The organism is Kribbella sp. NPDC006257, assembly GCF_040613535.1.
In the GTDB taxonomy this organism is placed as follows: domain Bacteria; phylum Actinomycetota; class Actinomycetes; order Propionibacteriales; family Kribbellaceae; genus Kribbella.
On sequence record NZ_JBEXSJ010000026.1, the window covers coordinates 1 to 56,375 of the forward strand.

The following is a 56,375-nucleotide window of genomic DNA, read 5'->3' on the forward strand; positions in this document are numbered from 1 at the left end:
GCGGGGACGAGGCGGGCGGCGCGGGGCGCGAGGCGAGAGGCGCAGAGGCGAGAGGTGGGGCGGGGATGGGGGTGTTTGGGGGTTGGGGGAAGGGGCACGGGGTGGGCTCAGTAGAGACGATGCTAGGGAGTTGTTGTGCTTACCCTGACTGAGAACGCCACGCTGGTGATCAAGAGCATCACGGGGGTGGAGGGTGCTCCGGATGGTGCCGGGGTCCGGATCTCGCAGGAGAATCCGACTGATCCTTCGCTGGCGGTGACGACGACCGAGGCGCCGCTGCCGGGTGATCAGGTGGTCGAGGAGAGCGGGGCGCGGGTGTTCCTGGAGCAGAACGCTGCCGGGGCGCTGGACGACAAGATCCTCGATGCCGCCGTCGACGACAAGGGCGGCGTCGAGTTCCTGCTGGTACCCCAACCCGGCGCCGGCCGCGAGAACGGCACCGCGCCCGCCCACTGAGTTACCCGGAGGGGGACGGTCGCGCGGCAGGGGCTGGATCACCTGGAGGGGGCGGTCGTTGGGTGCGCTTAGAGGTGGGTGGGCCGGATGTTGAAGGTTGATGCGTGACTCGGCGGTGGCTGAGAGGGCACAGTTGAGGTGGAGACCCCGTTCCGTGCGGTTCTGACAGGCTGCACGGGGCGGGGTTTCTGCTATTCGGCGGAGCGTTGGGCGATCCAGCTGTTGTGGAGGTGGGTGTAGACGCCGCCGGCTGCCACCAACGAAGCATGGGGGCCGCGTTCGACCACGCGGCCGTCGTCGAAGACGAGGATCTCGTCGGCTGCCTCGGCGGTGGACAACCGGTGGGCGATGATCACCGACGTACGGCCGGCCATCAGTCGCTCCAGCGCCGCATTCACCCGTACTTCGGTACCAGGGTCGACCGCGGACGTCGCCTCGTCGAGCACCAGCAGATCCGGGTCGGCGATGTTCGCCCGCACGAGGGCGACCAACTGCCGCTCCCCCGCCGACAACGATTCGCCGCGTTGCCCGACCGGCGAGTTCAACCCATCCGGCAAGGACTCGAGCCAATCCGTGAGCCCGAGCGACTCGAAGGCTTCCAAAAGCTGCGCATCGGTCACCTCAGGACGCCCGAAGCGGACGTTCTCGGCCAGCGACGAGTCGAACAGATAGCCGTCCTGCGGCACCATCACGACCCGCTCGCGCAACGACGTGAACGCGATCTCCCGCGCATTCACCCCGTCCAGCAGTACGGCGCCCGACGTCGGATCCATCAACCGGGTCAGCAACTTGGCGAACGTGGTCTTCCCCGACCCGGTCTCACCGACGACAGCCACCCGGCGATGCGGCTGCAGGAGCACCGAGACATCCCGCAGTACCAGATCTCCTTCTGGATAAGCGAAATTCACATCAGCGAACTCGATCGTGATCGGCCCCCGCGCCTGCGTAACACCGTCAGCGCCAGGATCGACCACATCAGCAGGCGTAGCGATAACCCCAAGCACCCGACGCCAGCCGGCGAAGGCGCTCTGCGCGTCGGTCAGCACCTGGGTCGCGATCTGCACCGGGTCGGAGAACAACGCGACCAGGAACATGAACGCCAGGATCTCCCCCAGCGTCGCGTGCCCATCCACCCCGAGCAGCACACCCGCAGTCAGCACACCAGCATTGGCAAGCCCAGCAGCAAGACCACCGATGGAGAAGGTGATTCCCGTGATCGCCTGCGCCCGCGTCGAGGTCCGCCGGAACTCCTCGATGGACGCGTCGATCCGCTGCTGCGTACGCCGCTCGATCGCGTAAGCGCGCACCACCTGCGCCCCCACCACCGGCTCGGCGATCGCCGAAAGCATGTCGCCCACCTTCGACCGCACGATCCCGTACGCCGCCGACATCCGCCCCTGCAAGAACCGCAGGGAAGCGAACAGCGGCAGGAAGCAGACCAGCACCACCAGCGCGAGCTGCCACGAGTAGACGAACATCACCACGGTCGCCAGCACCATCTGCCCGATGCTCACCAGGAAGATGAACCCGCCGAACTGCAGGAACTGCGACACCGTGTCCACGTCAGAGGTGACCCGGCTGACCAGCGCGCCGCGGCGTTCGGTGCTCTGCGTCAGCACCGGCAGATCGTGAACATGCCGGAACGCCTTGAGCCGCATCGTCGCCAGCCCACGCTCGGAGTTCGTCGCGAGCCGCACGGTGGTGAAGTACGACGCGATCGCGGTCACCAGCACACCGCCGAAGCAGACCACACACATCCACGCCACGAAGGACATGTCCGGACCGCCCGGCCCCGACAGCCCCTTGTCGATCGTCTGCTGAACAGCGATCGGTACGACGATCCGCCCGGCCGTCATCGTCAGCGCGAGCAATCCGGTGATCCACCAGCCGCGCGCCAGCTCCGGGGACACCCGCAGCCCTTGGCGGAGTGTGGCCAGCCCGCCGGCCTGGTCGCCATGGTCGAGCCGAGTGGCGGTGCTCACGCGGATGCTCCTTCCGAGTCCAGATCGTCCAGTTCGGCGGCCAGCTCGGCCTCTTCCTCACGCCGCGCGGCGTCCTTCTCGTAGGCATCGACCAGGTCCCGGTACGCCGCCGACCGTTCCTGCAGCTCCAGGTGCGACCCGTGCTCGGCGATCCGCCCCTCGTCCAGGAACAACACCTCGTCGGCAAGCGAGATCGTCGCCTTGCGGTACGCGATCACCAGCACCGTCGTCGCCGCCTCGGACCCCTGTACGGCGGTACGCAGGCCGGCCAGGATCCGCGCCTCCACCTGCGGGTCGACCGCCGAGGTCGCGTCGTCGAGGATCAGCAGCCGCGGACGGCGTACCAGCGCGCGGGCCAGGGCGATCCGCTGCCGCTGACCGCCGGACAACGTTGTACCGCGCTCGCCGACCTTGGTGTCCAAACCCTGCGGCAGCGTCTTCACGAAACTGTCGCCCTGGGCGATCCGCAGCGCGTCCCAGATCTCCTCGTCGCCGTAGTCGCCGCCGAGCGTGATGTTGCCGCGGATCGTGTCGTCGAAGAGGAAGGCGGTCTGCGCGACCAGCGCGACCGACCCGGCCAGCTCGTCGCGGGCCAGCTCGCGCAGGTCCACTCCGTCGACCTTGACCGCGCCTTCCTCGGGATCGACCAGCCGGGTCAGCAGTGTCGTCAGGGTCGACTTGCCGGCCCCGGTCGGACCGACCACCGCGACCGTCCGGCCGGGCTCGATCGTGAAGTCCACACCGGCCAGCACATCGCGATCCGGCAGATACCCGAAGCGAACATCGGACACCTCCAGCCGAGCCGCCGCCGAAGAGGTCAACGTCGACGAGCCGTACGACATCCCACCCTCAGCGGTCAGCACCCGCTGCACCCGGTCCCACCCGACCACGGACCGCGGCAGCTCACCGAGCACCCATCCCAGCGCCCGGATCGGGAACCCGATCAGCGTGAACAGGAACGCCACCTGCACCACGTCACCCGCATCGGCCGCGCCGGACCGGACCCGCCCGACACCGACCAGCAGCACGAGCAGTACGCCGATCCGCGGCAACCCTTCGATCACCGGGTCGAACGCACCCCGCGCCCGGTTCACCGCGATGTTCGCGTTCTGCAGCGCGATCGTCGGCACCCGGAACCGCTCGGTCTCGGCCGCCTCCCGGCCCAGCGTCTTGACCACCAGCGCACCGTCGAACGATTCGTGCGCGACCTCGGAGACATCGGCGCGAAGCTGCTGGGCCCGGGTCGCGAGCGGCTGCAGAGTGCGCTGGAAGATCACGTTGGCCACGAACACCAGCGGGAACACCAGGCAGCCGACCAGCGCGAGCCACGGATCGGCAGCGAACATCGCGACGGTCGCGAACGCGAGCATGGCGATCACGCCGACCGCCATCGGCAGCGGGGCGATCGGGTAGAAGGTCGACTCGACGTCGGCGTTCGCGTTGGACAGCAGCTGACCGGTCGGGTGCTTGTGGTGCCACTCCAGCGGCAGCTTCAGATACTGCCGGGTGACCCGTCGCCGGTACGTCGCCTGCAGCCGGTACTGCATCACGCCGGCCCCGACCCGGCGGCCGACCACGCCGATCGCCCGCAGCACCGCGATGCCGAGGAACAGCGAGATCAGCGAGGCGACCGCGCCAAAGGTGGTGTCACCGCGCTCCAGTGCCGGCCGGATCACGTGGTCGGTGGACCAGCCGAGCGCCCAGCCGTCGGCGACCGTCATCGCGCCGTACAGCGCGCTCGCCAGCACCGACCAGGCGAAGACCCAGGGCTCCTCCCAGATGGCGACCCGCAGTACCGCGAACCCACGCCGGGTCACGCTCCCTTTGCTGGGGACTTTCGGCTGCGGCACGCGACAACATCCTTACCGACGACTCTGTCAGGGGCATAGCCAGTCACAGAACTGACAACGACCGACATTCTGCCACTCGCCACAGACAACTACGATCGAGTTGTGACCGACTACAGCCGGGTAGAGAGACTTGCTCTGTGTGACCTTTTCGACCAGCTCGGGCCTGATCAGCCCACGTTGTGTGACGGGTGGACCACGCACGACCTGGCGGTCCACCTCCATGTCCGGGAGGCCGACCCGCTGGCCGGCCCCGGGATCATGATTCCCGCGTTCTCGGAGACGACCGAGCGACGGATGGCCCGGGCGAAGGCGAAGTACTCGTTCACCGAGATCGTCGACCTGGTCCGCAACGGTCCGCCCACCTTCACGATCTACTCGATCCCTGGCCTAGGCCACAGCCTCAACACCACCGAGTACTTCGTCCATCACGAGGACGTTCGCCGCGCCCAGCCGGATTTCGCGGTCCGTGATCTCCCGGCCGACCAGCAGCAGGCCCTGTGGAAGCAGGTCAAGCTCGCGGCCAAGACGATGACGCGCAAGGCCCCGAGCGGTCTCGTACTACGGTTGCCCGACGGCACCGAGTCGGTCGCCCGCAGGCCCGGCGGACAGGGCTCGGTCACCGTCACCGGCGAACCCGCCGAGCTGGTCCTGTTCACCTTCGGCCGTCAAGCGGTCGCCAAGGTCGAGCTCACCGGCGACCCCGAGATCGTGGAACGCCTCAAGACGACGCCGTTCGGACCATAAGCCTCACTCGGTAGCGGGCTCCGCCGAAGGCGTGGCCGACTTCTTCCGCAGTCGCTGGATCAGGCTGCTGATCACGGTGGTCAGCAGCACCAGCACGATCGCCGCCACCACGCCCTGCCAAGGCTTGTCGAACAGCGCGTATCCCAGCAGCCCGATCGCCATGTAGACCGCGGACCACACCGACGACGCGATCAGGTCGACAGCAGCGAACCGGTGCCAGCGATACCCGGAGATCCCAGCCGCCAGCAACACCGGGATCCGCCCGCCCGGGATCAACCTGGACGTCAGCAACACGGTGATCTCGTGCTTGGCGAGCCGTTCGCGCAAGTTGTCCAGCGACGCGTTGTTGCGAAGCCAGCCGACCTTCTTGGCGAGCGTCTCACCACCAGCCCGGCACGCGGCGTACACGATCAGGTCGCCGGCATAGGCACCTGCCGCACCAGCGATCAGTACGCCGACCAGGCCGATCGGGTTGTGATGCGAAGCGAGCACCGCCCCCGCCGACACCGCCGCACCGGTCGGCAGAACCGGCAGCACGGCACCGATCAGGACCGCCCCGGCCAGCGCGGCGAGGTACACCCAGCCGAAGTCGTCGCCCGTCATCGATGAACCACCTCAGTCGACTCCCCCGGCGCCAGCAACTCGACCCGGACGGCCGGATCCAGCTCGGTCATCGCTGCCTTGAACCGCGATCCCGGCGGCAGGAACAAGTCGGGTTTCATCCAATCGAACCCGATCGGCCAGAACGTCCCGTAATGCACCGGTACGGCGACGCGCGCGCCCACCCGGCGTACGGCCTCGGCCGCCCGGACCGGATCCAGGTGCCCGGGCCCGAGCGAGGGTCCCCAACCGCCGACCGGAACCAGCGCCAGATCGACCGGACCCGCCTCGGCCGCCAGGTCGTCGTACAGGTCGGTGTCGCCGGCGAACCAGACGCTCGGCGTGCCCTCGATCCGGTAGCCGAGGGCCGGTCCCGCGTGCGCCGACCACGGCAGCCGGCGACCGTCATGCGCAGCCGTCACTGCGGTGATGTCGAGGTTGCCGATCCGAACTTGATTGCCTGGGGCAACTTCAATGCAGCGGTCCGCGAAGGCCGATCCGCAGTCGGCCGCGATCAGCTTCGCGGCACCACGCGGTACGACGAGGGCGGCGTCCGGTGCGACCAGCGGCAGCGAGGTCAGGTGCAGGTGATCGGCGTGCATGTGCGAGATCAGTACGGCGTCGCAGGCTCCCGCCTCCGGCAGCGGGGACGGTCCACGGCGGCGGCGCAGATGCGCGATCCGGGAGGTCAGCACCGGGTCGGTCAGCAGTCGCGTGCCGTTCTCCTCGATGGTGGTGGTGGCGTGCCCCCACCAGGTGATCCGCACTATCCGGCCTCCACGCTGGCATCCACGCTGGCATCCGCCGGCTTGGGCGCGACCTGCTCCGCGAGTCCCTCGCGCTGGCCGAGTTGCTCGAGCCAGCTGATCAGCAGGTGATGCACCGCGTCGGAGCCGACGGGTTGCTCCTCGACCGCGAACCGCCGCGGGTGGACCAGCATCGCCTCGGTCTGCCAGCCGCCCAGCCCGCCGTGGCAGCCGACCAGCTCCTCGAAGGCCGCCACCTCGTGGGTGTACTCGTCGACCCGGCTGATCACCACGATGTCCCCGTTGTGCGGCATCTCGGCCTGCCGAAGCATCGCGGCGGCCGCCCGATCGCCGTACGCCGTGAGTGGGTCGATCCCTTCGATCCGGCCGGTCCGCAGCACGTGCACCCCGGCCCGGCCGATCGCCACCGGTCCTTCCGCCAGCGAGTCCACCACCACGAACCCGATCCCCGGATGTGTCGCCAGCCCCGGGATCAACCGGGGGTGCAGCAACTCGATCTCCTCCAGCGGCACCCGACCGGGCGTGGTCGCCAGGTAGATCAGCGCCAGGTTCCCAGACGCGGTGACGACCATCTGCTCGTCGGCCGCGACCGGCGGCTCGCAGTCCTTCGGGCCGAGCTCGACCTCGCCGCGGGACACCTTGGCGTGCAGCGCCCGCCGGGTCACGGTGCCGGCCACACTGCGGCGCAGCGACAGTTCGGTCAGGAAGGCGTTCACCGGTCCCCAGCCTTCTGACTTGCCGGTCGCCGCGACCGGCTCCTTGGTGGTGTCGACCAGGTCGTCGACCACCTCGGTGAGGGTCCGGCCGTACCGCTGCAGGAAGGTCGATCCCTGGCTCTGGCCGTGGTCGGACAGCACGACGATCTCGTACGAGTGCGGCAGCGTGTCGATGAGCCGCTTCAGCGCGCCGAGCACCCGGTCGAGGCCCTCCAGCGTCTGCAGCGACTCCGGCCGGGTCGGCCCGGCATGGTGGGCGACCTCGTCGTAGTCGACGAAGTCGCAGTAGATCACCGGCGTGCCCTTGACCAGCTCGTCGGTGATCAGCGAGACGTTGAGGTCGCGAAGCAGCACGTTCGAGATCGCGCGCAGGAAGATGTACGAGCCGCCGCGGTTGACTCGCGGAATCAGGTTCCGGCGGCGTTGCCGGCGGCCCTGGTGCAGTTCCTTGATCATCTCCCCCATGCACAGCACGAGGCCGCGAGCGGCACCTTGCGGGCTGGAGAAGAAGCGGACGTACCCGCGGCTGCGCCCGTTCGGCAGCGCCGCCCGGCTGAACACCAGCACCGACCGGTCGGCATCGCCGGACCAGTTGTTGCTGATGCTCGCCCCACCACCGGCGAGCAGGCCGCGTCCGGTCGACATCCGGGCCTCGATCTCGGCGGCGTCGCGGGCCCGGTTCGTCACCATCACCCGCCCGGTCTCCTTCTCGTACCACCGGAACGCCGGGATCTGCCCCGAACCGCCGTGCAGGATCCCGGCCTGACTCGCCGGAGTGGTCGCCGGTACGCCGGTATGCCAGTCGATCATCGAATGGCTGCCCTCGCGGATCCAGCCGCCCAGATGCGGCAGGTTGCCCGCGAGCACCATCCAGTTCAGCAGCGGCGCGGAGAGGCCGTCGATCTGGATGATCAGCATCCCCGTCTTCGGCGCCGGCTGGATCCGGCGGGCCCGGCGACGGACGACCCGCATCACCTCGGAGACGTAGGCGTCGTCACTGCCGGCGTACGCGAGCCAGCCGACGAAGGCACTGACCGAGCCGAGCACGATCGACACGATCACCGGCGCCTCGACCCCACCGTGCAGCTGCACGCCGGGGTCGATGGTGACGCCGAGGTAGACCACCCAGAACTGCGACAGCAGCCCGCCGATCAGGACGCCGACCGAGCCGATCAGGATCGCGACGCCGGCCAGGATCCAGCGCATCACCAGCCCGATCACGGCCAGCAGCACCACCAGCCGCAGGATCGGGAAGGTACCGGTGCTGCTGATCTGCGGCAGCGTCCAGAACGTGATCACCAGCGAGATCAGCGAAGCCAGCGCACCGTAGAGCATCGCCTGCAGACCTCTGGTGGTGCGGTGCAGGTCGAGCCAGCCCGGCGAGCGGCGACGCGGCCGCTCGACGGACACCTGTTCTGGTGGTTTTGCCATCTGGTGGTCCGGACTCCCCGTGTGCTGTGTGGTTCCGGACCGAGCTTACGGGGGCGAGCCTCATTGCAGCTCGAGGTAGTCCACTTCGGCGTACAGGTCGCCCTTGGTCAGCCGGACGGTGTTCCAGCCGGCGTTCAGCGTGATCGGGACGGACGACTGCTGCCAGTTGTCCCAGCCGGTCACCGGGTAGCTGACCACGCCCTGGCTGTTGCCGTTGACAACCACTCCGTGGCTGGAGGTGGAGCCCATGCCGTTCGCGTAACCGACCCACAGCGTGTAGCCACCAGCCGTCGGGGCGAAGAAGGAGACCTCGACCCAGGAGTCCGCGTAGTCGATGTAGGCCGCGACCGCTCCACCGGATGCGCCTGCAGCTCCGGTGCGGACCACACAGTGGTTCAGCGTGCCGCGTTCGGCCTCGGTCCGGACCCGGCTGCCGCGGACGACCGGGAAGTCGTTCGCCCAGCCGACGTCCGCGACGTACAGGTGCCGGGAGCCGTTCACCCAGCCGTGCACGAAGACCTTGCCGGAGTTGTTGAAGTCCGCGCCGCCGGGACCGCAGATGTGGTTGTCGAAGCTCGCGGTCGTCATCAACGGCCGGTACGCCGTCGTCCACGGGCCACCGAGGCTCGGGGAGGTCGCGTACGACGTGAGGTAGTTGCAGTCGTTGTAGCCGCCGCCGGAGAAGAACAGCACGTACTGGCTGCCGCGCTGGACCAGGTCGGGCGCCTCGATGACTCCGCTGGACGAGAGCATCGCGGTGTTGCCGCCGACCAGGGTGGTGCCGTTGTTCGCCGTACGGGTCAGCCAGAGGGTCGACTGGACCCCGATGGCGTTGCCGTCGTTCTTCCAGACCAGGTACCGGGTGCCGTCGTTCGCGACGAAGGTGTTCGCGTCGATCGCGCCGCCGAGGTTCAGCGGGCAGATCAGCGGTTGGCTGCCGACCGGGGTGAACGGGCCGAGCGCGGAACTCGCGGTGGCGACGCCGATGCACTGGCGCCCGGACGCCTTGTGCCAGGCGGTGTAGGTGAGCGTGTAGGTGCCATCGGGGTTCGGGTAGACGTCGGGCGCCCAGGTCCGGCCGCCCTGGGCCCAGCCGGCCGACGGACCGCCCGGCATCGCGTCGCCGCGAATCGTCCACGGCCCGTTGGCACTCGCCGCGGTGGCGACCGGCACGTTTCCGCGTCCGTTGTTGGTCGAGTAGGCATACCAAGTGCCGTTCTTCTGGAACACATCCGGATCGGGGAAGTCCTCCCCGATCACCTCAGCCGGAAACACCGCGGCAGCGGTCTTCTGTACGGCGGTGGTCTTCTGTACTACGGCGTGGGCCGGCGTCAGCATGCTCAGCAGCGCCAGTGCGGCGACGGCCGCGGCCAACAGTTTTCGGGACATAGCAGCTCCTCAGGTGGGGCGAACCTGTTGGTTGTTAGGTTTACATCGATTCACCTGAAAGACGAGAGGTGCTCCGAAACTCGCCGACCGCTGGACCCGCGCGGGCCGGAGGTGTTGACTCCGGGGTAGTTGGTTTCCGCCTGAAGCCTAGGAGTATGTCGTGAGGATTTTACCGAGAGTCTCGGCGCGAGGGCTGGTCGCCGTCGCCGCAGCAGTCGCCGCCACGGCCGGGTTGGTCACCCAGTCGGTCGGTGCGCCGGCCGCCGTACAGGCCACGCCGTTGCAGCAGCAGCTGGATGCGCTGCTCACCAATCCCGCCTACACAGGGTCGCAGGTCGCGCTCGTGGTCCGGGACGCGACCACCGGGGAGACGCTGTACGACCGCAACGGCGGCCAACGGATGCTGCCCGCGTCGAACACGAAGCTGTTCACCTCGACGGCCGCCATGCACACCCTCGGCGCGGATTACCGTTTCCACACCGATGTCCTCGCGACAGCCGCCGTTCAGAACGGAAAACTGCGCGGAAACCTTTATCTGAAAGGATTCGGCGACCCGACGCTGCTCGAGTCGGACTATGCCGGACTCGCCCAGCAGCTCGCCCGGTCCGGGATCAAGCGGGTCGACGGTGACCTGATCGCCGACGACACCTACTTCGACAAGGTCCGCCTCGGCGACAGCTGGGCCTGGGACGACGAGCCGTTCTACTACAGCGCCCAGATCTCGGCCCTCACGCTCGCGCCCAACACCGACTACGACTCCGGTACGGCGATCGTCGAAAGCCTGCCGGGTGCGGCAGTGGGTGCACCCGTGAAGCTGAACCTCGTGCCGGCCAACGGCGTGATCAAGCTGGTGAACACCGCCACGACCGGCGCCACCGGCTCCGACAACACCCTGACCATCGAGCGCGACCACGGCACCAACGTCGTACGGGTCTCTGGCTCGGTCCCGGCCGACGACACCGTCAGCCAGGAATGGGTGACCGTCTGGGAGCCGGCCCTGTACGCCGCCGACGTGTTCGAGCGGGCGATGAAGGCTCAGGGCATCAAGGTCGACGGACACATCCGTGCGTCGGCCTCGCCCGCCGACGCCCGGCGGCTGGCCCGCGACGAGTCGATGACGGTCGGCGAACTGATGACGCCGTTCCTTAAGCTCTCCAACAACATGCACGCCGAGACCTTGGTGAAAGCGATGGGTGCGGTAGCAGCTGCAGACGGCAGCTGGCCGGCCGGGCTCAACGTGGTCACGAAGTACGCGCAGACCCTCGGGGTCGCCACCAACACGATCCGGCTGTCCGACGGCTCCGGCCTGTCTCGCAAGGTGAACGTGACGGCCAAGAGCGTCACCGACGTCCTGATCGGCGCCGAGCACGAGCCGTGGTTCCAGCAGTGGTACGACGCACTGCCGATCGCAGGCAACCCGAATCGCTTCGTCGGTGGGACGCTGCGCAGCCGGATGGCCGGTACCCCGGCGGCGAGCAACCTGCACGGCAAGACCGGTTCACTCACCGGCGTCACCGCCCTGTCCGGCTACGTGTCAACCAAGGACGGCCGCAAACTGGTCTTCTCGATGATCGCCAACAACTACCTGACCAGCCCCCGCTCGGTCGAGGACGCAGTCGGTGTGCTCCTAGCCTCCTGGACCGACCAGACCCCGGTCGCAGCAATCAAACCAGACCTTTCCCGCACCGCAGCCGCCGACGACTGCGGCGAGTGGACGAAGGCCTGCTAATCAGTTCGACAGCGTGGCAGTCGTTCCCCACGATGAGAGGATGACTGCCACGCCGCCACCGGGCCACAGCTCACCAACACTTCCCGCCGGGCTCACGGTTCGGCCGATCGAGGACGGGGACATCCCGGCGATCACCGCCTTGATGGGCGGCTACTCGTCGAAGTTGCTGGGGTTTTCCAAGTTCAGCCTCGACGACGTGGCCAATTACCTTCGAGATCCGGCGCTTGTCCCCGCATCGGATACCTGGCTGGTCTTCGACGGCGCCGAGCTGGTCGGCTGCGCGACATCCAGCCTGTACGGCAGTCGGGTCGATCTGGACGTCACCGCCGCCGACCCGGCCGTCGCCGCCTGGCTGCTCGACACCGCGAATCAACGCGCCGACCAGCAGGCCGCCGAGATCGGCCGCCGAAAAGACCGAGCGCCGGACAGTGGAGTCACCGTCGGACTGGGAATTCTTCGCGAGGACAAGCTGCTTCCCGGGCTGGCTGAGGCGCGGGGATTCACGGTCGGTACGACCATCCAGCGGATGGAGATCCGGCATGTGACGCCGCCGGAGCGACCCGCTGTTCCGGCCGGTGTCACGCTCAGACGTGGCGCGCCCGACGACGCGACCCGACGGGCTGCACACCAGGTGATGGCCGAGGCGTTCGCGGACCAGCCGACTGCAGTTCCCCGCCCGTACGACGACTGGGTGGCCTCGCGGGAGACGCGCTCCACCTTCGACTGGTCGCAACTGACCCTCCTCGAACTCGACGGCCGCCCGGTCGCGATGCGCGAGTGCAACGACAACTTCGTGAAGTCCGAGAACTGCGGGTACGTCGGGCGGCTCGCCGTACTCTCTGAGGCGCGCGGCCGTGGACTGGCAGCCTTCTTGCTGCGGGATGCGTTCGCGGAAGACGCTGCCGCCGGCCGGGCCGGGACGATCCTGCACGTCGACAGCTCGAACCCGACGCCCGCAGTACAGCTCTATCTGCACGTGGGCATGCGTCCGAAGGTGATGACCGACATCTGGCGCCGGACTGTCGGAGCGGTCTGAAAGCATCTGCGGCATGCACCACGTGACCGACGACGAACGCCGTGCCCGGATCGCAGCCCGGCACGCGCTGGCGCCTGCGTTCAAAGTCGGTACTGCGGAAGCGGCGACGCGGGCGCTGACGGTGCTGCATGCGACCGAGGCAGCCTCGGTCTACCTATCCTGCTGGGCCCGGGTCGACGGGTTCGAGGTCGCCGATCTGGATCGCGCGCTGTATGAGGACCGCAGTCTGGTGAAGCAGTTGGCCATGCGGCGCACGCTCTTCGTGTTTCCGCGCGAGCTGTTGCCCGCAGCTTGGGCGAGCGCGTCGGCACGTGTCGCCGCTGCCGAGCGAACCCGGATCGCGAAGGGGATCGTCAAGGTCGGGATCGCGGCCGACGGCGACCTGTGGCTGAAGCAGGCGCGGGCCGAGATCCTCGCGTTGCTCGCGGAGAACCCGGACGGATGCACGGCGTCCGAGGTGCGCAAGGCCGTACCGATGATCGATGTGAAGGTCGAGCTCTCGGCGGGGCAGACCTTCACGGCCTCCGGGGTGCTCACGCTGCTCGGCGTCGAGGGTGAACTCGTCCGAGGCCTGAACACCGGCCGCTGGACCACCTCCCGCCCCCGCTGGCTACTGATGAACCGCTGGCTCGGAGCAGAAATGGAGACTTTGCCTTCTTCTAGTGAGGGGTATCGGGAGCTGGTTCGGCGGTGGCTTTTCTCGTTCGGGCCGGGGACGGAAGACGATCTGGTGTGGTGGTTGGGGAGCACGAAGGGCGTCGTACGGACTGCTTTGGCGGAGCTGCACGCGGTTGAGGTCGAGCTTGATGACGGGTCGACCGGGTGGCTGTTGCCGGATGACCTCGAGGAAGCGGCTGATCCCGGGCCGTGGGTGGCGTTGTTGCCGGCGATGGATCCGACGGTGATGGGCTGGAAGCGCCGCGACTTCTACCTCGGGCCGCATCGTGATCAGCTTTTCGACCGCAACGGGAACGCCGGGACGACAGCTTGGGCGGACGGGCGGATCGTCGGCTGCTGGGTCCAGGACGCCGACGGCGTGGTCGAAGTACGGAAGCTGGAGAAGATCTCGGCGCGGACGAGCAAAGCACTCGACGCCGAAGCGTCGCGGCTGACGAAGTGGCTCGACGGCCTCCGGATCGGAACCGGCTACCTGTCGGCAGCAATGAAGGCGGTGCCGGGATCGGCTGACCCCGGCTGACGGAATCGAGCGACAGACTTCCTCGCCGGGGTGGTCGCGGTCCGCCCCGGCGAGGTCGTCAGTTCAGGACCGACCGGTTCCCAGTCGTGCCGGCCAGCACCTTCCTGCTCCCGAGTTGCCAGCGCAGATCCAGCGGGATCCGCAGGTCCTTTCCACCAGGTTTCAGACACTGCTGGGCCTCGGGCTGATCCGGCGCCACCGCGTACCGGTACGCGGCGATCCGGACCGTCTTGGCGTCCTGCGCGAGGATCCGCACCATCGTGTGCGGCAGACAGCTCTCGTCGTCGTCACGGGTCGCGTCCACGATCAGACCGGACGAATTGTTCGGATCGGCGGACACCGCGACCACCGGGATCTCGCCGGTGAGGATCATCAGGGTCGCCCCGAACCTGAACTTCGCCGGCGGCGGTCCGTCGTCCAGCGAACCGAGCACGGGCGCACTGACCGGTGGGCTCGCCGGCTCCTCCTCGGCGCGGGGCAGGTTGAAGCTCGCGACCGCGACTCCCCCGACGACCAGCGCCACCACCGCGGTCGCCGCGAGACCACGGTTGCGCCGCTTCCGGCGTACGGCGGATTCGACCTGGGTGAACGGCGGCGCCTGCTCGGGCGTCCGCTCGTCGACGTACTCGGTCAGTAGATCGCGGAGCTCAGACATGATGTGGCACCTCCTCCTGGACAGCCAGTAGCGGCGCGAGCGCCTGCCGCGCCCGGGCCAGCCGGGACTTCACGGTCCCCGGCGGCAACCCCAGCTCGTCGGCGACCTGTTCGATCGGTAGATCCATCACGTGGTGCAGCACCACCACAGCTCGTTGGGCGGGGCTGATCCTGGCCAGCGCGGCCGAGACATCGAGCGCCTCGCCGTCCGGCTCACGGACCTCGCCGGTCCTGCCCAGCAACTTCGCGGAGGCACGAGCCGCCACCTGCTGACGCCGGAGCCGGCTGACCAGAGTCCGTACGGCGACCGCCCGCACCCAGGCTTCCGGATCGTCGTAGCGGCGGATCCGGTCCCAGTGGCCGAGCAGTTTCACGTACGCGTCCTGCGCCACCTCTTCGGCATCGGCACGTGAACCCCCGATCGAGACCAGCACACCGATCAGCCGCGGCCAGGTCCGCGCATAGAGCGCCGCAACCTCCGCCGCGGGATCGCCGTCGATGTGCCTCACACCCCTAACACGCGCTGCTCCCCCATCCGGTTCCATCCAATTTCAGATAAATCCAGCAGGCAATGGTTCGGGGCCCGGCGGATCGGGCCTCGTGGATCAGGTGAGGGCGCCGTGCAAGCGGGCGTAGCGGCCGGAGTTCGCCAGCAGCTCCGCGTGGGTGCCGCGTTCGACGATCCGGCCGTGGTCGAGGACGAGGATCTGGTCCGCGTTCCGGACGGTCGAGAGCCGGTGCGCGATCGCGATCGTCGTCCGGTCCCGGGCCAGTTCGTCGATCGCGGCCTGGACCGCGCGCTCGGTCTCGTTGTCGAGCGCGCTGGTCGCCTCGTCGAGGATCAGGATCGGCGGGTTCCGCAGCAGCATCCGGGCGATCGCGAGCCGCTGCCGCTCACCACCGGAGAAGCGGTAGCCGCGGGCGCCGACGACCGTGTCGTACCCCTCGGGCAGGCCGGCGATCAGCTCGTGGATCCGGGCCGCCCGGGCCGCCGCGATCACCTCGGCATCGGTGGCCGACGGCGCCGCGAAGCGGAGGTTCTCGCGGACCGACTCATGGAAGAGGTAGGTCTCCTGCGAGACCAGGCCGACGGCATCCGAGATCGCGGAGAAGGTCAGGTCGCGCAGGTCGACGCCATCGATCATCACCTGGCCGCGTTGCGGGTCGTACAACCGGGCGACGAGGTAAGCGAGCGTCGTCTTGCCCGACCCGGTCTCCCCGACCAACGCGGTCGTCGTACCGGGCTCGACGACGAAGTCGATGTCGGCGAGCGTCCAGGGTGCGTCGTCGGAGTACCGGAAGGAAGCGTTGGAGATCCGTACTTCGCCGCGTGGGTGCGGCAGGCTTCGGGCGTCCGGCTTCTCGGCGACGTCGACCGGCAGATCGAGTACGTCGAAGATGCGGCCGAAGAGAGCCATCGAGGTCGAGGCGGCGGTGCCGATTCCTTGCAGAGCGGTGGCCGGGGCGACCAGGCGGTTCAGCATGGTGGTGAAGGCGACCACGGTGCCGATCGAGAACTGGGCCGAGCCGTGCGCGAGGGTGAGGCCGGAGACGAGGTAGATGATCGCGGGGATCATCGTCAGGCTGGCCCGGCGGCTCGAGTTCACCCACTTGCCGTTCATCGCCGCGTCGAGTTCGGTCTTCGACAGCGCACGGGATTCGGTGGCGAAGCGCTGCGACAGTTCGCGCTGGCGGCCGAGGGTCTTGGCGAGCAGGACCCCTGCGACCGACAGGGATTCCTCGACCAGCGCGGTGATGCCGGCGAGTTGCTGCTGCCGGCCGCGGGCGATCTGGCGCTGCTGGCGGCCGATCCGGAACGAGAAGGCGAGGAACACCGGTACGACGATCAAGCAGACGATCGCGAGCTTCCAGTTCATGATCAGCGCGGCGACGCCGACGGTGAGGGCGGCGATCCCGTTCTGGACCACCGAGCTGGCCGTATTGATGACGACGTTGTCCACGCCGCCGATGTCGTTCGCGATCCGGGACTGCAGCTCGCCGGCCCGGGTGCGGGTGAAGAAGCCGAGCGACATCCGTTGCAGGTGGTCGTACACGCCGACCCGGAGATCGTGCATCACGCCCTGGCCGATCACGTTCGAGAGCCGGGTCGAGGCGACGCCGAGCACCGCTGCGAGCGCGGCGGCGACGATCATGCCGCCGGAGTACAGGACGACCAGCGACGCGCTGCGCTGCGGGAGCGCCCGGTCGACGATCTCGCGGACCATGAACGGCGAAGCGACGCCCGCGGCACCCTGGGCGACCGAGATCAGCACCAGGACGGCGATGGACCAGCGGTACGGGCGGAACAGGCGCGCCACCCGGCGTACCGGGGCCTTGTCGATGGTGATGTCGGTCGTGATGGTTGCCGTCATCGGCCGTCGTCCTCCGAGAGTCGTTCCAGCAGACCGGCCGCGACGACGAGGAAGTCCCGCTCCGCTTCGGTCAGTTTTTCCAGCGCCCCGGCCAGCCAGATCTCCCGCGGCCGGAGCTCGGCGGCGAGCCCGTCGGCACCCGCCTGGGTGATCTCCAGCAACGACTGGCGGCCGTCGTCCGGGGCGGGGCGGCGGCGGATCCAGCCCTGCTCCTCCAATGCGGCGAACACCCGGGACAGCGACTGCGGCTGGGTCCGGAGCCGCTCGGCCAGCTCGCTCGGGGTCAGCGCGCCGGCCTTGGCGAGCTGCCGCAGTACGCCGGTCTGGGCGAGGGTGATCGCACCGGCGCGCTCCGCCCTGGCTCTGGCGGCGAACAACCCACTGCCCGTCAGGATCCGCTTGGCCGCCTCTTCGTTACTACGCATCTGTTAACCATAACACCGGTATCTAGGCAGTATATTAGCGAATTTACTACGCAGCTGCTTAACACTGCTGCGCAGCGAGATCTGAGAGATTACTCTCGAAACGTGTCTCTCAAGAATCCGTACGGCGATTTCGAGATCACCGACCCGCAGGCGATGCGAGCGTTGGCGCACCCGGTCCGGCTCGCCGCACTCAGTTACCTGCAGAAGAACGGTCCGGCCACGGCGACCCAGCTCTCCGAGCACGTCGGCGCCTCCCCGTCGGTGACGAGCTGGCATCTGCGCCACCTGGCTTCATTCGGCTTGGTGGTCGACGGCCCCCCGCCCAGCGGCAGCGATCGGCGGCAGCGCTGGTGGAAGGCGGTCGCCCGCGGGTTCCGGGTCGAGATGCCGGATACGCCCGAGGGCCGGGAGGCCGGGCGCCTGCTACGGGTCGAGCTGATGAACCAGGCGATGGAAGCCGCCCAGCGGTGGCTCACCGAGACCGAGCCACAGCTCGATCCCGAGTGGAGCAGGCTGGCCGGTTCGGCCAACACCCTGCTAGTCCTCACCCGCGAGGAGGCCGACGCCGTCGAGTCCGCGATCGAGCAGCTGCTCGCGCCGTACGTCCACCGCCGCGACCACGGCGACCTGCCCGAGGACGCCCGCCCGGTCCGCCTCCTCCGCATCTCCTTGCCCGAAGCAACAACCTGACCGCCGCCTCCTCCATCTCCTTACCCGAAGCGCCTACCTGACTACCCGCCTCCTCCGATCTCATTGCCCGAAGCAACCACGTGACGGTCCGTGCTCCCGCCTTGCGGCCGGCTCTCGCCTTCCTTCCCTTACTCCGCCTGCCCGAACGAGGTTTCCCGTGAGAACTCTGCCCGCCGCCAGCTTGTGGCGTGATCGCCGGTTCCGGACCTTCTGGTCCGCCCAGGGCGTTTCGGAGTTCGGCGATCGGATCACCGAACTGGCGCTGCCGCTGATCGCCGTCACGCTGCTGAACGCTTCGCCAAGTCAGGTCGGCTTCCTGACCGCCGCAGTCTGGCTACCCAACCTGGCCTCGCTCTTCATCGGCGCCTGGGTCGATCAGCGCCGCGACAAACGCCCCTTGATGATCGCGGCTGACCTGACCCGGACGATCGTGCTGCTCTCGCTCCCTGCGGCGTACTGGCTGGACGCGCTGACCCTCGGCCAGCTCTACGCGATCGCGATCCTGGCCGGCACCGCACACGTCGTCTTCAGTACGGCGTACGCGTCGTTCTTCGTCCGGCTCGTCTCCCGCGACCAGTTCATGGAAGCCAACAGCAAGCTCTCGGCGACCAGGTCGATCTCGTTCATGGGTGGGCCCGCGGTCGCCGGCGTCCTGGTGCAATGGCTGACCGCGCCGGTCGCGATCGTCGTGGACGCGCTCTCGTTCGTCTTCTCGGCGCTGCAGATCAGCCGCCTGAAGGTGACTCCGGCCGACCACGAGGTGACCGAGGAATCCTTGCTGCGCAGGTCTCGCGAGGGGATGCGCTACCTGCTGAAGCATCCCTATCTGCGCGTCAGCCTCGCCTGTGCGACGACGGTGAACTTCTTCAACCTGATCAGCATCGCGCTCCTCGTCCTGTTCGCGAGCCGCATTCTCGAACTCTCCGCCGGCACGATCGGCCTCGCCTTCGGGATCGGCGCCTCCGGTGGGCTACTGGGCGCGCTGGCCGCGACCCCGCTGACCAGAATGCTCGGCGCCGGCCGGGTCATCGCGATCGGGGCGATCGTGTTCCCCGCCTCGATCGCCATCGCGGCGTTGGCGTCCGGCCCGATCTGGGTCCGCGCGGCGGCCCTCGGCGCGGCCGAGTTCGTCGGGGCCTTCGCGGTGATGTGCTTCGACGTGCCGTTGAACTCATTGCAGGCGGCCGTGACCCACGAGCACATGCGAAGCCGGGTCAGCGGAGCGTTCAGCAGCATCAACTACGGGGTCCGGCCGCTCGGTGCGATCGTCGGTGGATTCCTCGGTACCTGGATCGGCGTACGGGAGACCTTGCTGATCTCCTCGGCCGGCGGTTTCCTTGCCGTCCTCTGGCTGCTCGGTTCGCCCATCCTCGCGACGAAGTCGCTGGCCGGCCTTGAACCGCCTGAAATGCAAGGAGGCGGCGCTCCCCCGTCGGAAGCACCGCCCGCCTTGCATCCGTAGTACTCAGTCTTCAAGGGTCTCGATCTTGGCGACGGTACGCCGGAGCGGGACCTCCTTGATGAACAGGACCGCGATCAGGCTGACCAGGCCGCAGAGCGCGGCGATGGTGAAGATCCGGCCGGTCGCGTCGCCGTACGAGTGCCGGACGAGCTCGGCGAGCTGCGGGGGCAGGTGATTGACGTCGAGCAGGCTCGTCCCGCCGCCGCCTTCCTGCACCTTGCGCGCCGCCTCGGCGCCACCCGGTCCGGCCAGCAGACCCTGGATCAGCAGATCCTTCACGCGGGCCGCAAGCACGGCACCGAGGACGGAGACGCCGACAGCGCCACCGAGACTACGGAAGAACGAGACCGTGGCGCTGGATGCACCGATCTCCGTCACGTCGACGGTGTTCTGTACGGCGAGCACCAGGTTCTGCATCATCATGCCCATCCCGATGCCCATCGATCCCATCCCGAGAGCGACGTACCAGTACGGGCTGGTGTGGTCGATCGTGCCCAGGATGCCGAGGCCGATGACGAGCAGGATGCCGCCGGCGATCAGGTACCGCTTCCACTTGCCGAACCGGGTGATCATCTGGCCGGACCCTACCGAGCCGACGAACGAACCGAGCATCATCGGGATGGTCAGCAGGCCGGCCTCGGTCGGGCTGTAGCCACGGGCGATCTGGAAGTACTGGCCGAGGAAGAGCGCGCTGCCGAACATCGCGACGCCGACCGCGAGGCTGGCGACGATCGCCAGTGCGGTGGTGCGCTGCCGGACGACCTTCAACGGGACCAGCGGCTCCGCTGCCTTCGTTTCCACCAGTACGGCGAGCAGGCCGAACGCCAGCGTGCCGCCGACGAACAGCGCCGACTCCCAGGAGACCCAGTCGAAGTTCTGGCCGGCGAAGGTGACCCAGATCAGCGGCAGGCTTGCCGCGGCACTGATCAGGATCGCGCCGAGGTAGTCCATCTGCACGCGACGCTTGAAGATCGGCAGCTTCAGGTACTTCTGCAAGATCACCAGGCTGACCACGGCCAGCGGGACACAGACATAGAAGCACCAGCGCCAGCCGAGCCACGAGGTGTCGACGATGACGCCGCCGATGAGCGGACCACTCACAGTCGCGGCGGCCATCACGGCACCCATGTAACCGGAGTACCGGCCTCTGTCCCTTGGCGGGATCGCGGCGCCGATGATCGCCTGGGCCAGCGCCATCAGGCCGCCCATCGCGAGGCCCTGCAGGACGCGGGCGCCGATCAGGAACGGAACGTTGTGCGCCATGCCGGCAAGCGCCGAGCCGATCACGAACAGGACGATCGCGAGCTGCACCAGCAGCTTCTTGCTCATCAGGTCGGACAGCTTGCCCCAGATCGGCGTGGACACCGTGGTAGCCAGCAGGCTCGCGGTCAGTACCCAGGTGTACTGCGTCTGCGAGCCCTCCAGGTCGGCGATGATCGTCGGCAGGGCATTGCTGACGATCGTCGAGCTGAGCATCGCCGTGAACAGCGCGGCCAGCAGGCCGATCAGGATCTCGAGGATCTCGCGGTGGGTGAGCTCCGGGGCAGCGGGCGCCTGATACCGGTTCTCGGTGACAGTCATCAGTCTCCAGTCGAAGTGTTGACGCGCCGGACGGACTCGGCGGCCTGGGTGACCGCACCGGCGATGCGGCGCAGGGTCTCGGCCGCCGCGGCCATCTGCTCGTCATCCCAGTCCGTCAGGGCGGCGCGAAGATGGTGGGTGTAGCTCGCGTAGAGCGCCTGCAGCCGCTGCTCGCCGAGGGCACTGAGCGCGACCAGGGACACTCGCGCGTCGGCCGGATCCGGCCGTCGGTTCACCAGGCCGACGCCCTCCAGCACGGTCAGCTGCCGGCTGACCACCGACGCGTCGACGCCGAGCTTCGCGGCGATCTCGCCGCTGCGCTGCTCGCCGTCCTTGGCGAGCACCTTCAGCACACTGGCGTCCGCACGCCGCAGGCCGGCGTCCGGCCAGACCTGCCGGTGCTCGATACAGCGCACGGCCCGGAGCAGCGAACTGACTCCTTCGAGCACTTCCTGAGCCGGCGTGTCCCGCTCCACCTCCGGGACAGAGGCTTGCTGAGCTAGTTGCATAACCCAACTATATACACATTTAGTTGGTTTCTGCAACCATTCGCTGGCCCCCTCGTGCCCAGCCTCGCCGGCCCCCACCTCACTTCGCAGGTTCCGCCCCACTTCGCCGGTTCCGCCCCACTTCCCGCCCCGACTCGCCGCTGCCCTCCCGACCTACCGTCCCAACTCCCCGCTCCCCGCACACTTCCCGGCTCGACTCGCCGGTCCCCGCCCGACTTCCCGCCCCGACTCGCCGGTCTCCTCGCGACTTACCGTCTCGACTCACCGGACTCCCGCCACCTACCGGTTCGACTCGCCGATTTCATCGCAAAAAATCGGCAAGTCGAGCCGGTAAGTGGGCAGGCAGCGTCGCATCCGCCCGTCCGGGAAAGGTGGTGTCCCCGAGAGAGGCGCGCGACGCAGCGGAGGCGGGCTCGGCCGACGAGAGGTCGGAGCGGATGCCGGCGTACGGCGTACCAGCTGAGGTCTGCGTCGAGCCGAGAGGTCGGAACAGATGCCGGCGTACGGGGGTGTTAGCTGAGGTCTGAGTTGAGGCGGGAGAGGAGGGTGGCGAGGGTCGCGAGGTCCGGGGAGTCCCAGCGGGCGAGGATGGCCCGGAACTCGGTCTGGCGCTGGGTTCGCATGGCGTTGAAGCTGGCGGCGCCGGTGGTGGTCAGGCGGAGCAGGCGGGCGCGGCCGTCGTCGGGGTCCTCGACGCGCTCGATCAGGCCGAGCGACTCGAGTTGGGACAGGCCGCGCGAGACCGTGGACTTGTCGAGGCCGAGTGCCTGGGCGACATCCGACGCGCGGACGCCAGGGCCGCCACTCGCCGTACCGAGCTCGATCTGGGAGATCAGTGCGTAGCCGGCCGCGTCCATCTCCGGGTGCACCCGGCGGGCGAGCAGCATCTGGGAGGACCGGGCGCGCCGGAACAGCGTGGAGAGTTCGTGCTCGACGTCGGCCATCAGGTCGGTGGTGCTGTGGCCGGCCACGACGTCGCTCACCGGACCACGATGCCGGCGTCGCGCAGCGCCTTCTTCACGTCGGCGATCCGGAGGTCACCGAAGTGGAAGACACTCGCGGCCAGTACGGCGTCCGCACCCGCCTCGACCGCCGGCGGGAAGTGCTCGGGCAGCCCCGCTCCGCCGCTGGCGATCAACGGGATGTCGACGACCGCGCGGACGGCCCGGATGAGTTCCAGGTCGAAACCTTTTTTGGTGCCGTCGGCATCCATCGAGTTCAGCAGGATCTCCCCCGCCCCGAGCTCCCAGCCCTTGCGGGCCCACTCGATCGCGTCGAGCCCGGCCGACTTCCGGCCCCCGTGCGTGGTCACCTCGAACCCACTCGGCTGATCGGCAGCACGCCGTACGTCGAGGGACAGCACGAGCACCTGGTTGCCGAACCGGTGCGCGATCTCCTCGATCACGGCCGGGCGCGCGATCGCACCGGTGTTGATCCCGACCTTGTCCGCTCCCGCCCGCAGCAGCCGGTCCACATCTGCGGCCTCGCGCACCCCACCACCGACGGTCAGCGGAATGAACACCTGCTCGGCGGTCCGCCCGACCACGTCGTACGTCGTCTCCCGCGACCCCGACGAGGCGGTGATGTCGAGGAACGTCAGCTCGTCGGCCCCCTCGGCGTCGTACAACTGCGCCATCTCGACCGGATCCCCGGCATCCCGCAGATCCGCGAAGTTGACACCCTTGACCACCCGCCCGGCATCGACGTCCAGGCAGGGGATGACACGCACGGCAAGGCTCACGAGGAAAGCGTACCGACCGGCCGGCGCCGATCCGTACGACGCCCGCTCGGAAAGTCCGCCGGATCAGAACCAGGAGTGGAAGAACGAGAAGGCGATCACGACGCCAACCGCCGCGGCGGCCAGCATCACCAGCGCGCTCCGCACGGGCCGTCGCTTGATATCCGGATCGACCCCGAAGTCCCGCACGATCTGCAACGAACTCACCGAGGCGTAGTGCTCGGGCCGAACCCGCTCATCGGCGAGCGCGCTCGCGACCTGGTTCATCAGGTCCGCATTCCACAGCCAGCCGGCACCGCCGAGCCGCCGGTGATCCCGGTCGACGACGAGCAGGACGCTCATCGGCAGCAACGCGCCCTTGAGCCGGTCGAACCGGAGCACCCGGATGATCTCGGACCGGTTCAGGACCCGATCGGTCCGGTTCCAGGGGTGGTGCTGCGTGACGGTCGTGTCGGTGACCGTGATCGTCGTACCCCGGAACGTCCTGACGACGACCGCCGCCAGCAGTCCGGCGATCACGACGAACACCACGATCGCGACGACCAGCCCGGTCCACTTGATCAGTGCCACACACAGCAGAACAAGCATCACCAGATACGCGCCGCCCAGCAGCGCGAACTCCTTACGGACACCAGCGAAGCTCGGCCGGAACACCAGGTTCATGAGCACGCACGCTATCGCCGCAGCGGTTCAGAAAGAGAAGACCCCGCAGATGTGTTCTGCGGGGGCTGCTCTGCTACTTCCAGGCTCGGCGTTTTTGGCCGGCTGGTTTGACGGGGGTGGTGGATTCCCAGACTCGGCGCCAGCGGGCGGCGTCGGGGCCGGACTGGGAGGGGGAGGTGCCGGAGGCTACGCGGCGGCGGGCCTCCCACCAAGTGGTTGCCTCTTCGTCGAGGAGGGCGGAGACGGCAGCGGTGATGCGGGGTGCGAAGTCACGGGGACTCTCGCCCTCCGCCGGGTACAGCGGGTCGCCGTACCGTACTGCGACCGTCGGCCGGCCGGGCACAGGCCAGCCGCGACCGCGAGGCATCGCGGCGAAGGAGCCCTTGATGCCCACCGGAATCACCGGTACGCCGTGCTCGACGGCGATGTACGCCGCGCCCATCCGGAAGCGTTCCATCCAGCCGTCGGGCGACCGGGTTCCCTCGGGGAAGACGACGACGTTCCAGCCGTCCTCGAGCAGGTCGCCCGGGGTCTGGCTGAGCTTGCCGCCGCGGCGCTCGATCGGGAACGTGTTGAACATGATCGCCGACGCGGTCGCCCGCCACCACGTGTCGAAGAAGTAGTCAGCTGCCGCCGCCACCGCCGTCTTGCGGCGCATCGCAGCCGGCAGTGTGCAGAGCACCAGCGGCGTGTCCAGGTGCGACGAGTGGTTCGCCACGATGACGGCCGGGCCGCGGAGCTTGGTCAGCGAGTCGAGCCCGCTCACCTGCGGGCTCACCTCGTACCGCATCACCGCGTTGAGTCCGCCCTGGAGGAGCACCTCGCGGACCGCGATCGCGGCCGGCGTACGGGCCCAGCGGGTCGGGAAGACCGAGGTCTCCTTGGGGATCACGTACGGCTCGGCCGACCGTGGTACCTGCGGCCGCCGGCCCCAGCGCCAGCCGCGCGCCATCACGCGCACGTCGCGCGCGGTGTCGCGGCTGAACTTCACCAGGTTCGCCCCCATCAGCGAACGTCCGCGAGCAGGTGCGGCGGGTTGTGCAGGTAGGTGATCGACGGCGACCGGCCGACCGAGTGGCTCACCATCTCCAGCGCGTCCTGCAGCGTCGAGGCGGACCGGAAGCCCATCCGCTCGACCGTCTTGCGGTTCGCGCCGACCCAGACGATGTCGCCGCAGTGGTCCAGCGCGTGGCTGATCCAGTACCACATGTAGAACGGGTGCACGCCGTGGTACGCGTTCGAGGTCCGGTACAGGTGGATGTACCACGGGTCCTCGGCATACTGCTTCTCGAACTTCGCCTCGATGGTGGCCGGGTCGGTCGACTCCGACAGCACCTCCTCGAAGAAGTCCACGTACGACGGGTGGTGCAGCTGGCTGAACTCGTAGTCCACCGGGTGGTAGAGGATGACCGCGCCGTCCTTGCGGACGATCGGGTTGCCCCGGTAGGAGTTGAAGTAGTAGCCGAGTCCCATGCAGGCCGCGAGGATCGGGTTCATCACCGAGTTCACGTTGTACGGGCCGACGAACGGCACGCCCATGATCGCGACGTCGGACTGGCCCTGCACCTCGACCAGGTGCTGGCGGTGCACCATCTCCAGGGTCTTGTCGTGCACCGGCTCGATCTTGCCGGCGTTGATACCGGTCAGGCCGTAGTGCGACTTGGTCTCGGTGAAGATCTTGTGCCGCAGCTTCGGCGGCGCGAGCTCCAGTCCGCGCTTGGTGGCCAGGAACGAGGCCTGGTCCTTGATCGACCATTCCCACTCGCGCTTCTGCAGGAACTGCAGCGGGCCGCCGAAGATGTCGTTGTTCAGCGAGGTCTCGATCTGGAAGACCTTGACGTGCTGGGTGAGCACCTCGCCCATCCGCCAGGCCGACTCGTGCATCTTCGAGGCCTTGTGGTCCATGAAGGACCGCGAGTGGATCATCGTGTGGCTGTTGTGGTGGTGCTTCAGCGACTTGTACGACGCCAGGCCGATCGACGTCGACTTGTGACCGCCGTCCATCGCCACCAGGTTCACGTTCACGTAGACCAGCAGGTCCGATTCGGCCGCCCGCTTGGAGATCTCGACGTCCTCGCCGTGCCGGGTCTGGCCCAGGTGGCTGAGGTTGTCGCGGTCCTCGGCGTCGAAGTTGTACAGCTTGCCGTCGGGGTAGAAGGACCGGAAGACCCGCTCGCCGACGATGTCGCGCAGCTCGTTCGGGGTGAGCCGGCGGTGCAGCGCGTTCGCCGAGATCAGCTCGACGTCGTCGACGCCGGCGTCGGCGGCCATCGTCAGCACGGCCTCGATGATGCGCTGCCGGATGTCCGGCTTCTGCATCGGCGGCAGCGGGATCGAGATGTCGTCGAACGCGATCGTCAGCCGCATCCCGGCGTACAGCAGCTCCGGCAGCGGCTCGGACTCGAGCGGGTTCAGCAACGCGTTCTGGATCGCCTCTTCGACATCGCGGACCGCCGGCAGCGACTCCGGCGGGTAGACCACCCGGGTGCCCAGCGGGAAACGCTCCAGCAGGAACCCCTCACCGTTGTGCACCAGCAGCGGCGGCGTCCTGTCGTCCACCTCAAGCACAAACCCCGGCCGAGCCATCTCAGAACCTCTCTCGTCGAACAATCATCGGGCCCTTGTGACTGGGCGTGTCGCCGCTCATCGGGCCGTACTTTCCAAGCCGTGCCATCAGGAAGCCCTCACATCAAAGGCGACCTTCACGGTCCCCAGTCGGCCGGCGGACTGCGCGTGGTCGAGTGCCTCACGCCACCGGTAGAGCGGATAGCGGGCCCCGACGATCCCGTCCAGCGGGGCCGTCGTGGCGAGTTCCAGCGCGGTCTCGAAGGCGGGCCGGTCGTTCGGCTCCTCCCGCGAGGACGCGTACGTTCCGGTCAGCTCCAGTTCACGGAACCACACCGGGGACAGATCGGCACCCGTGGACGGCATGCCCGACAGCACCACCCGGCCGCCGGCCTTGGTGACCCGCAGCACGGTGTCGATCGAGTCCTTGCTGCCGACCGCGTCGACGGCGATGTCCACGCCGCCGAGCAGGAACTCCTTGGCCGCCTGCGGCTTCAGCCGGAATGCCCCGGTCGCCCGGCGTACGCCCCGGAAGACCTCGTCCGGCGCGACCACGTCGCTGGCTCCGAAGGCCCGGGCGAGTTCACGCTGCTTGGCGTGCTTGGCGACCACGGTGATCCGGCCGGCCTGGGTGAGTTCGCGCAATGCCAGCGTCGCGAACAGCCCAACCGCTCCGGCACCGCTGACCAGCACCGACTGCCCCGGCTCCACCTTTGCTTTCAAAGCAGTGTGGACTGCACAAGCCAGCGGCTCAGCGAGCACAGCACGCTCGTCGGACAGACCCTCCGGTACGGCGTACAGCTGGCTGCGGTGAGCCACCATGACATTGCCCCAGCCGCCACCGGTGTCCTGACAGAACCCAGTCTGGAGTCCCGGCGCCAGATGCCCGACGGTGATCCGGTCGCAGCGGTTGAAGTGCCCGGACGAACAGCCGTCGCACGGCTCGACGCCCCGGGCAGCACAGGTCAGCACAGAGTCCATCACGACCCTGGTGCCCTTCGGCAGGTCCTCGCAGTCGTCCAGCAGCTCGCCGACGATCTCATGACCGGGGACGAACGGCATCGACACCATCGCCGAGAAGTACAGCTTGGTGTGGCCGGTGACCATGCCGAGGTCGGAGCCGCAGATCCCGGACAGGATCGGGCGGATCCGCGCCCAGCCCTCCTTGTCGGCCTTCGGCTCGTTGATCGTGACGAGACGCAGCGGTGCCGCCGGTCCGGTCAGCAGCGAGGGGATCCGGCTGCCCATCGCCTTGGCGGCCAGGAACTTGGCCGGCGAGCGGTACATCTCCAGTGCGAGCATCATCGGGCGTTCACTCCGGGGATCTCCAGACGCGAGGAAGTGGCGGGCGTCTTCCAGTCGACGATCTGCCAGCGCGCGGCCCGGGCAGCCCGGAACAGCGAGACGTCCGGCGAGACCGCGACCGGGTTGCCGACAGCGGTCAGCATCGGCAGGTCCGAGTGGCTGTCGGCGTACGCGTAGGACTTCGAGAGGTCGATGTTCGTACCGCGGGCCCGGTGCTTGATCCAGGCGGCCCGGGACTCACCGACCAGCGGCGGTCCGGTCAGGAAGCCGGTGCAGCGGCCGCGGTCGTCGACGGCCAGGTCGGCCGCGACGATCTCGTCGAACAGCGGCTCGAGCGGCCTGGTCAGCGGCCGGACGGCACCGGTGATCAGGATCGTCCGGTGACCGGCGGCCTTGTGCTCGCGGATCCGGCGTACGGCGGCGCCGCTGAGCCTCTCCAGCACGTGCTCGGCCAGCACCTCGTCGACGATCCGGTTCAGCTCTTCCAGGTCGGCGCCCTCATAGCGGCGGTAGATCGTCCGCAGGAAGGTGCCCCGGTCCTTGCGCTCGGCCGAGATCAGCTTCGGCAGCTTGCGCAGCATCGCGCCGACCTCGCCGAGCCGCTGGTGGCTGTCCAGCTCGGGCAGCCGCATCCACAGGTAGGTCTCGATCACGTTCGAGGACAGCAGCGTGCCGTCCATGTCGAACGCGGCGATGATCTCGGCGTCGTCGGACGGCGTCACCTTCTTCAGCACGCCGGCCGTCTCGGCGAGCGCCTTGTTCCGCTTCTTCCGTACGACGTCCAGCCGGCGCAGCGAGTCGGTGACGCTCGGGCAGTGCACCTCTTGCAGGTAGTGCTGCCAGTCGACGATCGAGGTGTCACACCAGAACTTCTCCCGGTCGTCGCCTTCGAGCGCGTTGTGCAGCGCGAGCACGTTGTCGTCGATGAACTGCAGCTCGGCCTGCGCGTATTCGGCGTACAGGTCCATGTAGCGGCGGAGGAAGTCGATCCGGCGCTTCTGGACGTCGAGTTCGCGCGCGTACTTGCGGACCCGCTCGCTGCGCGGCACGGTCGTGATGATCCGGTCGGCGATCTTGTGCGCCTTCTCGCCGTACCGCAGCATGCTCTCGACCGAGTCTCCACCGGGGAACTTCCAGACCGGCAGCCGGACCGCTCCGCGCTCACCCAGGTCGAAGGGGTGCTTTGAGAAGTACGCCCGTACGCCGGCGTAGAGCTGCTCGAAGGTCAACGGGTTCCGGGCGCCGGAGCTGACGTGGTAGTACTCCGGCTTGTTCAGCTCGGGCTCGGTCGCCATCACCGCGCAGATCGCGCCGACCACGTGGTCGACCGGGATGATCTCGACGACGGAGTCGGGGCTGGCCGGGAACTCCGGCAGCTCACCGCGGCCGTAGGCAAGGATCAGCGGCTCGGCCATCTTGAAGCCCTCGATCCAGCCCGGGTGCGGGCTCTGCACCGCGGACTCGATGATGGCCGGCCGGACGATCGAGGTCGGCAGTTTCGAGGCGAACTCCTCCACCACGCGCTCGCCGAGTGCCTTGGTGAAGGTGTAGCAGTCGGTCCAGCCGAGGCTGCGGGCGCGCTCGGTTCCGGTCTCGACCAGCTTCTTGGCGACCCATTCCGTACGCCGGCGCTCGGTGTCGGCCGCCGCAGTCAGGTGACCGGCCCGGCGGTGCAGCTTCTCCGACTCCTTGCGGAACTTGATCAGCATCGCGGCGCTGCGGGAGGCCTCCTCGATCCGGGCCTGCATCGCCATCCCGGCCTCGGCCTCGGTCCGCCAGTCGACGTTGTGCTCGACCGGCGCCTCGGGGATCGCACCCCGGCGACGGCCGGCGGTGTAGGCGGTCGAGATGTGCACGTAGTGGACCGAGCGCTCGGTCTCGACGATGCGCTCGAGCAGGCTTTTGGTGCCGAGCACGTTGGTGGTGAACGCCTCGTGGATCGGCGGGTCGAAGCTGACGTCACCGGCACAGTGCACGACGATGTCGAGATCCCGCGGCAACGCCGGTACGTCGGACAGGTCGCCCTCGACCACCTCGACGCGGGCCGCGGTGAGCGCCTCCGCGTCGGCGTACGGCGTGCCCTCGCCGTAGAACGGCTTGAAGATGTCCTTCTTGAGCATCTGCGCCATCCGGTCGCTGCCCGTTAGGGAGCCCTTCGGACGGATGATCGCGACCACCGTGGTGGTCGGCAGGTCGCCGAGGATGCGGTGCAGCAGGGCCTCACCGACGAAGCCGGTGACACCGGTGACCAGGACCTTCTTGCCTGCCAGCTTGTCGGCAAGACTCACTTGTCGCCTCCACGGGTCAGTTCGAGTGCCTCGGTGAGGGTGAACGCACCGGCGTACAGGGCCTTGCCGACGATGACGCCTTCGACGCCGTCGCTCACCAGGGTGCTGAGGGCGCGCAGGTCGTCGAGGCTGGAGACGCCGCCGGAGGCGACGATCGGCTTCGCGGTGCGCTCACACAGGTCGCGGTAGAGATCCAGGTTCGGGCCCTGCAGCATGCCGTCCTTGGTCACATCGGTGACGACGTACCGCTCGCAGCCGGCCCGTTCGAGCCGCTCGAGCACCTCGTAGAGGTCGCCGCCCTCCTTGGTCCAGCCACGCGCGGCCAGGGTCCGGCCGCGGACGTCCAGCCCGATCGCGACCCGGTCGCCGTACTGCTGCACGATCCGGTCGCACCATTCCGGGTTCTCCAGGGCGGCGGTGCCGATGTTGACCCGCCGGGCCCCGGTCGCCAGGGCGGCGGCCAGGGAGTCGTCGTCGCGGATCCCGCCGGACAACTCGACCTGGACGTCGAGCTTGCCGGTCACCTCGGCGAGCAGGTCACGGTTGCTGCCCCGACCGAATGCGGCGTCCAGATCGACCAGGTGGATCCAGTCCGCCCCGGCCTCCTGCCACGCCATCGCGGCGGCCAGCGGGTCACCGTACGAGGTCTCACTCCCCGCCTCGCCCTGCACCAGTCGGACGGCCTGCCCATCCGCCACATCGACGGCAGGGAGCAGCACCAGGTTCCCGGACCGGGGCGGTGGGGTGGGGAAGGAATCTGACACTGACATGGGCCACACCCTAGATGGCCGAGCTGGCCGTTTCGTAACCAGATGCCCCGCTGAGTCGTTTAATTCCGATCTGTCGCAGCAATACCAGTTCTATTAGTGGTCTGGTGATTGAGCGGACCACTTAGGCTCTTGCGTATGACCACTTTGGCTGAGTTGGAAGCGGATCCGCATGAGGCTCTGGCTCGGCTTCGGCCGGTGGGGTTTGTGGAGGCTCTGGGCGGGTGGGTGGTGGCCAGCCGGGAGTTGGCGATGCGGGTGATGCGGGATCCGGCGGTGTTCACGGTGGATGATCCGCGGTTCTCGACGGCTCAGGTGGTGGGGCCTTCGATGCTGTCGCTGGATGGGGTGCGGCATGGCGAGCATCGGGGGCCGTTCGAGGCGCCGTTCGGATTGGCGCAGACGCGGGAGCGGTTCACTTCGTTCGTGGTTGACGAGGTGGATCGACTGGTTGGCGCCATCGAGGATCTTGGGGAGGCTGACCTTCGGCGTACGGTCGCTGGGCCTTTGTCTGTCGCGGTGGTGGCGTTCTCGCTCGGGCTGGCGCCGACGTCGGCGGCGACGGTGCTGGAGTGGTACGACGCGATCTCGTCGTCGGTGAGTGGCGTGGCGGCCGGGCGACCGGTGACCGCGGAAGGAGCGGCGGCCTTCGAGCTGCTGCACAAACATGTTGCCGGGGGCATCGATTCCGGCGACTCACTGATCGCCGAGGCCGCTCGCGCCGGACTGGGCATCGACGAGGTGGTCGCCAACGCCGCAGTACTGATGTTCGGCGGGATCGAGACGACCGAGGGCATGATCACCAACGCCCTCTGGCATCTCCTCACCAACCCGTCCGAGTTAGCGGAGGTGCTAGCCGATCTCTCGTTGCTACCGAACGCGTTGGAAGAATCTTTGCGGCTGGAACCGGCCGCGGCCGTCGTCGATCGCTACGCGACCCAAGATGTGACTCTGGCCGACGCCGAGATCCACCGTGGTGATCTGGTGATCGTCTCGCTGGCCGGCGCCAACCGTGACCCCGAGGTCTTCCCGGAGCCCGACCGGTACGACGTACGCCGCCCGAACGCCCGTCGTCATCTCGCCTTCGCCAGCGGACCGCACATCTGCCTCGGCATGCACCTCACCAGACTCGAAGCCCTCACCGCCGTCACCGCCTTGCTCACCAGGCTCCCCGACCTCCGGCTGACCCCGACCTCTCCCCCACCCCGAGGCCTGGTCTTCCGCAAACCGACTGCTCTCACCGTGGAGTGGACGGTCGCCTAAGAACCAGCAACGCACCCGGGATCGGCGCCAATGCGCGATCCGGGTCGGCCTCCGCGTCCTGCTCGAAAGCGGCGAACCCTTCGTCCAGCTCATCGGCCGGCAGATGCTCGAAGGTCGAGTAGGCCCGGTGCTTCACCCGCTCGTACGACGCTCGCAGGGTGTCCGGAGACTCGGCTTGCACGAATCGCGGCTCGACTTCGGGGACCAGACCGGCCTCGGTCGCCAGCGCCCGAACCTCCTCCAACGGGAGGTACATCTCCGCATCGACCCGCCGGGCAGACGCGAAGTACCGGTACCAGGGCAGATCCGGCATCCGATCGCTGAACTGGCTCCGCAACATCACCACGCCGCCAGGCCGTAGCACCCGAGCGACCTCCTGCAACCCGCGCAGCTTGTCCGGGAAGTGATGGAAGGAGAGGAACAACAAGGCCAGATCGCACGACGCGTCCGGCAGCGGGATCGCAGCGGACGAGCCCTCCAGATACGTCACGCCCGGATGTGACGCGGTCCCGGTCGCGATCTCACGCATCCGGGCCGACGGCTCCACGCCGTACACCGGTCCGCCGAAGACCTCCGCGAGCGCCGGGGTGAAGCGCCCGATCCCGCTGCCCAGATCGAGCACGGTCAACGGTCGCGCCGCGGGTGCGACCTCGGCGAACACCTGCTTCCAGATGTCCAGCGTGCTTGCTTTCAACGCCCGCCCGGCGGCGTAGACCTGATGCAGCCGACCGTCGTAGTCCACCATCCCGCCAAGGGTAGTGATCAATAGTGGACGGCAGCGACGGGTTTCCGGTAGCCGGTGCCGGACTGGATGGCAGTCGCCTCGACGACGAGACGCTCGGCTTCTTCGGATCGGCCGACCTGGCGGTTGGTTTCGGCGAGCAGCAGCACGGCCCGGCACTCGACGATCCGCTGACGCAGTTCGCCGGCCAGGTCACGAGCCTGCTCACCGAGCTCGAGCGCCTCGGCAAGGTCCGCACGAGCCAGCGCGACGGCCGCCAGGCCCAGCAATGCTTCCGCTTCCGTCGCACGATGACCAAGCCGTACGGCGATGTCGCGCGCGTCGGCGTGCTGCCGCTCGGCTTCGTCCCAGCGACCCTGGCCGCGCCGGACCAGCCCGAGCGTGTTGAGCGCGGTGGCCTCGTGGAATTCCAGACTGTCCCGCCGGCTGATCGCCAGCGCCGACTCGGCGCACGCCGCTGCCTCGTCGTACCGGCCGAGATCGGCGTACAGCAAGGCGATCTCGTACTGCCCCGGCGAACTCGGCCGGTCCTCCATCGCGAGCGCGGCCGTCATGTCGGCCTCCGACCGGTCCAGCTCACCCAGCAGCCGGTACGCCGCCCCTCGGTTGAGCCGCCCGACGACGCCCGCGTAGCCGTCCGGTGCGATCTCGAGCGCCTCCGAGGCAGCCGCCACGGCAGCGTCCAGCTCACCGAGGTTGTGGGAGACGTTGCTCAGGCTGTGCAAAGCCGGCCACAGCGTGCCGATCCGGCCGAGCGACCGGAACGCGCGGATCCCCTTCATCAGGAACTCGGCCGCCTGCACCGATTCGCCGTGGTCGTCGTGGGCCATCCCGAGGTTGCACAGGAGCGCGGCCTCGCCGAGTTTGAAGCCTGCCTCGGCATACGCGTCGCAGGCCTTGGCCGACTCCGCGATCGCCACCTCGGGTTCACCGGCGGTGAAGGCCAGCGCGCCGAGGCTGTGCCGCATCGCCCCTTCGCCATCGCGATCCCCTGCGGCGAGGGCAGCACGCAGCCCGGCCGTCGCCGCTTGCCGCCACGGGCCGACCCGGTCGTTCCTGGAGTAGTACTGCCGCAGTACGTCGGCCAGCCGCCACGCGTCGCCGTACGGGCCGGAGTCAGCGGCTCGGGTGATGCAGGCGACCAGGTTCTGCTCCTCGGCTTCCAGCCAGGCACCGGCCTGGGCCGCGTCGGCGAACGGATTCTCGTCGAAGAGCTGCTCGGTGAGCCGCACGAGTGGCCGGTGCTCGAAGTCGGTGGCTGCGTCCGCGGTGCGGAGGTACCAACCGATGAGTCGTTGCCAGGCGGCGTCGGCACCCGGCTCCACCTCGGCGCGACCGGCGGCGTACAAGCGGATCAGGTCGTGCATGCGGTAGCGGCTGCGCTCGCGCTGCAGAAGGTTGACGCCGGCCAGCGTCTCCAGCAGCGGACCGACCTCGCGCGGCGAACCGTCGTACAGGGCCGCGGCCGCCGGAACGCTGAGGTCGCCGCCGGGAACGACGCCCAGCAAGGCGAACAGGCGCCTCGCCGGGGGTTGCAAAGCCTCGTAGGACAAGGCGAAAGCGGCCGCCACGGCGGTGTCGGGCTCGTCCCCGATCGCCAGTCCGGCGAGCCGGTCACCTCCGCGAAGCTCTTCGACGTACCCGGCGATCGACTGGTCCGGGCGCCCGGACAGCAGACCGGCCGCGATCCGCAGCGCGAGCGGCAACCGATCGCAGACGTCAGCCAACTTCGCGGCCTCAGCCGGCTCTTTCGCCACCCGCTCGGCACCGAGCATGCTCGCCAGCAGATCGATCGCCTCGGCGGGATCGAGCATCGTCAGCCGAGTGCCCTTCGCGCCCACAGCGACGGAAAGACCGGCCAGTTCGTTGCGACTCGTCACCAGTACGGCGTTCCCGGCCGTCCCCGGAAGCAGCGGCTTCACCTGACGCGCGTCGCGGGCATCGTCCAGCAGCAGCAGGACCTTCCGGTCCGCGAGGGTGGACCGCAACAGGGCCGCACGCCGATCGAGGTCGGCCGGCAGTTCGTACGGGTCGACACCGGCGAGGCTGAGCAGCTCGCCGAGGACGTCGAGCGGATCGCGCGGCGAGTTGCCCGCTCCGGCCAGCCGGACATGCCACTGCCCGTCGGGGAACCGGGTGCGCAACTGATGCCCGACGTGGACCGCGAGCGCCGACTTCCCAACCCCCGGAGCGCCGGAGATCGTGACGACGGGCATCGCCGAGCTCTCGGACAACCGGTCGGTGATCTCGGTGATCACCTCCTCGCGGCCGACGAAGTCGCTGAGATCCATCGGCAGCTGGGCATGCCTGGCCCAGTCGTCCCCGGGCTCCTCTTCCCGCATAGTCTCCTGCGGAACGTCACCGGTCAGGATCGCCTGGTGCAGCTGACGGACCTCGGCGCCCGGATCCACCCCGAGCTCCTCGGCGAGCAGACCCGCCAACCGCCGGTACGCCGCGAGCGCGTCCGCCTGCCGGCCGCTGCGGTAGAGGGCGAGCATCAACTGGGCCCACCCGCGTTCCCGCAGCGGATGCTCCCGGGTCAGGCCGGTCAGGTCCGCGACGACCGCGGCGTGATCGCCGATCGCGAGCCGCGCGTCGACCAGCCGCTCGATCGCCTGCAGCCGTTCCTCGATCAGCCACGGCCGGCCTTCGAGCGACTCCGTCCCGAGCCCGGTCAGCGGCACGTCCTGCCAGAGCTCCAGCGCTTCACCGAGGACTTGTGCTTGGTACTGCGGATCGTCGGTCGCCCCCGCTTGCTCCACCAGCGCGCGGAAGGTCGTCAGGTCCAGCTGGTCGGGCTCGAGCTCGATCAGGTAGCCGCCGGGCACCGTGCGGATCAGTTCGGCGGCCGGACCGAGGGCAGCTCGGAGCCGGGAGAAGGACGTGTGAAGAGCCCGCTCCGGTCCGGCCGGTGGCTCGCCGGCCCAGATCGCCTCGATCAGCTCCCCCGGCGGGACCACCCGGTTCGCGTTGATCAGCAGTTCGGTGAGCAGGGCCCGGAGCCGACGGGCCGGCAACGGCAGCACCACGCCGTCCTGCCGTACCTCGGTCGGCCCGAGAACCCGGAATCGCAGGCCTTCCATAGCCGTCGCCCCACCACCCTCACTGGTCATGCCGTGGCGTGACCAGGTCGCCACAGCGCGCCAACCGTACTCCGGCCCACCACCTCCGCCGGCCTTTCGGTCGGCTCCTGAGACAGGCTGAGCCGAAGATCACGTCGTGCGCGAGATGCAGGATCAGCCGAAGAACACGTCGTACGCGAGGCGCAGGATGAGGGCGGAAACGACCACCAGGAAGACGATCCGGACGAACCTGCTGCCCCGGGCGACGGCGGTCCGGGCACCGAGCAGGCCGCCGAGGAGGTTCGCCAGGCCCATCATGAGGCCGAGTCCCCACAGTGGCGCGCCGTGCAGAGCGAAGACGATGATCGCGCCCAGGTTGGTGGCGACGTTGGCGATCTTCGCCTTGGCGCTGGCCCGGAGGAAGTTGTAGCCCATCAGGCCGACCAGCGCGAAGATCAGGAACGACCCGGTGCCCGGGCCGACCGCGCCGTCGTAGAAGCCGATCAGCGCGCCGACCGCACCGGCGGCGACGTAGTGACTGCGGCCGTCGAAGCGCAGGATGGTCGCCGAGCCGAGGTCCGGTTTCACCCAGGTGTAGATCCCGACCCCGATCAGCAGCACCAGCACGATCGGCTTGAACCACGCCATCGGGATCTGGGTCGCGACCACCGCCCCACCCGCCGCGGCCACGCCGGCCAGCCCGGCCAGCGGCAGCACGGTCCGCCGGTCCGGCTTCACCTTGACGCCGTACGTGATCGCGCTCGTCGTCGTACCGAACAACGACGAGATCTTGTTGGTGGACAAAATCTGCGCCGGCGACGCATTCGGCAACCCCAGCAACATCGCCGGCAACTGGATCAGCCCGCCCCCACCAACGACAGCATCAATCCAACCGGCCCCAAAGGCGGCGATCACCAGGAAGACGATGGTCCAGAGGGAGACATCAGGCACGGGGCGACCACACGGATCGGGCGGAACTGGGCATGGCCCCCATGCTCTGGTAAGGCCATGGTCCAGCTCAACCCTTACACCGTCAGGTCAGGGCCTCGGCGTGCAGACCGCCGTGGAGATGCACTCCGCGAAGAACGGCGCGGTGACGATGGCGTCGAGCGTTCCCCAGGTCTTGATGTACTTGCCCTTGCAGTTGGGCTCCATCCGGTAGTCGTAGATCACGTACCTGCGGTACTCCGCCTTCGGCTCGGTGTAGCCGTAGCGCTTCGGCGGCACACTCAACGTGTTCGTCACGGTGGTGCCCGTGGTGATCGACTTGGTGATGTCGCGGCCGATCTTCGCCTCGACCTTCGCGATCCCCCAACCCACGCTGCCGCCCGCCTCCACCTTCCAGCTGGTCGACTTGGTGGACGTGGTCGCCCGGGCATAAGTCAGCGGCGTCGCACTGGAGCCCGCGTTGTACTTACCGGCGCGCGAGCCGATGGTCACGTACCACGGACTGCCCAACTGCTGGATGTCGTTGTAGTGGTAGACCTCGCAGACCGCCGCGGCCTGCCCGGTACTCGCCACGAACGTCGTCAGGCTGCCGGCCAGGACGGTGAACACCATGGCCGCCGCGCGGCTCTTCGATCCGATCTTCATGTGCGCATCCTTTCCCCAGTAGCGATGTGGACCACCGCTCTGGAAAAGATGCTGTCAGCAACGATCTCCGGCCAACAGGTACAACTCGTACAGTTGACCCGTACAAGTATTTGTACGGGTCAACTGCTGTGATCCTATCGCGCGGCTACCGTGATGTCCCTGCAATACAAGGGCTTTCAGGCCCTGACCGCCGCGATCAGGTGATCGACGACCTCGGCGAGCTGGACGTCGACGCGGTCGCCGGAGCGGCGGTCCTTGACCTCGACGACACCGTCGGCCAGGCCCTTGCCGACCACGGCGATGGTGGGCACGCCGAGCAGCTCGGCATCCTTGAACTTCACGCCGGCGCTGACCTTCTCGCGGTCGTCGTAGAGCACGGTCAGGCCGCGGGCCTCGAGCTCGGCCGCGATCTTCGCCGCCGCCTCGAACGGGACCGCGTCCTTGCCGGTGGCCACCAGGTGGACATCGGCCGGCGCGATCTCACGCGGCCAGATCAGGCCGATCTCGTCGTGGTTGCCCTCGGCAATGGCCGCGACCGCGCGGGTCACGCCGACGCCGTACGAGCCCATCGTGACGGTGACCAGCTTGCCGTTCTGGTCGAGCACCTTCAGGTCCAGCGCCTCGGCGTACTTCTTGCCGAGCTGGAAGATGTGCCCCATCTCGATCCCGCGGGCGGACTCCAGCGGACCGGAACCGTCCGGCGCCTCGTCGCCGTCGCGCACCTCGGCGGCCTGGATCGTGCCGTCGGCGGTGAAGTCACGGCCGGCCACCAGGTTGATCACGTGGTAGCCGGTCTTGTCCGCACCGGTGACCCAGGCCGAACCCTCGCCGACCCGGGGATCGAGCAGGTACCGGATCTTGGAGCTGTTCTCCAGGCCGAGCACGCCGGGGCCGATGTAGCCCTTGGCGAGCGACGGGTGCTTGGCGAAGTCGGCCTCCTCGAAGGCGACCACCTCGGCCGGCTCGACCTGCGCGCCGAGCCGCTTCTCGTCGATCGCGCGGTCACCGGGCACGCCGATGGCCAGCGGCTCGCGGCTGCCGTCGGGGTTGACCAGCATCACCAGCACGTTCTTCAACGTGTCGGCGGCCGTCCACTCGCGACCGTCGGTGCGCGGGTGCTTGGCGTTGAGCGCGTCGACCAGCGTCTCGATGGTCGGCGTGTCCGGGGTGTCCACCACCTCGGCGGCCGGCACGTCCGACGCGTCGACCGGCTCGGCCTGCGGCACGACGACGGCCTCGACGTTGGCCGCATACCCACCGGCGGACCGGACGAAGGTGTCCTCACCGTTCTCGGCGATCGCCAGGAACTCCTCCGACGCCGAGCCACCCATCGCGCCGGACATCGCCTTGACGATCACGTAGTCGAACCCGAGCCGGTCGAAGATCGCGATGTAGGCCTTGCGGTGCAGCTCGTACGACGCCTGCAGGCCGTCCTGGTCGATGTCGAACGAGTACGAGTCCTTCATCACGAACTCGCGCCCGCGCAGCACCCCGGCGCGCGGCCGGGCCTCGTCGCGGTACTTGTTCTGGATCTGGTAGATCGACAGCGGCAGATCCTTGTACGACGAGTACAGGTCCTTCACGACGAGGGTGAACATCTCCTCGTGGGTGGGGCCGAGCAGCATGTCGGCGCCCTTGCGGTCCTTCAGCCGGAACACGTTCGGCCCGTACTCCGTCCAGCGGCCGGTCGCCTCGTAGGGCTCGCGGGGCAGCAGCGCCGGGAAGACCAGCTCCTGCGCGCCGATCTTGTTCATCTCCTCGCGGACGATGTTCTCGACGTTGCGCAGCACCCGCAGGCCGAGCGGCAGCCAGGTGTAGATGCCCGGCGCGGCCCGGCGGATGTACCCGGCCCGGACCAGTAGTCGGTGGCTCGGGACCTCCGCGTCCGCCGGGTCCTCGCGAAGGGTGCGAAGGAACAGCGACGACATACGCAGAATCACGGGAGTCTCCAGCAGTGCAGAAAATGATGGAACTACGGACAGCAAAGAGGATATCCGCCCGCGGCCGATGCTCTTACCACTTTTCCACAGGCCTGCCGATCAGCCTTCGCGGGCAGCCTTCAGCGCGGCCCGGATCAACGGGAGCTGCAGCGGCAGCCGGGCGAACCCGATCGCCTTGGCCCGCGGCGATCCCTTCCGGTTCAGGTCCAGCGCCATCTGCACGTTGGCGGGGAAAACCGCCACCAGCAACGCAGTACTGAGCAGGCCGGCCGCGCGGCGGGTTCGCGGGTGCAACAGACCCACCGCACAGGCCAGCTCGGCGACGCCGGACGCGTAGACGAGTTCTTTCTTCCGTGGCAGCTGCCGCGGCACGATCTGCTCGAACGGTTCAGGCTTCACGAAATGCAGCACACCCATCATGCCGAACAACGCGGCCAACCCGGTCGTGCTCCTGCTCCGTCGACTCATACGAGCACCCTAGCCGACCGTGTTACCCGTGGGTAGCCACGCTAGGGCAGGGTGCCGTACGGCGTGGCGGCCGCCTTCGCGGCGTACAGGAAGGCGCCCTTGTTCTTCGGCCAGAAGGTGGAGTCCATGCACGAGTACGCCGGGAAGAACCCGCCGCACGAACCGGAATCCGGCCCGACCTCGAACGTGTACGACGGTACGCCGCGCGTCCCGTAGAGCCAGTCGTCGGTGGCGCCCGGCGCGAAGTACCCGACCCCGCCGTCGCCGGTCGTGGTGGGATAACCGTTGAACGCACCCATCTTCTTGCCGAGGGCAACCAACGCGGCCTTGTCCGGCGCATCCGTGTTGGTGTATCCGTACGGCGCCAAGATGTCGTTGCCGAAACTGTGCAGGGTCAGGAACACCCCGGTGGTGTCGGCCGCGGCCGGCTGCCCGACATCACCCTTGGTGTCACGGAAGATCTTGTCCAGCAGGCCCTGGATCGCGATCGTCTCCGGCTCGGACACCGCCTTCGGACCCGGATAGGTCTCGTCGCATGGGCCGCCCTCGTTCACGTCCCACTGGAAGTTCGAGTTCCGGTTCAGGTCCACACCGGCATCGCCGGAGGAGCAACCACCCTTGGCGTTGTCGACGTTCTTGCGCTGCATCACCGGCCGCGACGGTGACGAGGCGACCACGTCGACGCCGTCCGGGTTCGCCATCGGCACGACCCACAACTCCCGCGAGTCGACCAGCGAGGTGATCGCCGGATCCTTGCCGTACGACGTGACGAGCAGGTCGATCCAGCGATACGCGAGCTCACCGGTGGACAGCTCGCGGGCGTGGATCTGCGTGTGCAGCACGAACTTCGGCTTCTTGCCGGTGCTGTTCAGTGCACAGTCCCCGGCAGTCAGCTTGGTGATGCAGAGCGCCTGGATGTCGTGCCCACCCTGGCCTTTCGTCTTCTTCCACGAGTCACCGATGTCGTACAGCTTCACCAGATCCGGGTGTGCAGAGGCGACTGCGGCGTTGTGCTGCTCGTGACCGAGCACGGTGTGGTAGCCGCCGTAGTACGTCGTACCGGTGGCGTCGGCGGCGCGCACCAGCGGTTGGTAGACACTGCCGCTCTTGCCGAGCAGCACTCCCCTGTCCCGCAGGCTCTTGGCCTCTGCGGGAGTCGCGACCACGATCGGGCGGGTCCCGTGGCCGTGGCTGATGTCGTAGCCGTCGTCGACGAGCTTGGCGATGGTCAGTCCGGCGGGGAGCTTCAGCGTGTAGTACGCCGGAGCGGTGTCGGCCTGGGCTGCTGGTTCGCGAGCGGGAGCGGCCGAACTGCCGGGGGCGAACCCGGCGACCGCGACGGCGACTGCGGCCAGGGCGGCCAGGGACGTGGCGATTCTTCGCATGGTGTTTCCTTCCGCTGGGCGGGGCGGCGCTGGAACAGCAAACCCCACCAACGGTCACCGCACCATCACAGTGAGCGCTCAAAGTCGGAACAAGCGCCGGACGGCAGTCACCCCGCCGCCCGGCGGCTTCAGTCAGCTACATCGCGCAACGGCCGGCATCGAGGAGACCTGACCAGACTTGGACACCCCGCCGAGGAGAGTCGAGTCCTCGGCGACCGCCAGCCTCGGAGCGCCCGTGGGGACTTCACCCAAGGCGGCCGTGAGTTGCCACAGAGACTTCGAGATCGACAGCGACCAGCCGATGATCAGGCCGGTGGAGCTGATGCCCTCGGCGCTCCGGGCGCCCGGCAGCTTCTTGACGATGCCGTTCTCCCAGACAACGCCGACGTGGCCACTCTCGCCCACGACCCGTCCGCCGGCGATCGCCGAGACCGACGCATAGGTCGAACCGGCCAGCATCGGCAAGGCCGTGACGACGCCGTTCTTCCACAGAAAGGCGCTGGGGTCGGCGATCGGATTCGGCGTGACGGTGAAGGCAACCGTTCCGTCGGTGTCCACACCAGCCACCGCGCTACCGAGCGGGAAGCCTGCCGGGGTGGTCACCGTGCCGGGCCGGCCGGCCGGCCAGCGGTAGACAGTGGTGTGGTCAGGGTCGCCGGCCGGATGGCCGTTGCCCCAGATGTCGCCGTTGTCCGAGATCGCGACCGCACGCACGTTGTACGCGCCGGCCGGCACCGGCAGCTGTTCGAGGTGGCCTCCGGAGGACTTGAACGGGAAGGAGCGGACCACCACGCCCCAAGGGTCTTCACCGACGATCTTCCCGGCGTCTCCGACCACGGTCCCGCTGCTGTTCACATCGTTGACGTTGAGGTCGTCGTGCGCGTCGGGCAGCAGGCCGAGATCGCTGATGATCGTGCCCGTCCAGCGCGTGACGTGATATTCGTTGGCGCCGGTCGGAGCCGGGAAGCCGACCTTGCCGGCGTACGTGCTCGATCCGCTCGCCGCGGAGACGACGCCGGTGGTGGCGCCGGCCTGGACGGGCAGGAAAGTCGATCGCCAGGTGCAGGCCGTCGTGGCTGCCTGGGCGGTAGTGATGAGGCCGGTAGCAGCGAGCGCTCCCGCGGTCAGGACAGTGACGACGAGTCGTTTGAGAGTCATGGCGTCCTCCGGTCAGCTGCAGCGCGCGATGACGGGCAGCGGCGGGTTGGTCGTGGTGGGCTGGACGCCGGAGCCGGCAATGCTGCCGTCGTCGGCGACCGCGTTGATCGCGAGGCCGGCCGGGACCGCGCCGATGGCCGTGGTCAGCTGCCAGAGCGCACCTTTGTATGGGCTGCTGGAATACCCGAGGATCAGGCCGCTAGCGTTGATGTCGAGGGCGGTGGCAGAGTTCGGCAGCTTCTTGGCGACGCCGTTGTCCCAGAGGATGCCGGTGGAGTTGAAGTTCGCATCGACGCTCTCGCCGACGACTCGGCCATTGGAGATCGCCGAGACGCCGCCGGACTTCGCGCCGGACGGCAACGGCAGTGCCTTGGCGACGCCGTTCTTCCACGTGTAGGGACGATCGGTCTGGGGTTCCTGGGAAGGGATCACGGTGATGGCCACTGTTCCGTCGCTGTCGACGTCGGCGACCTCGCTGCCGGTCGGGAAGCCGGCAGGTGTGACCACTGTGCCCGGCTGGTCGGCCGGCCACTTGTAGACCACCTTGTAGTTGTTGCTGTTCGGCCCGAAGCCACTGCCCCAGATGTCGCCGTTCGCGGCGATCACGCTCGCGCGGACATCATGCGCGCCGGCCGGGACCGGCAGCTGCTCGAGTTGATCGCCGGCCGAGCGGTACGGGACGTAGTCGATGATCGGCCAACCGCCGGCATTGCCGACGACCTTGCCACCGAAGCCGACGACGACACCGGCGCTGTTCACATCGGTGACATGGGTCTCGTAGTCGGCCCCGGTCAGCATCCCGAGATCGGTGACGGCTCCGTTCACCCATCGGGCGGCGTGCCGCTTGTAGCCGAGGACGGCGCTGCTGTCCGTGTACGTGATCAGTCCGGCGTACACGCCTGGTCCCGCCTCCGCGGCGATGGTGCCGCCCTGATCGGCCGCCGGTGGGACCGGCAGCCAGGTGGCGGGCTTGTAGGTGCAGGCGCTGGTGGCGGCCTGTGCGGTGGTTGCTCCGGTCGCGATCAGCGTCCCGATGACGAGGGCGCTGAGGATCTTGGTTCTCATAGAATTCCTATCGGCAGAAGGGATCTCCTACCGACCAGGTTTCGGACCAGTCCTATATTCCGGCTGTAGTCCGCATCAGAACAAAATAGTCGCGAAGGTTTCCACCGTGCGGAAACCGACTCGTTCGTACGCCGCGCGCGCGGGCGTGTTGAACGCGTTCACGTACAGCGTCACCACCGGGGTGATCTGCCGGGCCAGCTCGACCACCGCCGCCATCCCCGGCGCCGCGAGCCCCTCACCGCGCCGCTCCGGATCCACCCAGACCCCCTGGATCTGGCAGACGCCGGTGCCGACCGACCCGATCTCGGCCTTGAAGACGACCTTGCCGTCCTCGATCCGCGCGAACGCCCGGCCGGTCCGGATCAGCTCCGCGACCCGGGACCGGTAGAAGGTGCCGTCCGGCCCGGTCTGCGGTGGTACGCCGACCTCTTCGGTGTACATCGCCACGCAGGCCGGGTAGAGGATCGGCAGTTCGACCGGCTCCACCGCACGGACCAGCGGATCGGGCGCGATCGCCGGCGGTCCGTCGATCACCATGAACGGCTGGTCGTCGCGGACCTCGCGGGCCGGTCCCCAGTGCGGTTCGAGCGCCGTCCAGAGCTGCTCGACCGCGCGGGCCGGGCCGAGGATCTGGAAGCAGTTCCGGCCGCGCCGCAACGCGTACGCGGCGAACGAGCGGAGCGCGGCCTCGTCTGCACCGACCGGCACCATGTTGCCGCCGGCGTGGCAGAGCGCCTCGAGCACGCCCTTGTCGACGTACCCCCAGACCTCCGCGCCACGCCGCGGATCGAGCCCGGAGGTCTGCACCAGGCTGTCCACGAAGACGTTCACGACCGGATCGCGGGCGATGACGGCCCTCGCTGCTGAGAGGTCGCGAGGACCCAGTACCCGTACGCCCACGGGGCAGAACCTAGCGGATTCTCACCGCTCAGGCGTGCAACGGGTCGTGCGCCGCCGCGATTCGCCGCAACGGAGAGGTCCAGGCGACCAGTACGGCGGCCACTCCGCCCGCCCCCATCAGCACCATTGCGGACCGGATCCCGACCGAGCTGCCGAGCAGACCGCCGATCACCGAACCACCCGTCCAGCCGACTCCCCAGGACAGCATCCGGCCGGCCGTGTTCACCCGGCCGAGCAGGTGTTCCGGGGTCACCTGCTGCCGGTACGAGATCGCGTTGACGATCACCAGCACGTACGCCGAACCCCAGACCAGCAAGGCGATCGCGGCCAGCTCCCAGTTCGGCATCAACGGGCTGACGATGCCGAGCACGGCCGACACCGGGAGGGCATAGAGCGCCACGGCGGCCGGTGGCATCCGCTTCAGCAGCCGCGGCAACCCGAGCGCCGCGATCAGCCCGCCGATCCCCCAGGTCCCGTAGACGAGCCCGAACCGGATCCCCGACGTACCGACGTGCAGCACCCGGTCGCACCAGACGATCATCAGCGCCATGAACCCGCCGCCCGCGAAGGATTGCAGGCTCCCGATGATCGTCATCGTCCGTACGCCGGCATGCCGCACCAGGTACCGCACGCCCTCCGCGATGTCGGCGAACACCACCTTCGGCCGCAACGGCCGCTGCCCGGTGCGTTGCTCCGACATCATCCGGACGATCCCCCGGACCGCGATCGCCGACGCCACGAAACTCAGCGCGTCGATCACGAGCAGATCGGCCGGGTTCATCACTGCCAGCAGCAACGCCGCCAAGGGTGGGACGAAGAGCTCGATCAGGCTCGAGGCCGTCCAGACGGCCGCATTCGCCTGCGCGATCCTGGCCCGGCCGACCAGCACCGGCAGGGCACCGAAGTTCGCGCCGTCGAAGAACGTGAAGACCATCTGGACGACGAAGCCCACCACGAGCACCTGCGCGACGGTGAGCACCCCGGCCAGATACGCGAGCGGCACGGACCCGATCAGGACCGCATTGATCAGGTCGGCGGACACCATCACCCGGCGGCGGTTCCAGCGATCCGCGAGAGCGCCCGCGAACAACCCCACCAACAGGTACGGCGCGGCCTCCAACGCGGTGACCAGAGCGGTGAGGAACGGCGAACCACTCAACCGGTAGACCAGCACCGGCAACGCGAGGGCGGTCACCATCGACCCGGTGAGCGACGAGGCGCGAGCGATCCAGTACCGGCGGAAGTCCGGGTCGTCCCGCAAACGCGGCTGCCTGTCGCTGATCATCGGTCCCGTCGTCGTCATCTGCCGTGCACCACTACGGTCTCTCCGTCCGGATCCACGATCACGATCCCCGCGGGATCCACGGTCGTGCCGTCCGGATCAAGCGTGGCCTGATAACCGCTCGCCGCCAACCGTTCGGCGACCGCCGTCAGATCCTCCGACGTCACCAGCTCCAGCCGTACGCCGAACGGCTCGCCCGGCGACCCGTAGTACACGGACTGACCGCCACCCAGCACGGCCAGGAACTGGTCCCAGGCGGCCTCGTCCGCTGTGGTCAGCCGCGGCTTCACCGACCAGCGCGAATCCGGGTGCGCGTCGTGCAGCTTGTAGCCGTAGAGATCCTTGGCGCGCTCGTCGAACCAGATCTGTACGTCGTCGGCCGGCATCACCGACAGCACCCGCCCGTACGCCTCGTCCCAGATCGTCGCGTCCTCGTAGCCGGCCGCGAACAGCCGGTCCCGCAGCTCGTCGATGTCGTCGGCCTCGAACGACAGCGTCGTGTGTCCCGGCGCCGCGTTCATCGCCGAGATCGCCGCGTCGTGCAGGGCGACCATTCCCCAGCCGCCGACCATGTCCACCCAGCCACCGCGCTCGGACTCGATCCGCGAGCGGAGCCCCAGCGTCTCCAAGAACGCCCGCATCGCCGGCACATCGGCGGTGAACCTCAGCGGACGGATCACGATGTCGTTCATCCCCTCGCCTCCCCATGCTTGTCCAGGTAGTCGGTCAAGGCCTGCTCGACCAGCGTCGACAGGCTCGTCCCCTCGTCGATCGCCTTGTGTTTCACCCGCCGGATCAGCTCCGGCGGCAGATACACGTTGAACTGCGCCTTCTTCTCCGTCATGTCTAGGATGCTAGCATTCTAGGTAGCTACAAACAAGAAGCCCCTGCCTGTTCGTTTGGGCAGGGGCTTCTTGTTCAGACGGTCGCGAGCAGCGCGTCGTCCAGTTCCTTGAGGAGTTTGGCCTTCGGGCGGGCGCCCACGACCGACCAGATCAGCTCGCCGCGGTGGAACAGCATCAGCGTCGGCAACGCCATCACCCGGTACTTCGAGGAGATCGCCGGGTTCTCGTCGGAGTTCAGCTTCACCACGGTGAGCTGATCCCTCCGTTCGTCGGCGATCTGGGCCAGGATCGGGACGATCTGGTGGCACGGCGGGCACCACTGCGCCCAGAAGTCCACCAGCACGGGCTTGTCGGCCCGCAGTACCAGCTCGTCGAAGGTCGTCTCGTCGACTACCTGTAGATCACTCATGGGGTCCTTGTCCTCCAGCTCTCGGCATCGGCGAGGAGGTCGGTCAGCCGGGCCCGCAGGTCGCTCAGTTCGGCGATCCGCCGGTCCACCTCGGCGATCCGGGTCCGGTACGCCGTCAGCGAGGCCGGGCAGACATCCGCCCGGTCGTTGCCGGCTCGCAGGCACTCGATGAACGGATACGTCTGCTCCGCGGTCAGCCCGAGGCTCAGCAACGCCTTCACCTCACGGACCACGGCGACGTCCTCGTCGCGATAGGTCCGGTACCCGTTCGGCTCCCGTTGCGGCTTGAGCAGCCCTTGCGATTCGTAGTACCGCACGGCCTTGACCGTCACACCGGCCTCGGCCGCCAGGTCGCTGATATGCATTCCGCCTCCTCGACACCGACGCTAAACCCTGCCCCTGGGGTCAAGGTCAAGCCAGAATAGTGTCGCTCACGGGACACTTACTGGCATGTATCTCGGGAAGTTCGTTCATGACTCCGGCCTCGATCTGACCGCGCCGACCATCGAGCGGGTCGCAGTGCGTGGGGTGCTGTTCCGCGGTTCGGAACTGCTGCTGCTGAAGTCGAGGCACGGCGACTACAAGTTCCCGGGCGGCGGGGTGGAGGCCGGCGAGACGATGACGGCGGCGCTGGAACGGGAGTTCCTGGAGGAGTGTGGGTTCTCTGGTATCGAGGTGGGGCTCGCGCTCGGGCTGACGGTTGAGTATCTACGGGCGGCCGAGCCGGAGTACGAGGTCTTCAAAATGACTTCGCACTACTTCTACTGCTCGGGTGGGGTCTCCGGTTCTTCTCAGTCGCTGGAGGACTACGAGAGTGAACTGGAGCTGGAACCGGTGTGGGTCACCGTTGCTTCCGCCTTGGCCGCCAACCGCGCTGTCGCGGAGAGCGGTGTCGGCGTGCAGCGCTGGCTGGCCCGGGAGACCCAGGTGCTTTCACACCTCAGCTGATCTCGTTGCGCACCCATTCACCGAGCACCTTCGCACTGGCGTCGACAAGAGCCGGCCAATCCAACGCAGCCTCGTCAGCACTGTCCGAGACATGCTTCACCAACCGCACCGGTGCGCCGTACTCCCGGCACGCGAACGCGACGCCGTACCCTTCCATATCCACCAGATGCGCCCGTTTCGCGAGCCTGTCCCGTACGACGGGGTCCGACACGAACACGTCGCCCGACGCGAGCACAGTCCCGTCGCCGCCCTCGATCGTCAACGACTCCTGCGGATCCAGCCCGATCGCCCGCACCGCATCGGCGTTGATGTCGTGGTTGATCACCTCACTCGGCAGATACACCCCGGACAACCCGTCGCGCAGCGCCCCCGTAGTACCGATGTTCAACACCACCAGATCCCTGGTGTCCCGACCCGCCAACGCCCTGGCCACCGCCACCGCCGCCGACGTCTTCCCCACCCCGGTCAACACCACCGGCACCCCCTCCGGCACATACCTCGCCTCAGCCGCAATCGCACTAACCACCAAGTAGCCCGTCACCCTCCGAAGGCTATCCCGCTCCCCAACACGACCGCCCGCACAAACCCCCACCTCAACCCCGCGCAGACCCCCCAACCGTTCGTACACCCCACCGGCGTCGGAACAGCACGCCGGCGGTCCGGACAGCACGCCGCGGATCCGGACACCACGTCGGAGGTCCGGACACCACGCCGGGGGTTCGGACACCACGCCGGGAGTTCGGAAAACACGTCGGGAGTCCGGACACCACGTCGGGGGCTCGGACAGCACGTCGGGGGCTGGGACAGCGCACAGCCTGTCCACAGCACCCAGTTGGTGTCCGGACCCCCGGTACGCAGCCCGGACCCCCGACTACCCAGGTCAGGACTCACAGCCCCGGACACCACGTCGGAGGTTCGGACAACACCTCGCGGGCTCGGACAGCGCACAGCCTGTCCACAGCACCCAGTTGGTGTCCGGACCCCCGGTACGCAGCCGGACCCCCGGGTGGTCAGGCCAGGGGGTGGGGCCGGAGGGAGGGTCGAGCGGGGGTGGTGCGGAGTTAGCTGACGGAGACGGTGGGTTCGCCGGAGGGGGCTGTGTCGCCCATTTCTTCGGCGATGCGCATCGCCTCTTCGATCAGGGTTTCTACGATCTTGGACTCGGGGACGGTCTTGATGACCTCGCCCTTGACGAAGATCTGGCCCTTGCCGTTGCCGGAGGCAACACCGAGGTCGGCTTCGCGCGCCTCGCCGGGGCCGTTCACGACGCAGCCCATCACGGCGACGCGGAGCGGCACCTCCATGCCCTCGAGACCGGCGGTGACCTGCTCGGCCAGCGTGTACACGTCGACCTGGGCGCGCCCGCAGGACGGGCAGGAGACGATCTCGAGCTTGCGCTCGCGCAGGTTCAGCGACTGCAGGATCTGCAGGCCGACCTTGACCTCCTCGACCGGCGGCGCGGACAGCGAGACGCGGATGGTGTCGCCGATCCCCTTCGACAGCAGCGCACCGAACGCGACGGCCGACTTGATCGTGCCCTGGAAGGCCGGTCCGGCCTCGGTCACGCCGAGGTGCAGCGGCCAGTCCCCCGCCTCGGACAGCAGCTCGTAGGCCTTGACCATCACGACCGGGTCGTTGTGCTTGACCGAGATCTTGAAGTCGTGGAAGTCGTGCTCCTCGAACAGCGACGCCTCCCAGACCGCCGACTCGACGAGCGCCTCGGGCGTCGCCTTGCCGTACTTCTGCAGCAACCGCGGATCCAGCGACCCGGCATTGACCCCGATCCGGATCGACGTGCCGTGGTCCTTCGCCGCGGCCGCGATCTCCTTGACCTGGTCGTCGAACTTGCGGATGTTCCCCGGGTTCACCCGTACGGCGGCGCAGCCGGCCTCGATCGCCGCGAACACGTACTTCGGCTGGAAATGGATGTCGGCGATCACCGGGATCTGCGAGTGCCGGGCGATCTCCGGCAGCGCGTCCGCGTCGTCCTGCGACGGGCAGGCGACCCGGACGATGTCGCAGCCGGCCGCGGTCAGCTCGGCGATCTGCTGCAGCGTGGTGTTGACGTCGGACGTGAGCGTCGTCGTCATCGACTGCACCGACACCGGCGCGTCACCACCGACCAGCACCTTGCCGACCTTGATCTGGCGGGTCTTGCGGCGCGGGGCGAGGGTCGGCGGAGGCAGCGCGGGCATGCCCAGGGAGATGCTCATTTTTCCTTTAACCGTTGAGGTGAGGTGTTATCCGTTGAACAGCTTGATCGGGTTGACGATGTCGGCGATGACGAGCAGCACGCCCATCACCACGATGAAACTGGCCGCCACATAGGCGATCGGCAGCAGCTTGGCGACGTCGACGTACCCGGGATCGGGCCGGCCGAACAGCTTCGCGAAGCCGCGCCGGAGGCCTTCCCAGATGGCGCCGATCATGTGCCCGCCGTCCAGCGGCAGCAGCGGGATGAAGTTGAACAGGGCAAGGAACAGGTTCAGCGAGGCGAGCAGCGAGACCAGGAAGGCGATCCGCTGACCGCCGGTCAGCGCGTCGTTCGACGCGACCTCGCCGGCCACCCGGCTGGCGCCGACGACGCTCATCGGGCTGTCCTCGTCACGGTCGCCGCCGACGATCGACTTCGCGACGCCGACCAGCTTCTCCGGGAAGTGGCCGAGCGCCTTGACCGTCGCGACGGTCAGCTCACCCATCTTGTCGACGACGAAGCCGAAGTCCTGCCGCTCGACCTTCATCTCGGGAGAGACGCCCAGGAAGCCGACCGAGACCAGCTTGTCCGAGCCTTCCTTGTCCACCACCTGATTGAGGATCGTGTTGGTCTGCAGGGTGGTCTGCTGACCGTTGCGCTCGACAACGATCGTGGCCGGCTTGTCGGTGTTCGCCCGGATCAGCGGGGTCAGGTCGTCCCAGGTCTTGATCGCGGTCCCGTTGAAGGACACGATCTTGTCGCCGACCTGGAAGCCCGCGGCCTTGGCCGGCGATTCCTTGTCACTCGGCGTGCACTTGCGGTCGGCCGACGCCTGGGACGCCGGGATCACGCAGTCGGTCACCGTGGAGACCGTGGTCTGCGCGACGTTGGCGCCGTAGAACATGAACAGCCCGGCGAACAGCAAGAACGCGATCGCGACATTCACCAGCGGCCCGGACGCCATCACGATCAACTTCTTCCACCACACCTTCTGGTAGAACAGCCGGCCGTTGTCGGCCGCGTCGATCGTCTCGTACTCCGCGTTCCGCGCGTTCTCCACCAGGGACTGGATCGGGCCGGTGTTGGCCTTGCGGACCTTCGTCGGGTCCTGTCCCTTGGCTGGCGGCATCATCCCGATGATCCGCACGAACCCACCGGCCGGGATCGCCTTGAACCCGTACTCCGTCTCGCCGCGCTTGGTGGACCAGACCGTCCGGCCGAAGCCGACGAAGAACTGGGTCACCTTCATGCCGAACGCCTTGGCGGGCAGCATGTGGCCCATCTCGTGCAGCGCGACGGACACCAGGATGCCGACGACGAACAGCACGATCCCGAGGAAAGTGAGGAGTGCGCTCATGCCTGTGTGGTCTCCCGGCGCTGGTCGGTAGCGGTCAGTTCACGGGCCCTCGTCCGGGCCCAGGCGTCCGCGGCGAGTACGTCGTCGATGGACAGTTCCTCGTACGAGGGTACGTCGTGTTCGGTCACAATCCGGGCCACGGTGTCGATGATTCCGAGGAACGGCAGCCGGCCCTGCCGGAACGCCTCCACACAGACCTCGTTCGCGGCATTCAGTACTGCGGGCGCCGTGCCGCCGCGCTCCCCCGCCTCCCGGGCCAGCTGCACCGCCGGGAACGCCTCGTCGTCGAGCGGCTCGAACTCCCAGCTGGACGCCTTGGTCCAATCGCAACCGGCCGCCGCGTCCGGAATCCGTTCGGGCCAGCCGAGGGCGAGCGCGATCGGCAACCGCATATCGGGCGGCGACGCCTGGGCGATGGTCGCGCCGTCGAAGAACTCCACCATCGAGTGGACGATCGACTGCGGGTGGACGACCACCTCGATCCGGTCCATCGGCAAGCCGTAGAGAAGGTGTGCCTCGATCACCTCGAGACCCTTGTTGAACAGGTTCGCCGAGTTGATGGTGATCACCGGGCCCATGTCCCAGGTCGGGTGCTGGGCCGCTTGCTCCGGCGTGACATCGGTCATCTCGGCCCTGGTCCGGCCACGGAAGGGCCCACCGCTCGCGGTCACGACCAGTCGGCGTACCTCGTCCATCGTCCCGGCCCGCAGGCACTGGGCGAGTGCGCTGTGCTCGGAGTCGACCGGCACGATCTGGCCCGGCTTGGCCCGCTTCATCACCAACGGGCCGCCGACCACGAGCGATTCCTTGTTCGCGAGGGCGAGCGTCGTACCGGCGTCCAGGGCGACCAATGTCGACTGCAACCCGACCGAGCCGGTGATGCCGTTGAGTACTACGTCACAGGCCATCCCGGCGAGCTCGGCGGAGGCGTCCGGACCGGTGATGATCTTGGGGATCCGGAACTGGCCCTGTGCGTAGCCGCGGCGCTTGGCCTCTGCATAGAAAGCCAGCTGGAGATCCTGCGCCACAGTAGCCTTCGCGACCGCGACCACCTCGACCTCGAAGTCCAACGCCTGCTGCGCGAGGAGGCCGACGCGGTGCCCGCCGCCGGAGATCGCGAGCACCCGGAACCTCTCCCGGTTGCGGCTGATCAGCTCGAGGGCCTGGGTCCCGATCGAGCCGGTCGAGCCGAGGATGACGACGCTGCGCGGATTCACGCCGCTCATTCTCCCAGGTCAGCCCGCGCGGAGGCGATTCGCCCGGTCCCGGCGCTACCTTTACCTCTATGAGTCTGGAACAGCCGCCGCCCGAGCGCCGGGCCTCTGACAACGACCGCGAACGAGCCGCCTCGGTGGTGCAGGAAGCGCACAGCGACGGCCGGCTGGATTTCCAGGAACTGGACGAGCGGCTGACCCAGATCTACTCGGCCAAGACCGAGCTGGAGTTGCGGACGGCGACGGCCGATCTGGTCCCGCTCCCGCACGGCAGCAACTCGGTGGAGATGGTGATCCGCGGCCGGCACAGCGCGCAGAAACGCGAGGGCGCATGGCAGGTTCCGGAGCGGGTGGTCGCGGTCGGCGAGCACTCCTCGATCCGGCTCGACTTCACCGACGCGGTGATCCCCTGGCGGGAGGTGCACGTCGACGCGCGGATCAAGCACAGCTCGATCGTGATGATCGTGCCGCCGGGCTGGAGCATCAACATCGACGACATCGACATGGTGCACGGCACGGCGGCGAACAAGGCGGGTGCGCCTGCGCCCGGCGGGGTGCGGCTCCGCGTCACCGGCGAGGCGCGGCACGGGAGCATCGTCGTACGGCATCCACGCAAGCGGCACTGGTGGTGGCCCTGGTATCGCAAGTAGCCGGGCGTCGTACTGCGCGGTGAGCAGGGCCACAGCGGGTTGTGGATATCTGAAAGCACGGCCGGGCCGGTTGCGGATAGCGTGACGTCATGACCGTTTCGCTGGATCTCGTCGACGTCGACTCGCTGCTGACCTCCGAGGAGCTCGATATCCGGGCCACCGCTCGCAGGTTCGCCGACGAGCGGCTGCGCCCGCAGCTGCCCGAGTGGTTCGAGGACGCGACGATCCCGGCGCGCGAACTGGCCAAGGAGCTGGGCTCGCTCGGCTTCCTCGGGATGCACCTGACCGGCTACGGATGTGCCGGGGTGGGGCCGGTCGCCTATGGGCTGGCCTGCCTGGAGATCGAGGCGGCCGATTCGGGGATGCGGTCCCTGGTCTCGGTGCAGGGGTCGCTGGCGATGTATGCGATCTGGAAGTACGGCAGCGAGGAGCAGAAGACCGAGTGGCTGCCACGGATGGCGGCCGGCGAGGCGATCGGATGCTTCGGGCTGACCGAGCCGGACTTCGGGTCGAACCCGGCCGGCATGCGCACGAACGCCCGCCGCGACGGTGACGACTGGGTGCTGAACGGTTCGAAGATGTGGATCACCAACGGGTCGGTCGCCGAGGTGGCGGTGGTCTGGGCGCGGGCCGAGGACGGGGTGCGTGGCTTCGTCGTGCCGACCGCTACGCCGGGGTTCTCGGCGCCGGAGATCACCCGGAAGATGTCGTTGCGGGCGTCGGTGACGTCCGAGCTGGTGCTCGAGGACGTTCGGCTGCCGGCGTCGGCGATGTTGCCGGAGGCACGCGGTCTGTCGGGGCCGCTCGGGTGCCTGAACGAGGCGCGGTTCGGGATCATCTTCGGCGCGATGGGTGCGGCCCGGGACTGCCTGGAGACGGCGCTGGATTACGCCGCCGATCGCCAGGTGTTCGACAAGCCACTCTCGGCGTACCAGCTGACCCAGGCGAAGTTCGCCGACATGAGCGTCGAGCTGAACAAGGGGATCCTGCTCGCGGTGCACCTCGGCCGGCTGAAGGAGAAGGGCGCGCTGCGTCCGGAGCAGGTCAGCGTCGGCAAGCTGAACAACGTCCGCGAGGCGATCGCGATCGCCCGCGAGTGCCGCACGATCCTCGCCGCCAACGGGATCAGCGGTGAGTATCCGATCATGCGGCACGCCAACAACCTCGAATCCGTCCTCACCTACGAGGGCACCTCGGAGGTCCATCAACTGGTGATCGGCCAGGCCCTCACCGGCCAGGCCGCCTTCCGCTGACCGCATGCTGATCGAACCGGCCGTCGACCGAGGCAGCCTGACTTCCGCCGTTCACCTGTACTACGGGCTGACGGTCACGGCGATGGAGTTCGTACCGGTTGGTTGGGGCACGGCCGGTTATCGGCTGTGGGCCGGAAAATCGCAGTATTTCCTGAAGCTCTGGCCCCGTGAGGCCCCTGGAGCCTTGGCGCGGCTGCCGATCGTGCAGGAGCTCCATGAGCAAGGGTTGCGGGTGCCTTATCCCTTGGCGACAAGAGATCGCCAGCTGTCGGCGCGGATCCAGGCCGGCGTGATCGCGTTGTTCCCGTTCCTCGCCGGACAGTCTCCGCCGGAATGGCCGGTCTGCCCGCGACCGGTGCTGGAGGAAGTCGGCCGGACGATCGGCCAACTGCATTCCCTTCGGCTCGACCTGCCGTTCCGCGAGGAGTTCGCGGTGGGACCGCGAGAGCGCTTGCGGCCGTACCGGGGCGGGTCCGTGCTGAGGCGGTACGAGAGAGAACTGGCGGGCCAGCTCGATCTCCTCGATGAATTGCGGGGAAGGGCACTGGCGGCGCCCGGATCGTTCGTGGTGACTCACACCGATCTGATCGGCAACAACATCCTGGTCGATGACGAGGGACGAATCAGCCTGCTCGACTGGGACGACGTGCGACTCGCGCCACCGGAGTACGACCTGTCGCTGTTGCTGCACGGCGTGCAGCCTGTCGACGGGCGCGCGTTCGGCATCGTGCTCGAGGTCTATCCGCGGCGGCCGCTGCGGATCGAGTCGTTCGCGTTCTTTTTGCTTCGCCGGGCTCTGGACGATTTCACGGCGCGCGTCGTCGTTCTCTCCGAAGGCGATCGGTCGCCGCACGAACTCGCCGATGCGCGCGAAGGGCTGGAGCTGTGGGGCGCCGAGCAATGGCGGCACCTCGACCGCCGCCTCGACCTCGTCCGCTCGGCCTTGGCGGGTTGACGCTTGTGCATGGCAAGCATTTGATTGGGTACTGAGAGTGAACGGGGATCAACAATTGGTCACCGTTGATTGGTACCGCCCTGCCGGGGAAAGGGGCAATGATGCGAATCAACGTGGGCATCCTGCTGATCGCAGCGGGTGCCATCCTTGCCTTCGCCGTACGGCACGGCTCGGGGCCGGTGAACCTCACCGTGGTCGGCATCGTCATCATGCTCGGCGGCCTGGCCGGGCTCTGGCTGTCGTACCGGGTCGTGAACCAGCAGCGTCAGGAAGACATCACGCTGATCAAACCGGGGATCGAAGAGCAGTACGACACCGCTCCCCACGAGTACGCGATCGAGGAACAGATCGACGTCACACCGGTCGCCTACCAGGAGCACCCAGCTAAAGAGGCTTGATCAGGTAGGTGCAGAGATCGCGGTGGGTGACGAGGACGCGTCCGTCCGCGTCCTTCTCGGTCCACTCGTCGCGCACCTGCGGGCCGTCCCAGTCGCGGTAGCCGAGTCGTTCGTAGAGCCGTCGGGCGCCGGTGTTGTCAGGTCCGACGCCTAGGCCGATCGCGGCGTACCCCCACTCCCGCGCGAGCTCCTCGGCCGCGGCGATGATCGCCGTACCGATGCCGCGCCCTTGCTCGTAGGCGTGCAACGCGTTGATCTCGGCGGGATCCGGGCCGGCCTGTACCTCGGGATACCAGCTGTGGCGCCGCAGCATGGTGTGTCCGACCACCTGGCCGTTCTCTCGCGCGAGCAGGTAGACCGCCTCGCCACTGAGTTGC

Annotated in this window: 53 protein-coding genes (1 of these 53 running past the window's edge); 13 read left to right on the forward strand and 40 right to left on the reverse strand. The window is 68.3% G+C overall.

Going from position 1 to position 56,375, the window contains the following annotated elements:
- Positions 1 to 135: 135 nt before the first annotated feature.
- Positions 136 to 456 carry a Fe-S cluster assembly protein HesB gene (locus ABZ004_RS27450; protein WP_355683941.1) on the forward strand — a complete coding sequence of 107 codons (321 nt, stop codon included), beginning with the start codon at positions 136 to 138 and terminating at the stop codon, positions 454 to 456.
- Positions 457 to 647: 191 nt separating this feature from the next.
- On the opposite strand, the gene ABZ004_RS27455 is transcribed toward ABZ004_RS27450, so the two are convergent.
- Positions 648 to 2,438, reverse strand: coding sequence for an ABC transporter ATP-binding protein (locus ABZ004_RS27455; RefSeq protein WP_355683942.1), 1,791 nt, complete (start codon positions 2,436 to 2,438; stop codon positions 648 to 650).
- Positions 2,435 to 4,288 (reverse strand): ABC transporter ATP-binding protein, encoded by a 1,854-nt coding sequence (locus ABZ004_RS27460; RefSeq protein ID WP_355683943.1) that lies wholly within the window; start codon positions 4,286 to 4,288, stop codon positions 2,435 to 2,437. Before ABZ004_RS27460 ends, ABZ004_RS27455 begins: the two co-directional genes overlap by 4 nt.
- 102 nt (positions 4,289 to 4,390) lie before the next feature.
- On the opposite strand from ABZ004_RS27460, the gene ABZ004_RS27465 reads away from it, so the two are divergent.
- On the forward strand, positions 4,391 to 5,032 hold the full coding sequence (locus ABZ004_RS27465; protein ID WP_355683944.1) for a TIGR03085 family metal-binding protein: 642 nt from the start codon (positions 4,391 to 4,393) through the stop codon (positions 5,030 to 5,032).
- Positions 5,033 to 5,035: 3 nt separating this feature from the next.
- Here the strand turns inward: ABZ004_RS27465 and ABZ004_RS27470 are convergent, their stop codons facing one another.
- The 4 genes from ABZ004_RS27470 to ABZ004_RS27485 are packed head-to-tail and all read right to left on the reverse strand — an operon-like array spanning position 5,036 to position 9,935.
- Positions 5,036 to 5,635, reverse strand: coding sequence for a VTT domain-containing protein (locus ABZ004_RS27470; RefSeq protein ID WP_355683945.1), 600 nt, complete (start codon positions 5,633 to 5,635; stop codon positions 5,036 to 5,038).
- A complete protein-coding gene (locus ABZ004_RS27475; RefSeq protein WP_355683946.1) occupies positions 5,632 to 6,399 on the reverse strand; it encodes an MBL fold metallo-hydrolase in 768 nt (255 codons plus the stop codon). Before ABZ004_RS27475 ends, ABZ004_RS27470 begins: the two co-directional genes overlap by 4 nt.
- Positions 6,399 to 8,546 carry an alkaline phosphatase family protein gene (locus ABZ004_RS27480; RefSeq protein ID WP_355683947.1) on the reverse strand — a complete coding sequence of 716 codons (2,148 nt, stop codon included), beginning with the start codon at positions 8,544 to 8,546 and terminating at the stop codon, positions 6,399 to 6,401. The genes ABZ004_RS27475 and ABZ004_RS27480 overlap by 1 nt, the downstream gene beginning before the upstream one ends.
- Positions 8,547 to 8,606: 60 nt before the next feature.
- Positions 8,607 to 9,935, reverse strand: a complete 1,329-nt coding sequence (locus ABZ004_RS27485; protein WP_355683948.1) for a family 43 glycosylhydrolase — start codon at positions 9,933 to 9,935, stop codon at positions 8,607 to 8,609.
- 160 nt (positions 9,936 to 10,095) lie between these two features.
- Between ABZ004_RS27485 and dacB the strand changes: the two genes are divergently transcribed.
- Genes dacB through ABZ004_RS27500 form a run of 3 tightly spaced genes read left to right on the forward strand, consistent with a single transcriptional unit; the run spans position 10,096 to position 13,898 of the window.
- Positions 10,096 to 11,664 (forward strand): D-alanyl-D-alanine carboxypeptidase/D-alanyl-D-alanine-endopeptidase, encoded by a 1,569-nt coding sequence (gene dacB / locus ABZ004_RS27490; RefSeq protein ID WP_355683949.1) that lies wholly within the window; start codon positions 10,096 to 10,098, stop codon positions 11,662 to 11,664.
- 40 nt (positions 11,665 to 11,704) lie between these two features.
- A complete protein-coding gene (locus tag ABZ004_RS27495) occupies positions 11,705 to 12,700 on the forward strand; it encodes a GNAT family N-acetyltransferase (RefSeq protein WP_355683950.1) in 996 nt (331 codons plus the stop codon).
- A 13-nt stretch (positions 12,701 to 12,713) separates the two neighbouring features.
- Entirely contained in the window at positions 12,714 to 13,898 is a 1,185-nt protein-coding gene (locus ABZ004_RS27500) for a winged helix DNA-binding domain-containing protein (protein ID WP_355683951.1), read from the forward strand.
- A 58-nt stretch (positions 13,899 to 13,956) separates the two neighbouring features.
- On the opposite strand, the gene ABZ004_RS27505 is transcribed toward ABZ004_RS27500, so the two are convergent.
- The 4 genes from ABZ004_RS27505 to ABZ004_RS27520 all read right to left on the reverse strand — a co-directional run bounded on the left by ABZ004_RS27505 (position 13,957) and on the right by ABZ004_RS27520 (position 17,349).
- Positions 13,957 to 14,553 (reverse strand): hypothetical protein, encoded by a 597-nt coding sequence (locus ABZ004_RS27505; RefSeq protein WP_355683952.1) that lies wholly within the window; start codon positions 14,551 to 14,553, stop codon positions 13,957 to 13,959.
- Positions 14,546 to 15,061, reverse strand: a complete 516-nt coding sequence (locus ABZ004_RS27510) for a SigE family RNA polymerase sigma factor (RefSeq protein ID WP_355683953.1) — start codon at positions 15,059 to 15,061, stop codon at positions 14,546 to 14,548. The genes ABZ004_RS27505 and ABZ004_RS27510 overlap by 8 nt, the downstream gene beginning before the upstream one ends.
- Before the next feature lie 96 nt (positions 15,062 to 15,157).
- Positions 15,158 to 16,924 (reverse strand): ABC transporter ATP-binding protein, encoded by a 1,767-nt coding sequence (locus tag ABZ004_RS27515; RefSeq protein WP_355683954.1) that lies wholly within the window; start codon positions 16,922 to 16,924, stop codon positions 15,158 to 15,160.
- The gene (locus ABZ004_RS27520) at positions 16,921 to 17,349 is read right to left on the reverse strand and encodes a MarR family transcriptional regulator (protein ID WP_355683955.1); all 429 of its coding nucleotides are present in this window, start codon (positions 17,347 to 17,349) and stop codon (positions 16,921 to 16,923) included. The genes ABZ004_RS27515 and ABZ004_RS27520 overlap by 4 nt, the downstream gene beginning before the upstream one ends.
- A 102-nt stretch (positions 17,350 to 17,451) precedes the next feature.
- Here ABZ004_RS27520 and ABZ004_RS27525 point away from each other — a divergent pair, with 102 nt between their 5' ends.
- Positions 17,452 to 18,039 carry a helix-turn-helix domain-containing protein gene (locus ABZ004_RS27525; RefSeq protein ID WP_355683956.1) on the forward strand — a complete coding sequence of 196 codons (588 nt, stop codon included), beginning with the start codon at positions 17,452 to 17,454 and terminating at the stop codon, positions 18,037 to 18,039.
- Between the two features lie 157 nt (positions 18,040 to 18,196).
- The gene (locus ABZ004_RS27530; protein WP_355683957.1) at positions 18,197 to 19,501 is read left to right on the forward strand and encodes an MFS transporter; all 1,305 of its coding nucleotides are present in this window, start codon (positions 18,197 to 18,199) and stop codon (positions 19,499 to 19,501) included.
- 3 nt (positions 19,502 to 19,504) lie between these two features.
- Here the strand turns inward: ABZ004_RS27530 and ABZ004_RS27535 are convergent, their stop codons facing one another.
- The 10 genes from ABZ004_RS27535 to priA all read right to left on the reverse strand — a co-directional run bounded on the left by ABZ004_RS27535 (position 19,505) and on the right by priA (position 30,920).
- A complete protein-coding gene (locus ABZ004_RS27535; protein ID WP_355683958.1) occupies positions 19,505 to 21,082 on the reverse strand; it encodes an MFS transporter in 1,578 nt (525 codons plus the stop codon).
- On the reverse strand, positions 21,082 to 21,591 hold the full coding sequence (locus ABZ004_RS27540) for a MarR family winged helix-turn-helix transcriptional regulator (protein WP_355683959.1): 510 nt from the start codon (positions 21,589 to 21,591) through the stop codon (positions 21,082 to 21,084). Before ABZ004_RS27540 ends, ABZ004_RS27535 begins: the two co-directional genes overlap by 1 nt.
- 512 nt (positions 21,592 to 22,103) lie before the next feature.
- The gene (locus ABZ004_RS27545; RefSeq protein ID WP_355683960.1) at positions 22,104 to 22,574 is read right to left on the reverse strand and encodes a MarR family transcriptional regulator; all 471 of its coding nucleotides are present in this window, start codon (positions 22,572 to 22,574) and stop codon (positions 22,104 to 22,106) included.
- On the reverse strand, positions 22,571 to 23,332 hold the full coding sequence (gene hisF / locus ABZ004_RS27550; protein WP_355683961.1) for an imidazole glycerol phosphate synthase subunit HisF: 762 nt from the start codon (positions 23,330 to 23,332) through the stop codon (positions 22,571 to 22,573). Before hisF ends, ABZ004_RS27545 begins: the two co-directional genes overlap by 4 nt.
- 63 nt (positions 23,333 to 23,395) lie before the next feature.
- Positions 23,396 to 23,992 (reverse strand): hypothetical protein, encoded by a 597-nt coding sequence (locus tag ABZ004_RS27555; RefSeq protein WP_355683962.1) that lies wholly within the window; start codon positions 23,990 to 23,992, stop codon positions 23,396 to 23,398.
- Positions 23,993 to 24,065: 73 nt separating this feature from the next.
- Positions 24,066 to 24,998: a lysophospholipid acyltransferase family protein gene (locus ABZ004_RS27560; RefSeq protein WP_355683963.1), complete on the reverse strand. Its 933-nt coding sequence runs from the start codon at positions 24,996 to 24,998 to the stop codon at positions 24,066 to 24,068.
- A complete protein-coding gene (locus ABZ004_RS27565) occupies positions 24,998 to 26,551 on the reverse strand; it encodes a lactate racemase domain-containing protein (protein WP_355683964.1) in 1,554 nt (517 codons plus the stop codon). Before ABZ004_RS27565 ends, ABZ004_RS27560 begins: the two co-directional genes overlap by 1 nt.
- A gap of 114 nt (positions 26,552 to 26,665) precedes the next feature.
- The gene (locus ABZ004_RS27570) at positions 26,666 to 27,862 is read right to left on the reverse strand and encodes a zinc-binding dehydrogenase (protein WP_355683965.1); all 1,197 of its coding nucleotides are present in this window, start codon (positions 27,860 to 27,862) and stop codon (positions 26,666 to 26,668) included.
- Entirely contained in the window at positions 27,859 to 30,150 is a 2,292-nt protein-coding gene (locus ABZ004_RS27575; protein WP_355683966.1) for an HAD-IB family hydrolase, read from the reverse strand. Before ABZ004_RS27575 ends, ABZ004_RS27570 begins: the two co-directional genes overlap by 4 nt.
- Positions 30,147 to 30,920: a bifunctional 1-(5-phosphoribosyl)-5-((5-phosphoribosylamino)methylideneamino)imidazole-4-carboxamide isomerase/phosphoribosylanthranilate isomerase PriA gene (gene priA / locus ABZ004_RS27580; RefSeq protein WP_355683967.1), complete on the reverse strand. Its 774-nt coding sequence runs from the start codon at positions 30,918 to 30,920 to the stop codon at positions 30,147 to 30,149. The genes ABZ004_RS27575 and priA overlap by 4 nt, the downstream gene beginning before the upstream one ends.
- 135 nt (positions 30,921 to 31,055) lie before the next feature.
- Here priA and ABZ004_RS27585 point away from each other — a divergent pair, with 135 nt between their 5' ends.
- Complete coding sequence (locus tag ABZ004_RS27585; RefSeq protein WP_355683968.1) at positions 31,056 to 32,180, forward strand: cytochrome P450; 1,125 nt, start codon at positions 31,056 to 31,058, stop codon at positions 32,178 to 32,180.
- On the opposite strand, the gene ABZ004_RS27590 is transcribed toward ABZ004_RS27585, so the two are convergent.
- The 15 genes from ABZ004_RS27590 to ABZ004_RS27660 form a co-directional block, all read right to left on the reverse strand.
- Entirely contained in the window at positions 32,155 to 32,925 is a 771-nt protein-coding gene (locus tag ABZ004_RS27590) for a methyltransferase domain-containing protein (protein ID WP_355683969.1), read from the reverse strand. The genes ABZ004_RS27585 and ABZ004_RS27590 overlap by 26 nt on opposite strands.
- Positions 32,926 to 32,942: 17 nt before the next feature.
- Positions 32,943 to 36,005, reverse strand: a complete 3,063-nt coding sequence (locus ABZ004_RS27595) for a BTAD domain-containing putative transcriptional regulator (RefSeq protein WP_355683970.1) — start codon at positions 36,003 to 36,005, stop codon at positions 32,943 to 32,945.
- 153 nt (positions 36,006 to 36,158) lie between these two features.
- Positions 36,159 to 36,935, reverse strand: coding sequence for a TSUP family transporter (locus ABZ004_RS27600; protein WP_355683971.1), 777 nt, complete (start codon positions 36,933 to 36,935; stop codon positions 36,159 to 36,161).
- An 87-nt stretch (positions 36,936 to 37,022) separates the two neighbouring features.
- Positions 37,023 to 37,577 (reverse strand): hypothetical protein, encoded by a 555-nt coding sequence (locus ABZ004_RS27605; RefSeq protein ID WP_355683972.1) that lies wholly within the window; start codon positions 37,575 to 37,577, stop codon positions 37,023 to 37,025.
- Between the two features lie 176 nt (positions 37,578 to 37,753).
- On the reverse strand, positions 37,754 to 39,517 hold the full coding sequence (locus ABZ004_RS27610) for a proline--tRNA ligase (protein ID WP_355683973.1): 1,764 nt from the start codon (positions 39,515 to 39,517) through the stop codon (positions 37,754 to 37,756).
- A 99-nt stretch (positions 39,518 to 39,616) separates the two neighbouring features.
- Positions 39,617 to 39,985, reverse strand: a complete 369-nt coding sequence (locus tag ABZ004_RS27615) for a DoxX family protein (RefSeq protein ID WP_355683974.1) — start codon at positions 39,983 to 39,985, stop codon at positions 39,617 to 39,619.
- A gap of 41 nt (positions 39,986 to 40,026) precedes the next feature.
- Complete coding sequence (locus ABZ004_RS27620) at positions 40,027 to 41,370, reverse strand: M14 family zinc carboxypeptidase (RefSeq protein ID WP_355683975.1); 1,344 nt, start codon at positions 41,368 to 41,370, stop codon at positions 40,027 to 40,029.
- 132 nt (positions 41,371 to 41,502) lie between these two features.
- Entirely contained in the window at positions 41,503 to 42,528 is a 1,026-nt protein-coding gene (locus ABZ004_RS27625) for a hypothetical protein (protein WP_355683976.1), read from the reverse strand.
- A gap of 12 nt (positions 42,529 to 42,540) precedes the next feature.
- Positions 42,541 to 43,593 (reverse strand): hypothetical protein, encoded by a 1,053-nt coding sequence (locus ABZ004_RS27630; RefSeq protein WP_355683977.1) that lies wholly within the window; start codon positions 43,591 to 43,593, stop codon positions 42,541 to 42,543.
- Between the two features lie 75 nt (positions 43,594 to 43,668).
- Positions 43,669 to 44,493, reverse strand: a complete 825-nt coding sequence (locus tag ABZ004_RS27635) for a GNAT family N-acetyltransferase (protein WP_355683978.1) — start codon at positions 44,491 to 44,493, stop codon at positions 43,669 to 43,671.
- 28 nt (positions 44,494 to 44,521) lie between these two features.
- Positions 44,522 to 45,796: an MFS transporter gene (locus ABZ004_RS27640; protein ID WP_355683979.1), complete on the reverse strand. Its 1,275-nt coding sequence runs from the start codon at positions 45,794 to 45,796 to the stop codon at positions 44,522 to 44,524.
- The gene (locus ABZ004_RS27645; protein WP_355683980.1) at positions 45,793 to 46,467 is read right to left on the reverse strand and encodes a VOC family protein; all 675 of its coding nucleotides are present in this window, start codon (positions 46,465 to 46,467) and stop codon (positions 45,793 to 45,795) included. Before ABZ004_RS27645 ends, ABZ004_RS27640 begins: the two co-directional genes overlap by 4 nt.
- Positions 46,464 to 46,619, reverse strand: coding sequence for a CopG family transcriptional regulator (locus ABZ004_RS27650; RefSeq protein WP_355683981.1), 156 nt, complete (start codon positions 46,617 to 46,619; stop codon positions 46,464 to 46,466). The genes ABZ004_RS27645 and ABZ004_RS27650 overlap by 4 nt, the downstream gene beginning before the upstream one ends.
- A gap of 74 nt (positions 46,620 to 46,693) precedes the next feature.
- Positions 46,694 to 47,029, reverse strand: a complete 336-nt coding sequence (gene trxA, locus ABZ004_RS27655) for a thioredoxin (protein ID WP_355683982.1) — start codon at positions 47,027 to 47,029, stop codon at positions 46,694 to 46,696.
- Positions 47,026 to 47,394: a MerR family transcriptional regulator gene (locus ABZ004_RS27660; protein ID WP_355683983.1), complete on the reverse strand. Its 369-nt coding sequence runs from the start codon at positions 47,392 to 47,394 to the stop codon at positions 47,026 to 47,028. The genes trxA and ABZ004_RS27660 overlap by 4 nt, the downstream gene beginning before the upstream one ends.
- An 85-nt stretch (positions 47,395 to 47,479) precedes the next feature.
- On the opposite strand from ABZ004_RS27660, the gene ABZ004_RS27665 reads away from it, so the two are divergent.
- Positions 47,480 to 47,977 carry an NUDIX domain-containing protein gene (locus ABZ004_RS27665; RefSeq protein ID WP_355683984.1) on the forward strand — a complete coding sequence of 166 codons (498 nt, stop codon included), beginning with the start codon at positions 47,480 to 47,482 and terminating at the stop codon, positions 47,975 to 47,977.
- Here ABZ004_RS27665 and ABZ004_RS27670 read toward each other — a convergent pair.
- The 4 genes from ABZ004_RS27670 to dxr all read right to left on the reverse strand — a co-directional run bounded on the left by ABZ004_RS27670 (position 47,970) and on the right by dxr (position 52,754).
- Complete coding sequence (locus tag ABZ004_RS27670) at positions 47,970 to 48,518, reverse strand: nucleosidase (protein WP_355683985.1); 549 nt, start codon at positions 48,516 to 48,518, stop codon at positions 47,970 to 47,972. The genes ABZ004_RS27665 and ABZ004_RS27670 overlap by 8 nt on opposite strands.
- A 520-nt stretch (positions 48,519 to 49,038) precedes the next feature.
- Positions 49,039 to 50,190 (reverse strand): flavodoxin-dependent (E)-4-hydroxy-3-methylbut-2-enyl-diphosphate synthase, encoded by a 1,152-nt coding sequence (ispG, locus tag ABZ004_RS27675; protein ID WP_355683986.1) that lies wholly within the window; start codon positions 50,188 to 50,190, stop codon positions 49,039 to 49,041.
- Positions 50,191 to 50,217: 27 nt separating this feature from the next.
- Positions 50,218 to 51,528 carry a M50 family metallopeptidase gene (locus tag ABZ004_RS27680; protein ID WP_355683987.1) on the reverse strand — a complete coding sequence of 437 codons (1,311 nt, stop codon included), beginning with the start codon at positions 51,526 to 51,528 and terminating at the stop codon, positions 50,218 to 50,220.
- On the reverse strand, positions 51,525 to 52,754 hold the full coding sequence (gene dxr / locus ABZ004_RS27685; RefSeq protein WP_355683988.1) for a 1-deoxy-D-xylulose-5-phosphate reductoisomerase: 1,230 nt from the start codon (positions 52,752 to 52,754) through the stop codon (positions 51,525 to 51,527). The genes ABZ004_RS27680 and dxr overlap by 4 nt, the downstream gene beginning before the upstream one ends.
- A gap of 59 nt (positions 52,755 to 52,813) precedes the next feature.
- Between dxr and ABZ004_RS27690 the strand changes: the two genes are divergently transcribed.
- The 4 genes from ABZ004_RS27690 to ABZ004_RS27705 all read left to right on the forward strand — a co-directional run bounded on the left by ABZ004_RS27690 (position 52,814) and on the right by ABZ004_RS27705 (position 55,998).
- Complete coding sequence (locus ABZ004_RS27690) at positions 52,814 to 53,392, forward strand: DUF1707 domain-containing protein (RefSeq protein ID WP_355683989.1); 579 nt, start codon at positions 52,814 to 52,816, stop codon at positions 53,390 to 53,392.
- Between the two features lie 89 nt (positions 53,393 to 53,481).
- Positions 53,482 to 54,645, forward strand: a complete 1,164-nt coding sequence (locus tag ABZ004_RS27695; RefSeq protein ID WP_355683990.1) for an acyl-CoA dehydrogenase family protein — start codon at positions 53,482 to 53,484, stop codon at positions 54,643 to 54,645.
- A 4-nt stretch (positions 54,646 to 54,649) separates the two neighbouring features.
- Positions 54,650 to 55,600 (forward strand): phosphotransferase, encoded by a 951-nt coding sequence (locus tag ABZ004_RS27700; RefSeq protein ID WP_355683991.1) that lies wholly within the window; start codon positions 54,650 to 54,652, stop codon positions 55,598 to 55,600.
- Between the two features lie 101 nt (positions 55,601 to 55,701).
- Positions 55,702 to 55,998, forward strand: coding sequence for a DUF6458 family protein (locus ABZ004_RS27705; RefSeq protein ID WP_355683992.1), 297 nt, complete (start codon positions 55,702 to 55,704; stop codon positions 55,996 to 55,998).
- Here ABZ004_RS27705 and ABZ004_RS27710 read toward each other — a convergent pair.
- A protein-coding gene (locus ABZ004_RS27710) for a GNAT family N-acetyltransferase (RefSeq protein ID WP_355683993.1) crosses the window boundary here: on the reverse strand, positions 55,985 to 56,375 show its 3' portion. Its footprint extends 101 nt past the window's final position; the window shows 391 of its 492 coding nt (coding positions 102-492); the start codon falls outside the window, past its right edge; it ends in the stop codon at positions 55,985 to 55,987. The genes ABZ004_RS27705 and ABZ004_RS27710 overlap by 14 nt on opposite strands.

What these genes read in the sequence shown, in the direction of transcription:
- ABZ004_RS27470 (WP_355683945.1), bottom strand. Translation starts at nt 5,635, where the DNA reads ATGACGGGCGACGACTTCGGCTGGGTGTACCTCGCCGCGCTGGCCGGG.
- ABZ004_RS27480 (WP_355683947.1), bottom strand. Translation starts at nt 8,546, where the DNA reads ATGGCAAAACCACCAGAACAGGTGTCCGTCGAGCGGCCGCGTCGCCGC.
- ABZ004_RS27485 (WP_355683948.1), bottom strand. Translation starts at nt 9,935, where the DNA reads ATGTCCCGAAAACTGTTGGCCGCGGCCGTCGCCGCACTGGCGCTGCTG.
- ABZ004_RS27495 (WP_355683950.1), top strand. Translation starts at nt 11,705, where the DNA reads ATGACTGCCACGCCGCCACCGGGCCACAGCTCACCAACACTTCCCGCC.
- ABZ004_RS27500 (WP_355683951.1), top strand. Translation starts at nt 12,714, where the DNA reads ATGCACCACGTGACCGACGACGAACGCCGTGCCCGGATCGCAGCCCGG.
- ABZ004_RS27505 (WP_355683952.1), bottom strand. Translation starts at nt 14,553, where the DNA reads ATGTCTGAGCTCCGCGATCTACTGACCGAGTACGTCGACGAGCGGACG.
- ABZ004_RS27515 (WP_355683954.1), bottom strand. Translation starts at nt 16,924, where the DNA reads ATGACGGCAACCATCACGACCGACATCACCATCGACAAGGCCCCGGTA.
- ABZ004_RS27520 (WP_355683955.1), bottom strand. Translation starts at nt 17,349, where the DNA reads ATGCGTAGTAACGAAGAGGCGGCCAAGCGGATCCTGACGGGCAGTGGG.
- ABZ004_RS27535 (WP_355683958.1), bottom strand. Translation starts at nt 21,082, where the DNA reads ATGACTGTCACCGAGAACCGGTATCAGGCGCCCGCTGCCCCGGAGCTC.
- ABZ004_RS27540 (WP_355683959.1), bottom strand. Translation starts at nt 21,591, where the DNA reads ATGCAACTAGCTCAGCAAGCCTCTGTCCCGGAGGTGGAGCGGGACACG.
- ABZ004_RS27555 (WP_355683962.1), bottom strand. Translation starts at nt 23,992, where the DNA reads ATGAACCTGGTGTTCCGGCCGAGCTTCGCTGGTGTCCGTAAGGAGTTC.
- ABZ004_RS27560 (WP_355683963.1), bottom strand. Translation starts at nt 24,998, where the DNA reads ATGGGGGCGAACCTGGTGAAGTTCAGCCGCGACACCGCGCGCGACGTG.
- ABZ004_RS27570 (WP_355683965.1), bottom strand. Translation starts at nt 27,862, where the DNA reads ATGATGCTCGCACTGGAGATGTACCGCTCGCCGGCCAAGTTCCTGGCC.
- priA (WP_355683967.1), bottom strand. Translation starts at nt 30,920, where the DNA reads ATGTCAGTGTCAGATTCCTTCCCCACCCCACCGCCCCGGTCCGGGAAC.
- ABZ004_RS27585 (WP_355683968.1), top strand. Translation starts at nt 31,056, where the DNA reads ATGACCACTTTGGCTGAGTTGGAAGCGGATCCGCATGAGGCTCTGGCT.
- ABZ004_RS27590 (WP_355683969.1), bottom strand. Translation starts at nt 32,925, where the DNA reads ATGGTGGACTACGACGGTCGGCTGCATCAGGTCTACGCCGCCGGGCGG.
- ABZ004_RS27595 (WP_355683970.1), bottom strand. Translation starts at nt 36,005, where the DNA reads ATGGAAGGCCTGCGATTCCGGGTTCTCGGGCCGACCGAGGTACGGCAG.
- ABZ004_RS27605 (WP_355683972.1), bottom strand. Translation starts at nt 37,577, where the DNA reads ATGAAGATCGGATCGAAGAGCCGCGCGGCGGCCATGGTGTTCACCGTC.
- ABZ004_RS27615 (WP_355683974.1), bottom strand. Translation starts at nt 39,985, where the DNA reads ATGAGTCGACGGAGCAGGAGCACGACCGGGTTGGCCGCGTTGTTCGGC.
- ABZ004_RS27620 (WP_355683975.1), bottom strand. Translation starts at nt 41,370, where the DNA reads ATGCGAAGAATCGCCACGTCCCTGGCCGCCCTGGCCGCAGTCGCCGTC.
- ABZ004_RS27625 (WP_355683976.1), bottom strand. Translation starts at nt 42,528, where the DNA reads ATGACTCTCAAACGACTCGTCGTCACTGTCCTGACCGCGGGAGCGCTC.
- ABZ004_RS27630 (WP_355683977.1), bottom strand. Translation starts at nt 43,593, where the DNA reads ATGAGAACCAAGATCCTCAGCGCCCTCGTCATCGGGACGCTGATCGCG.
- ABZ004_RS27640 (WP_355683979.1), bottom strand. Translation starts at nt 45,796, where the DNA reads ATGACGACGACGGGACCGATGATCAGCGACAGGCAGCCGCGTTTGCGG.
- ABZ004_RS27645 (WP_355683980.1), bottom strand. Translation starts at nt 46,467, where the DNA reads ATGAACGACATCGTGATCCGTCCGCTGAGGTTCACCGCCGATGTGCCG.
- ABZ004_RS27650 (WP_355683981.1), bottom strand. Translation starts at nt 46,619, where the DNA reads ATGACGGAGAAGAAGGCGCAGTTCAACGTGTATCTGCCGCCGGAGCTG.
- trxA (WP_355683982.1), bottom strand. Translation starts at nt 47,029, where the DNA reads ATGAGTGATCTACAGGTAGTCGACGAGACGACCTTCGACGAGCTGGTA.
- ABZ004_RS27660 (WP_355683983.1), bottom strand. Translation starts at nt 47,394, where the DNA reads ATGCATATCAGCGACCTGGCGGCCGAGGCCGGTGTGACGGTCAAGGCC.
- ABZ004_RS27665 (WP_355683984.1), top strand. Translation starts at nt 47,480, where the DNA reads ATGTATCTCGGGAAGTTCGTTCATGACTCCGGCCTCGATCTGACCGCG.
- ispG (WP_355683986.1), bottom strand. Translation starts at nt 50,190, where the DNA reads ATGAGCATCTCCCTGGGCATGCCCGCGCTGCCTCCGCCGACCCTCGCC.
- ABZ004_RS27680 (WP_355683987.1), bottom strand. Translation starts at nt 51,528, where the DNA reads ATGAGCGCACTCCTCACTTTCCTCGGGATCGTGCTGTTCGTCGTCGGC.
- dxr (WP_355683988.1), bottom strand. Translation starts at nt 52,754, where the DNA reads ATGAGCGGCGTGAATCCGCGCAGCGTCGTCATCCTCGGCTCGACCGGC.
- ABZ004_RS27690 (WP_355683989.1), top strand. Translation starts at nt 52,814, where the DNA reads ATGAGTCTGGAACAGCCGCCGCCCGAGCGCCGGGCCTCTGACAACGAC.
- ABZ004_RS27695 (WP_355683990.1), top strand. Translation starts at nt 53,482, where the DNA reads ATGACCGTTTCGCTGGATCTCGTCGACGTCGACTCGCTGCTGACCTCC.
- ABZ004_RS27700 (WP_355683991.1), top strand. Translation starts at nt 54,650, where the DNA reads ATGCTGATCGAACCGGCCGTCGACCGAGGCAGCCTGACTTCCGCCGTT.
- ABZ004_RS27705 (WP_355683992.1), top strand. Translation starts at nt 55,702, where the DNA reads ATGCGAATCAACGTGGGCATCCTGCTGATCGCAGCGGGTGCCATCCTT.